Genomic DNA, 56234 nt, shown 5'->3' with positions numbered 1-56234 from the left:
AAGGATTCCAGCCGGCTCATGTGGTCTCTCCGATCAGGTGGCGCGGGTCGCCGGGTTCCGCGCCGCATTCGAGAAGCGTCGTCAGCAGCGCGCGCGAGAAGTCCCAGATTGCCGCGTCATGCACAAGATGGTGCGTGAGTAGCCCGAGCGGCTCGTCCGGGTCGGTGGCGCACGTGCGACGGGCGTCGATGGCCCGGGCGGTGTCCCGGATCAGGCGTTCGGGATCGACGAGGCTGCGGGTGCCGCGCCAATCAATGGGGTCGACATGGGTGTTGAGGCGCTGCAGCCCCGGCGAGGCGGGACGGCGCGGCCCGTAGGTCGAGAGCGCCACGTAGCCGAGCGTGGGCAGCATCGGTTCGAACCCGGCGTCGATCCGGTTCCACGGCGGAACGAAGACCGGCAGCAGCCTATCTCCGAACAGCGCGCGCGCCCGGTCGAGTCCGTGGGACAGTTCCGCGTGGCCTTCCGCGCGCGGATATCCGAACTCGGCCTTCTTGGCCCCGGCCGGGGCGTGGTCGCGATGCGCCCAGCCGTGTACGAGCGGGATCAGCTCAGGCGAATGCAACAGGTATTCCGCGAGGGTGTCCTTTGCGAGCGACGGGATCACGGCGAGGCCCACGGGCAGGCCTATGTCATGTGACAGCGCAGCAAGCCGATCGAGCTCGGGGCCGGCCCGGACGGCATCGTCGTCGCGCCACCAGAGCGTTAGTCTTCTCCCATCCGACCGCAACCGGGCGACGGCCTCGGTCACCGGTGTCCAGTCAACGCGCATCACCGGTCCTCCAGCATCTCGAACACGATCTCGGCGCTGTGTCTTGCGCCGTCGAGTCCGGTTGTGACCGGGGTACGCCGCGGACCGCTTTCGAGGCGCATCACCGCATTCGCGAGGCCTTTGGCATCCAGATCGGTGGCGCGGATCGTCTCGAACCCCGGCAGGCGTGACAGCGCCTTGGCGCGCAGACCCTGCTCAACCTCGCTGCCGGCGTCGAAGGGAACGATTACCGCGGGTGTTCCGGCCTGCAGCAGGTCGAGGGCGGTGTTGTATCCGCACATCGAGACCGAGGCGGCCGCGTGATGCAGCATCTGGCGGAAATCGGCCCGCGCCGGCTCGACGATGACATTGCTGGGCGCCTCCGCGCGCAGGGATGCGCAGCGGTCATGGGCGTCCGCACCGCCCACGAGCAGCCGCCAATTGCGTGTCGGTTGCAGGCGCGCGGCTGCGAGGGCGGCGGAGTACACATGGTCGCCGACACTGCCGCCCCCGGCGCTGATGAGTACTTCGCCCGCGCCGTCCGTCGTTGGATGCAGCGGGGCAGGGGGTGGTGCCACGAAACCCGTGTAGGCCAGCTTTGCGGCCAGCGCGTCGGTGACGGGCCAGCTGAGCTCCAGCGGCGTGACCGTTGGATCGGAATGTACGAGGACGGCATCGTAGTGCCGTGCGACAAGCGCTTCGGTCCAGTCTGCACGGGACGGTTTCGACGGCGGGGCGAGAATGTCGCGGATCGAGCAAAGGATCAGCGGTCGCGCCTCGAGGTCATCGGCGGCCTCGAGCAGGGCGGTGAATTCCTGTCGCAGGTTGCGCCGCCCGAACGGGAAAAGCTCGGTGATCAGGACCTGCGGATCGGTCCGGCGCAGGGTGTCGATCATCTGATCCGCGCGGCTGCGAAACAAGGCATCGTCCGCCGGGTTGTCGTTGCCGTCCAAGAGCCGTGAGAAATCGACGCCGTCGGACCGAAGCGGCGGCAGTTGCACGAGATCGGCGCCGCCGGTGTCGATGCGCGGCACCGCAAAGCCGCCGGACACGAGCGTGACCTCTGCGCCCGCCGCGACGAAAGCCCGGGCCAAGGTCGCCGCGCGGGCCAGGTGCCCGGTGCCCAACAGGTGGGTGACGACGATCATCACCCGCGGTCCCGGCGCGGTCATCGGTGACGCTCCACGAGGCGTATGGGCGATGGATCAGCCGTCCAGCCCCGGGAATTAGTGTTGATGATGAAGAGCCGCCCTCGCTTGATGCGGAAGGGGGCCGGCCCGGTGAAATCCCAGCCCATGGCATGCGCCAGCAGAACACGCATCGTGCCGATGTGACAGACCGCGACGGTATCCTCGGTCAGGGCCTCGGCCCATCCCCGAAGGCGGGTGCGCATCTCGGAAAGGCTTTCGCCGCCGGGCGGGCGGAACTCCCATCCCCAGTCTTCGATGTCGCGATAGCCCGATCCGGGATCGGCGCGCAGCGCCGCACCTTGACAGCCTTCCCATGCGCCCCAGTGCATCTCGATCAGGGCGGCATCCGCGCGCGGGGGGCGACCGGCGACCAGTTCGGCAGTTCGGACTGCGCGGGACAGCGGGCTCGACCTGAGATCTGCCGCATTCCAGGGGGCCGGCAACGACAGCGCCGACAGCTCGGTCTCGGCCGCCGCGTCGAGGGGAATGTCGCTGCGGCCCTGAATGCGTCCCGCCCGGTTCCATGCGGTATGCCCGTGCCGCAAGAGCGCCAGACGGGTCATGCGGCGACCTCGCGCAACCCGTCATCGAGGGTCCGGGCGGCCGTTCCGAGAAGGTGGCGCGATTGCACATGCGCGCGGACCTCGCGCGACCTGGCCCGACGCAGAGCCGGGTCGCCTAGCAGGCGGTCTATCCGCTCCGCCAGTGCCGATGTCCCTGCTGCGGGCGGTGGCTGATCGGTGCCGGCCAGCACGTCGCGCACGCCTGGTCGGTCCTGAGCGACAACGGGGAGGCCGCGGGCCTGCGCTTCGAGGTAGGCCATGCCAAAAGCCTCGTTCACGCCGGGCCAGAACAGCAGCGACGCCGACGCGTAGGCCTCGGCCAGACGTGCCTGATCGCATTCTCCCAGCAGCCGCACGCGCGGTCCAAAACCCCGTATAAGCTCCTCGACCTGCGGACGCGCAGCGCCGTCGCCGGCGATGTCGAGGCACCAGTCGCTGGTTTGGAGAAGCGCGAGCGTTTCGGCGATGATCCGGTAAGAGCCCAGCTTGTCACCCGGGCGGAACATCCCGACGCTGAGCATCGGACCATCCAGCGTCGACGGGGGCGGCAGGTCCGTATGCGGCAGGAAAGCGTGCAGGCGACGCACCGTCTGGCCCTCGGGCGCGCGCGCGATCAGCGTCTCGCCGTCGCGCTCGGTCAGATAGAAGATGAGATCGGCGTGATCGCAGGCCGCCTCGGACAGGGCCGCGAAACGCGCCCACGGCCCGTCGAGGCGCTTTCGCGCGCGCGTCGCCTCGATCTGGACGTAGGGAATTCCGAGCTGACGGGTGACAGCGGGCCCGAGCAGGTCGGGCGCCTTGTAGTAGCAGTGATAGGTCAACCAGCAGGTCCACCCGGCCTTGCGACCGGATTCGACGAGACGCCCGAGGTCCGCCTGCGCCGCGCCCTCCAAGTCTTGTTGCCGGGCGCTGTCGCCGGCGCCGTCATAGCTGCGCAGCGTGCTTGCGACCGTGACGTGGCGCCCGGTGTGCTCCAGCGCCAGCATCAACGCCCGCGCCATCGCCCGGTCGCCGGAAGGTCTCGGGTGCGACGGTGGCTTCAGCGGTGCGTAGAAGGCGATGCGGCTCATTCCGACGTGTCCAGCATCTCGGTCAGGCGCGCGTGCAGGCGGGCGATGCCTGGTGCCATGCGGAACTCGGCGACAAGGCGGGTATGTGCGGCCTCGGCCAGGCGCGGCCCAAGCGACTGGTCTTCGGCGAACTGGCGGATCGCGGCGGCCAGTTCATCGGGTGCGTCGGCGCGCAGCATGCCGTGCACGCCGTCCTCGATGAATTCCGGTATCGCCGACACCGGGGTCGACAGGATCGGCAGCTTCTGGCTTGCCGCTTCCATCAGCACGTTGGGCAACCCGTCACGGTCGCCGTCGGCCGCTACGCGGCTGGGCAGCACGAAAAGGTCGGCGGATCGCATGGCGTCGATCACCTCGGGCTGGTCGCAGGCGCCGCGCCACGTGATCCGGTCGCCCACGCCGAGACGCGCGGCCAGCGCCTTCATCTCGGAGCCGAGCGCGCCGCCGCCGACATGCTCCCAATGCCAGTCGACCGTGTCGGGCAGCAGCGCCAGTGCTTCGATCAGGCGGTCGAACCCCTTCTTCTCGACCAGCCGGCCGACCGACAGCAGCCGCAGCGGTGCGCCGGGCTGGCGCGCTGCGCGCTCCGGCGCGGCGGGAAAACGCCCGAGGTCGAGCCCGTGATAGACAAGGTCGATGGCGTCCGGGTCGCCGGCGAGGTCGCGCAGGTGTTCCGCTCCGAAAGCCGTGCAGGTGGCGCCGAACTGGGCCCCGTAGTTTGCCGGTGAAAGCTTCTCGCGCAGCTCCCATTCGGGCGATGTCCAGATGTCCTTGGCATGGGCCGAGAAGGACCACGGCAGGCCGCGCAGGATCGCCGCATAGCGCGCGACCGACGAGGGTGTGTGCAGGAAATGCGCGTAGAGCCCGCGCACGTCGCTGGGCAGTTCGCGCGCCAGCACGCAGGCCTGTCCGAAACGGCGCACCCGGTTGCGGCTCCGGTCGCGCGTGAGGTCGGCGCGAAACACGCGCCACGCCTCGGAGAACCCCGGCAGCTTGCGCGCATGCCGCAGCCCGTGGAGGACGCGCCGCGGCTCCTGGTGCAGATATTCCGGGAGGTAGAACACGCGCGCCTTGAGGCGATCGTGAAGGGGATGCGTCTTGGTGTCGGTGGGATGGCGCAGCGACCAGATGTCGAAGCCGAGCCCGCCGTCCTCGAGGGCAGCGAGCTCTTGCGCGATGAAGGTCTCGGACAGGCGGGGCCAGCCCTTGACCAGGATCGCAAGCGCCGGGGCGGTCCCGGTCATTCCGCCGCCATCAAGGCCCTGGCGCGGTCGACCACGACCCCGAGGCCGTCGAGCAGCCCCTCGGCACCGGAATCGGATGGCCGTGGCTGGCGCGGCAGCGCCCGGATCGCAGCGCTCATCGCCTCCGGTGTCAGACCGTCGCGGGTCTCGTCGAGCATGCGCACGAGGCCCAGCTCCTCGGCCCGGGACGCCCGGATCCACTGCTCGAGCCGCGGGACGGTGCGCGGGACGATCACGGCGCGCTTGTCGAAGGACAGCACCTCGCAGAAGGTGTTGTATCCGCCCATGCAGACCACGCCTTCGGCACCGGCGATCAGCGATTCGATGCGACTGTCGAACCCGGTCGCGGTCACCCGGCCGCCGAGCTTTGCGACGCGCGCGTCAAAGGCGGCGCGCACCTCGCCCGACAGAAACGGGCCATAGACGATGAGGGCGTCCGGTCCGAGCTCGGTGTCGCGTTCGTAGGCCGACAGCACCAGGTCGACCATGAACCGCCCGTCGCCGCCGCCGCCGGGCGTGACCAGAACGTAAGGCACCTCCGGCGGGTCGGCCGGGTCTCCGATCTCGCGGCGCAGGTAGCCCGTCCAGTGCATCCGGGCGCGCAGGTCCGATGTCAGGTCCAGCCCCTCGGTGGGGTCGTAAACCGAGCGCATGCCGTAGACCCAGACTTCGTCGTAGAAGCGCTCGGTGGCCTCGATGGCGCCCTTGCGCGCCCATTCCGTGCGCAGAACTTCAGGTTCGTCGAGCACGTCGCGCAGGCCGAGCACGCAGCGCGTCCGCCCCTGACGCTCGAGCGCCTCGAGCGTGGGCAGAAGCTCGCCTCGAAAGCCGGTCGGCTCCTTGTCGACGATCAGCAGGTCGGGATCGTACTGCTCGGCGGCGGTCTGGATCAGGCCGCCGCGCAGGGCGGTGATCTCGTCGATGTCGAGGCCCAGGGTCTGGCTGACGTAGCTGCCGTCGGGCAGCTTGGTCACGCCGGGCAGGCGCACGTGGTCGACCCGTTCCGGAAACGCGAAACGGCCCGCCATGGGTGATCCGGTCAGGATGATCGCCGAGGCGGTGGGATCCGCGGCGGTCAGGGCCGAGGCGATGGCGCGAGACCGCCGAAGATGGCCGAGGCCGAAGGTGTCGTGGCTGTAAAGCATGATCCGGGGCGAGCGGTGCTCTCCGGATGGATCGGCCGTGTGTTTGTCTGCCGTCAAGGGTCCTGCCACACCGTGCACATTCAGTTTCCGTTATGCCGGTTCGCCGGATCGACAAAGCGCGTATGCAAGCGTGCCGATGCCTTCGATCCGTGGTTCGGAAACAAACGCATGGGCGGGTCCTTTGGTCTCACGGGTCTCGGGCAGGCCCAGTATGTCTGTGCGAATCCGATATGACACAAATCCAAATAGGGTGCAAAACCCACGCGGCGAGCCAGCGGCAGACGCGCCGCGTTTGCAATGCCGGGGGCGCTGGCATAGCGTTTCGAAGACGCATATGCCTGATCGGTGGCCTTCCTTGGCAAGACTTTTTTTCCCGCCCGTCCTCGCGTTGCTGCTCGCGCTCGGCATCGCCATGATCGCTTCCCCGTCTCAGGCACAGTCGCTTGGCTCGCTGGTGCCGACCGTCGAGGCGCCGAAGGAGCAGGAAGACGCCTCGGCCTCGGACCGGATCGCAGAGATCATGCGGCAGGCCCGGGAGACCGGCGTCAACGTCGTGGTGATCGACACCGAGGGCAACATCGTCTCCCCGCCGCCCGAGGATGCCGAGGCTGACGCCCCGGAGGACGCGGCGGAGGAAGAAGCTGCGGGCGCCGAAGTGGCCGGCCCCGGCCGTCTGATGAAAGTGCAGGACGACGTCGTGACCTTCCGAACGAAGCTGGTGGAACGGCTCGTCAACCTGCCGGTGGCCTTCAACGAGGTCGCCTTCATCCTGCGCGCCACCAGTCCGGACGGAACGATCTGGCTGTTCGTGCGCATCCTGCTTCTGTCCTGTCTGCTCTTCGCCATCGGCGCCGTGGTCGAAAAGCAGATCTATGGCAAGCGCTTCGCCCGCAAGTATGTCGTCGGGCGGCAGGTCGAGGCACCGCAGGGCTATCTCGAGAAGATGCCGTTTCTCGTCTACCGCTTCTTCATGGGCGTCATCGGAATCCTGGTATCGATGGCCGTGGCCTATGTGCTGGGCGTCGTCTTCTTCGATCCGGTCGAGGATGTCGCACTGAAGTTCACCATCGTGGTGATCAACCTCGCCTATTTCCTCAGCCGGGCCGTGGGCGATCTGTGGCGAATGATCCTGTCGCCCTACCTCGAGCAGTACCGGATCCCGGTGATGACGGCGCGGGACGCGCGCCGTCTCTACCTCTGGCTTTGGGCGGTGGCGGGCTTCGACATTTGCGCCCTCGTCTTCGGGGTCTGGATCAAGGAACTTGGCCTCAACTACGAGGTCTACGCCTTCCTCGCCTCGCTGCTGTCGGCGGTGGTGGTGCTGCTGAACATCACCATGGTTCTGGTCAACCGCCGCGCGATCAGCCGCGCGTTCCGGAACGGCAAGGCGCCCGAGGATCTGAGCTGGGTCGCCAAGGCCGCAGCCAACCTCTGGGCGCCGGCGATCATCGTCTACATGCTCTTCGCCTGGGTCTCGCTGACCTATGACCTCGTGTTGGGCGATCCGAACGCGATCCCGCTGATCGCCGGCGCCTATGGGATCGTCATGTCGATCATCGTGGTCTACGGCGTGATCAACTTCTTTATCGAGCGCAGCTTTGCCCGGGCGCGGGCGCTGCGCGAGAAAAACGAGATTGCGGAGTTGGCCGATGACAGTGAACCGGCTCCTGGAGAGGCGTCCGAGGACGGCGAGAGCGCGCTGCGCGCGGAGCGGCCGTCGGAGTTTCTCAACCATTCCAAACTGCACACCTACGAGGATCTCGCGCGGCGTGTCGCCGCGATCCTCGCCTTCGTGGCCGGGCTCTACGCCTTCTTCTACATCTGGGACAGCAACCCGACGCGGATGGTCGAAAGCGCGGCGGACCAGATCCTCGACGTGATGGTGATCCTGCTGATCGGCTACGTGCTTTATCACGCCTTCCGGATCTGGATCGACGGCAAGATCGAGGAAGAGCAGGCCGACATGCCGGACGAGACCGAGCTTGGCGACGAAGGCAGTGCGGCGTCGAGCGCAAGCCGGCTTGCGACCCTGCTGCCGCTGTTCCGCAATTTCATCCTGATCGTGCTGCTGGTCACCATCGTCCTGATCGTGCTCTTGCAGATGGGCATCAACGTCGGGCCGCTCTTCGCGGGCGCGGGCGTGGTGGGTGTTGCTGTCGGCTTCGGATCGCAGGCGCTGGTGCGCGACATTTTCTCGGGCGGGTTTTTTCTCTTCGACGACGCGTTCCGGAAGGGCGAATATCTCGACGTGGGCGGGGTCAAGGGCACGGTCGAGAAGATCTCGGTCCGTTCGTTTCAGTTGCGCCACCACCTGGGCGCGCTGCACACCATCCCGTTCGGCGAGATCCAGGTGATGACGAATTACTCGCGCGATTGGGTCATCATGAAGCTGCCGCTGCGCGTGACCTATGACACGGATGTCGAGAAGGTGCGCAAGCTCATCAAGAAGCTCGGGGTGCAACTGATGGACGACCCCGTGATCGGCGAGAACTTCATCCAGCCGCTGAAAAGCCAGGGCGTCATCGAGATGCAGGACAGCGCGATGATCATCCGGGTGAAGTTTATGACCAAGCCGGGCGATCAGTGGCTCGTGCGCAAGAAGGTCTACCAGGAAATCCGCGAACTCTTCGAGCGCGAGGGCATCAAGTTCGCCCACAAGGAGGTCACAGTGCGCCTCGCCGACGGCAAGATCGACGAACTCAGCGAGGAAGAGCGCAAGGCGGTGACGGCCGCGGCGCAGTCCTCGATCGAGGAGGAGATGATGGAAGATCTCGGTGAGGGGTCCGGCGACGATCGCTGAACCGGGTCGGGTCCTTTTTTCGGTGACGCTGCGTCAAATCCGGCACGTGTGAGGACGTTCGGCATCAAAATCCTTGAAACCGTGACCGATTGGTGCCAATTCGGTCGGCGAGAGGACGACCTCCCCGTAATGGAAAGAGACCCGGGACGACCCGGCACCTGCTAAGAGGTTGCCATGCGCTCCCCGCTCGATCGTCTTCGACATGCCATCAGTTTTGAGATCATCGCCCTGATGCTTATTGTCCCGCTTGGGGCGGTTGCTTTCCATATGCCGGCGCACGACATCGGTGTTGTCGGGCTTGTCAGCGCGACGCTCGCGACGCTCTGGAACTTGGTTTACAACATCGGTTTCGACGTCGTCCTGCAGCGGGTTTCCGGCACGACGCAGAAGACTCCGCGCCTGCGGGTCCTTCACGCGGTTCTCTTCGAGATCGGCCTTCTGATCGTCCTGATGCCCTTCATCGCGTGGTACCTCGGGGTCACGTTGTGGCAGGCGTTCGTGATGGACGTGTCGTTCGCGCTTTTCTACGTGGTCTACGCATTCGGCTTCAATTGGGCCTATGACCGGTTGTTCCCGCTGGCCGAGTGGGCGTTGGAAAACCGAGGTGGACAGGCACGGAAGGTCGCTGAAACCTAACTCTTGTAGGGATCGAGCGACGCACGCAGCCCGTCGCCGAGGAAGTTGAAGGCCAGCACCACGAAGATGATCGGCAGCATCGGGATCGCCGTCCACGGGTAGATCTCGATGCTGGCGAGGTTTTGCGCATCGTTCAGCATCACCCCCCAGCTCACTGCCGGGGCACGCAGGCCGAGACCGAGGAAGCTCAGCGCCGTCTCCCCGAGGATCATCGCCGGGATCGACAGCGTGGCCGAGGCGATCAGGTGCGACATGAAGTTGGGCAGCAGGTGATTGCGGATCACGCGGCCGGGCTTGGCGCCCATCATCTCGGCAGCGCGCACGAACTCCTCCTCGCGCAGCGACAGGAACTTCGAGCGCACGGCGCGGGCGAGGCCCGGCCAGTCGAGGATGCCGAGGATGATCGAGATTATGAAGAAGACCGCCACCGGCCCCCAGTTCGAGGGCACTGCCGCCGACAGCGCCAGCCAGAGCGGCAATTCGGGCAACGAGCGCAGGATCTCGATCATGCGGTTGATCAGCCAGTCGGTCTTGCCGCCGAAATAGCCCGCAATCGAGCCGAAGAAGATGCCGAGCAGGAAGGACACGGTGATGCCGATCAGGCCCACCGTGAGCGAAAGCTGCGCGCCATACAGGATACGGCTGAAAACGTCGCGCCCCAGCCTGTCCGAGCCCCAGAGGAACACCGTGGCGCCCTCCGGCGCGCAGAACAGATGCGTATCCGACGGGATGAAGCCGAACAGCCGGTACGTGCCGCCATCGCAGAAGAACTTCAGCTTCATCGGCTGATCTTCGTGAAACTCGTAGGTCCAGCGGTATTGCTCGAGGTCGGCGGTGGCCGTGGTGGCATAGACATGCGGGCCGATGAACTGGCCTTCGTGCCACAGGTGGATCATCTGCGGCGGCGAGTAGAGGTAGTCGGCACTGCGCTGGTTCGGCGTGTAAGGCGCGATGAACCCGGCGATCGGCAGCATCAGGTAACAGGCCAGCAGGAAGATGCCCGAGACCAGCGCAAGCCGGTGTTTGCGGAACTTGCGCCACATCAGCACCCACGAGGGCGCGTCCATCTCCGAGCGTTCCGGCGCCGACAGGTCGGTGTCGTCGCTCCACGGCTCCTCGTCGATCAGGCGTCCGTCGGGGAGCGATTTCATGTGCCGCGCGCCCCGTAGCGAATGCGTGGATCGAGCAGGACCAGCAGCAGGTCGGAGATCATCGTGCCGATCAGGGTCAGGAACGCCACGAACATCAGCACGAAACCGGCCAGGAACTGGTCCTGCGATTTCAGCGCCTGCAGCAGGGCGGGGCCGATGGTCTGCAGGCCCAGAACGACCGAGACCAGGACCGAACCCGAGACCATCGCTGGCAGCAGGTTGCCGATGTCGGCAACGAAGGGGTTGAAGGCCATGCGCAGCGGGTACTTGACCAGCATCTTCGAGGGGGTCAGCCCCTTGGCGCGCGCAGTCTCGACATAGGGTTTGCTGAGTTCGTCGAGCATGTTGGCGCGCAGGCGCTGCATCATCGCGGCCGCCCCCGAGGTGCCGATCACGAAGGTCGGCACGATGAGGTGGACGAGGATCGACTTGACCTTCTCCCAGCTCAGCGGCTGGCCTTCGAACTCCGGGGACATCAGCCCGCCGATCGGCAGGTCGAAATACTTGTGCCCGTAGTAGAACAGGATCAGCGCCAGCAGGAAGTTCGGCGTCGCAAGGCCGAGGTAGCCGACGAAGGCCGCGCTGTAATCGGCCCAGGTTTCCGATTTCGCCGCGGCGATGACGCCCAGAGGCAGCGCGACGACGTAGACGAAGAGCACCGCGGCGAGGTTTACGAGGACGGTCAGCCACAACGTGTCGCCGACGATGTCGGCCACCGGCTCGTCGTATTCGAAGGACCAGCCGAAGTTGCCCTGGATCAGCCCCGAGTAGCCTTGCGGACCTTCGGCGAAGCCGACCCAAATCAGGTATTGCTCCCAGATCGGCCGGTCGAGTGCGTATTCCTGCCGCAGGAACTCGGCCTTGGCGACCCCATCGGCCTGCCCGGTCGAGCGTAGTTCTGCGATCTGGTTGCTGAGGTAGTCTCCGGGCGGAAGGTTGATGATGACGAAGATCAGCACCGAGACCACCAGGAGCGTAATCAGCATCGTGCAGAAGCGATACGCGGCGTATTTCAGAAACATCATTGGGTCAGCTGCTGGTGCGGGTCATCGAAGTAGAACTCGTCGATCCGGTACATGCCGAAATGCGCACCCGGGTCCCAGGCCCAGACCGCGTTCTCAGGAACGTTGCGCAGGCGCTTGTTGACGACGACCGGTTGCGGAGCGCCCGACAGAATGCCGATGCCGAAGAGGTTCTCGGCATGGATCTTCAGCATCTCGCGCCAGATTGCCTCGCGCTCGTAGGCCTTGCCGGTATGTTTCCAGTCGCTTGCCAGCTGCATCAGGCGTTCGGCCTCCGGCATGTCGGGTGCTTCGCCGGCCTCGCCGCCGGTCTGGTGATACTGTCCCCACATCGGCCAGGCGAAGAACACCTGGTCGGTGGGCGCGAGGTAATCCGGCGAGGTGTAGGGCTGCGGCAGCCCGTTGTCCCAGCCGAACCAGACCGCCGCCATGGTGACGCCGGCGTAGATGCGGTTGCGCAGAATGTCCCGGTCAGACGGGCGCATGACCAGCTTGACCCCGATGTCGCGCCAAGTGTCGGTGACGATGGCGAGCGCGTTCTCGACCTCCTGGCGCTCGCCCGCCGTCTCGATGACGAATTCCATCGGCCGCCCGTCCGGCAGCAGCCTGAAGCCCGCGGCGTTGCGTTCGGTCAGTCCCATGTCGTCGAGCAGCAGGTTCGCCATCTCGGGATCGTACTTGGTCCAGGCGTTGAGGTTCTGCTCGTCGAAAAGCGGGCTTTCCGGCAGGGCGGTCATGCCGCCAACATTGGCCAGTCCGAAATAGAGCGCCCGGTTGATCATGTTGCGGTCGATGGCCAGGGACAGCGCGCGCCGGAAGCGCACGTCGCGCATGACCTCGCGCCAGACCTCGTCGGCGAAGTTCAGGTTGGGATAGATCGCGATCTGGCTTGCCGCGCCGTTGGCCCAGAGCAGCACACGGTAGTTGCCGCCGTCGGCCTCGCCCTTCTTCAGAATGGCGATGTCGGGAAAGTCGAGCCCTCGGGCCTGCAGATCGCTTTCGCCGGCATTGGTCTTGGCCGCGACAAGCCCCGCGCCCACGATCGACATCTCGACGATGTCGATATAGGGCAGTTGCATGCCACGCTTGTCGACCCGGTGGAAGTAGGGGTTGCGCACGAAAAGCTGGCGCGAGGACGTGCCCGCGCTGCCGATCATCCACGGCTGCAACGTCGGCAGTTCCGGGTCGTCGAACTTGTAGAGATCGTCAAGCCCGTTGTGCAGGGCCGCCCAGCTGCGCACCCGTGCCTTGCTGACCGCCTCGGCCAGCTGGTCCGGGTCGGCGAATTCGGCATGGTACTTCCGCAGGTAATGCGCGGGCCGGTAGATGAACGGCGGAGCGGCCTGGGCCAGCAACTGCAGGAAATTCGGGTTCTGCCCCTTCCATTCGATCACGACCGTGACGTCGTCGGGAAAGCTCATCGTCGCCAGCTCGCCGTCGACGATCATGAATTCCGGCGGCCCGGAAGGCGAGAGTTCCTCGTTCTGGGCCACGTGTTCCCACCAGTAGCGGAAGTCGGCCGAGGTGAAGGGATGTCCGTCGGACCACTTGTGGCCGCGCCGCAGGTGGAAGGTGAACTTGCGCTCGTCCTCCACCTCGACGTCGCGCAGGATGTCAGGCACCAGCGCGTAATCCTGGTCGTAGCCCACGAGGCGCGCGTAGCCGTAGACCACCATCTGCCTCACGTCCTTCGAGCGAGAGACCATCGTGCGCAGCGTGCCACCCTGGGTGCCGAAGCTGCGCCCCTTGGCTTCGAGATCGACCACCAGCGCGTCCTCGGGAAGCCGTTCGGCTACCGGCGGCAGATAGCCGCGTGCGACTTCCTGAGCCCAGAACGTGCTTTCGCTCAGCTCCTGTGCGGCGGCAGCGGTGCCGACGCACAGCAGGGCCGCGACAAGGCAGGAACGAAGCGCGTCAAGCATGGCACCTCACCTTATGGCCGGACTCCACTTCGATCAAGCGCGGCACGGCATCGCCTTCGAAGCGGAACTTCTCGGGCCAGGCGGTCGGCGCACCGGCCCCCTTCGACACCAGTTCGAGATCGATGGGACGGTCCATGTCAGGCTCGGGCTGGGCCGCGATCAGCGCCTTGGTGTAGGGGTGTTGCGGGTTGTAGAACAGCGTGTCCGGCTGGGCCTGCTCGACGACCACACCCTGGCGCATCACCGCGACCTCGTCGGCGATGCGCGCGACGACGGCAAGATCGTGGCTGATGAAGAGGTAGGACAGGCCCATCCCGTCACGGATCTCTTCCAGCAGGTTCAGGATCTGGTCCTGCACAGAGACGTCGAGCGCCGAGGTCGGCTCGTCGCAGACCAGCAGCTTGGGCTCGAGGGTCAGCGCCCGCGCGATGGACAGGCGCTGGCGCTGGCCGCCCGAGAACGCATGCGGGTAGCGTTGCAGCATCGAAGGATCGAGTCCGACCCAGCGCAGCATCTCGGCGGCCTTTTCGCGGCGGGTCTCCTTGCTGCCGATGCGGTGAATCTCCATCGGTTCGGTCAGCGTGTCACCCAGCCGCATGCGCGGCGACAGCGACGAGTAGGGATCCTGGAACACCATCTGCGCCTGGCGCTGGAAGGCGATGCGCTCTTCCCGGCTCATGTCGTGCACCGGGATCGGGTTCGCGCCGGTCTCCGGGCGGAACAGGATCTCGCCGCCGGGATCGGGTGGCTCGGCCCCGAGTGCGAGGCGCGCGCAGGTGGTCTTGCCCGACCCGCTTTCGCCGACCACGGCAAGCGTCTTGCCGCGCTGAAGCTTGAAATCGACGTTGTAGCAGGCCGAGATCGCCACCGGCTTGCGCCAGTTCCCGGCGCGCATGGTGTAAGTCTTGGAGACCTTGCGCAATTCGAGGATCGGATCCTCGTGGCTGAAGCCGCGCGCCGGTGCCGCGACTTCGGGGATCATCGGCGCTGCTGCAAAGAGTTTGCGGGTGTAGCCATGCGCCGGATTGCCGAGAACGGCCTCGGCCGGACCCTGCTCCATGATCCGGCCCTTGTTCATCACCACGACCGTTTCGGCCATGTTGGCGACGACGCCGAGGTTGTGAGTGACGAGGATCACCGCCATGCCGGTTTCATTCTGCAGGCTCTTGATCAGGCCCAGAACCTGCGCCTGCGTCGTCACGTCGAGAGCGGTCGTCGGCTCGTCCGCGATCAGAAGTTCGGGCTTGGCCACCATCGCCATCGCGATCATCGCGCGCTGGCGCATGCCGCCCGACAGCTCGAACGGGTACGAGCGCCAGACCCGCACCGGATCGGGAAAGCCCACGCGCTCGAAGGTGTCGAGCACCTGCTTCTTGGCTTCCGAGCGCCCCATGTTGCGGTGGAGATGCAAGACCTCGCTGACCTGGTCGCCCAGCCGGTGCAGCGGTGAAAGCGAGCGCATCGGTTCCTGGAAGATCATCGAGATGCGATCGCCGCGCAGGTCTCGCATCCTGCGTTCGCTGAGTGTCAGGATCTCCTTCTTCTTCTCTCCGAGGCCGAACCGGATTGAGCCGTGCCGGATCTGCGCTGTCTGCGGCAGGATGCGCAGGACGGCGCGGCAGGTCAGGGTCTTGCCCGACCCGCTTTCGCCCACCAGCGCGAGGGTTTCGCCCGGCATGACGCGAAAGCTGACGCCATTGACCACCGGATCGGCCTTGCCGAACCCGATGCCGAGATCTTCGACTTCCAGAAGAGGATCGTTGCTCAATGTTCTGCGTCACTTAACGGTTGAAAAGGTCGCGGCCGCAATTGCTTCAGCGCAGTCAACGCGATTTCGGCACCCACGTCCAGCATCGTGATCGCCGGCGTATTTTCAACTACACATCCGCGTGTGAAACCGGCATGAACGTCGGGCAACCGAAGGAAGGATACGCATGAGCCGGCTGGATATCTTCATCGATCGAATGGTGTCCCAGCGCGCCTGCCTCGACCATGCCGCGCGCATGACCGATACCCTGTCGGGGCCGGTTTTCGAGCTCGGCCTGGGCAACGGGCGCACCTACCACCACATGCGCGAGATCATGCCGGGCCGCGAGATCTACGTTTTCGAACGCGCCGTCGCCTCGCATCCCGACAGCACGCCCCCCGACGAGAGGCTGATCCTCGGCGACGTGCGCGAAACCCTTCCGGCGGCGCTGGACCGGTTCGGCCCGAATGCGTCGCTGATCCATGCCGATCTGGGTGGTCACAATCTCGAAAAGAACGATCGCTTTGCCCGGTTGGTCTCGCCGCTGGTCGAGCCCCTTCTGGCGGAGTGCGGTCTGATGGTCTCGAGCGACCGGATGTATTTCGACACGCTCGAGGAAATCGACCTGCCGGAGCATGCCGTGAAGGGTCGCTGCTTCATCTACCGGCGCTGACCGGACACCCGCGACCGCTTGTCATCCGCGGACCGGTTGCTACGGTGCGCCGGGCGCGCCCCTGCGCCAAGCGGGATGGACCCCGGACGGCCGAAATGCGTGTGCGTCGCGCGCGTGATCGCACGACCGGGACGACAGGACGGAGAGATGCCGATGACCGACAAGATCACTTACGAACGTCAGGGCGAAATCGCCGTACTGCGCATCACCAATCCGCCGGTGAACGCGCTGAGCCACGCGGTCAGGCAGGGGATGATGGAGCGCATGGATGAGGCCGAGGCGGACGAGAACGTGCGCGCGGTGCTGATCGTCGGCGAAGGTCGCGCCTTCATCGCCGGGGCCGACATCCGTGAGTTCGGCAAGACCCCGCTCGAGCCGCACCTGCCGGATGTCTGCAATCGCATTGAATCCTCTCCGCTGCTGGTCGTGGCCTCGATGCACGGGGTCTCGCTCGGCGGCGGGCTCGAGGTGGCACTGTCGGCGCATTACCGCATCGCCCAGCCCTCGGCCCGCGTCGGCCTGCCCGAGGTGAACCTCGGCCTCATTCCCGGGGCAGGGGCCACGCAGCGCCTGCCGCGGGTGATCGGGGCTGAAATGGCGATCGAGATCATCACGTCGGGGCGCCAGATCGGTGCCGGCGAGGCGGAGGACCTCGGAATCGTCGACGCCATCGAGGAGGGCGACCCGGAAACCGTCGGTCTGGCTTATGCGGAACGACTGCTTGCCGAGGGTGCAGCGCGCCGCCCGGTCAGCGAGATGCCAGCGCCTGCCCCGATCGACTGGGATGCGACCTATGCTTCGGTGCTGAAGCGTGGGCGCGGACAGATCGCGCCGGCACAGGCCGTGCGCGCTGTCCAGGCGGCGTCGGAACTTCCTTTCGCGGAAGGGTTGAAGGCCGAGCGCCAGATGTTCTGGGACCTGATGAAGACGGATCAACGGCAGGGCATGATCCACGCGTTCTTTTCGGAGCGCGCTGTGGGGGCCTTGCCGGAGCTCAAGGACGTTGCGCCGCGGGACGTCAAGTCAGTCGGCGTCATCGGCGGCGGCACGATGGGCGCGGGGATCGCCACGGCGGCGCTGCTCTCCGGCCTTTCGGTCACGCTGGTCGAGATGACGCAAGAGGCCGCCGACGCCGCCCATAGCCGGATCGACGGAAACCTGTCCGCAGCGGTAAAGCGCGGCAAGATCAGCCGCGAGAAGCACGACGCGCTTCTCAACGGGGCGCTGACCCTCGCAACGGACTATGACGCCTTGTCCGAGGTCGACCTGGTGGTCGAGGCGGTGTTCGAAGACATGGAGGTCAAGCGCGAGGTTTTCGGCAGGCTCGATGCTGTCTGCAAACCGGGCTGCGTGCTGGCGACCAACACCTCGTATCTCGACGTGAACGAGATTGCGGCGGCCACCAGGCGACCCGAGGATGTGATCGGGCTGCATTTCTTCTCGCCGGCGCATGTCATGAAGCTGCTCGAAATCGTCGTCGCAGACGCCACCGCGCCCGAGGTCGTGGCGACGGGATTTGCGCTTGGCAAGCGGCTGGGCAAGGTGTCGGTGCGCGCGGGCGTCTGCGACGGGTTCATAGGCAACCGCATCCTCGCCACTTTCCGGGCCGCGGCGGACCACATGGTGCTCGACGGCGCGACACCCTTCGAGATCGACTCAGCGATCCGCAACTTCGGGTTTGCGATGGGCCCATTCGAGGTCTCCGACCTCGCCGGGCTCGACATCGGCTGGGCCACGCGCAAGCGCAAGGCACCGACGCTCGATCCGCGCGCCCGGGTCGGGCGCTACGCCGACCGGCTCTGCGAAGAGGGCAACTTCGGCCAGAAGACCGGTAAGGGTTTCTACATCTACGAAAAGGACCAGCGCGGCGGCACGCCGAACCCGCAGGTCATGGAGTATGTCGAGGCGGAACGCGCCGAGCGCGGTATCACGCCGCGCGATTTCAGCGAGGATGAGATCCAGCGCCGCTACATGGCCGCGATGGTCAACGAGGCGGCGAAGGTCGTCGGCGACGGCATCGCCCGGCGGCCGCTCGACGTCGATATGGTGCTGCTCTTCGGCTACGGCTTCCCGCGCTACCGCGGAGGGCCGCTGAAATGGGCGGACATGGTCGGGTTGCCGGCGTTGCTGGCCGATATCGAAGGCTACGCCCAAGAGGATGATTTCTTCTGGCAACCGGCCCCGCTTCTGAAAACGCTGGTGGACAAGGAGCGCACCTTCGACGATCTCAACAAGGAGGCCGCGGCGTGAAACAGGCCGTCATCGTATCCGCCGCCCGGACCGGGCTGGCGAAGTCGTTCCGCGGGTCGTTCAACCGGACGCACGGGGCCACGATGGGCGGTCATGTCGTCGAGGCTGCGGTCGCGCGGGCCGGTATCGACCCCGCCACGATCGAGGATTGCGCTATCGGCTGCGGCTTTCCCGAAGGCGCCACCGGGCAGAATATTGCGCGCCAGATCGCGCTGCGCGCCGGCCTGCCGATCAGCGTGGGCGGGATGACGGTGAACCGCTACTGCTCGTCGGGACTGCAGACCGTCGCCCTGGCCGCCAACGCCATCGTGCAGGAAGGCGCGGGTCCGATGGTCGCGGGCGGTGTCGAAAGCATCAGCCTCGTGCAACCCGAGACCAGGAGTGTGCCGGAACCCTGGCTGGCCGAGCACAAGCCCGATGTCTACATGACGATGATCGAGACCGCCGACGTCGTGGCCGCACGTTACGGTGTCAGCCGCGAAGCGCAGGACGCCTATGCGCTGCGCAGCCAGCAGCGCATCGCTGCGGCCCAGCAGAACGGCGTCTTCGACGAAGAGATCGTTCCGATGCGCACGGTCATGGCGGTGAAGGACAAGGAGACCGGGGACATTTCCGACCGCGAGGTGACCGTCGACCGGGACGAGTGCAATCGTCCCGGCACGACGCTCGACGGTCTGGCCGGCCTCGCGCCCGTGCGCGACGGCGGCTTCGTCACCGCAGGCAACGCCAGCCAGCTTTCGGACGGTGCGGCGGCGGTCGTCGTCATGGCGGACGACGCGGCCGAACGGCTTGGGCTGGAGCCGATGGGGGCGTTCAAGGGCTTTGCCGTCGCCGGCTGCGAGCCGGACGAGATGGGCATCGGACCGGTCTTTGCCGTGCCGAGGCTGCTCGAACGAAACGGGCTCAAGATCGACGAAATCGACCTTTGGGAACTGAACGAGGCCTTTGCGAGCCAGGCGCTTTATTGCCGCGACCGGTTGGGCATCGACCCCGAGAAGTACAACGTCAACGGCGGCTCCATCGCCATCGGCCACCCCTTCGGCATGACCGGAGCCCGCATGACCGGCCATCTATTGCGCGAGGGCAGGCGGCGCGGCGCGAAGCTGGGCGTGGTGACCATGTGCATCGGTGGTGGCATGGGCGCGGCGGGGCTTTTCGAGATCTTCTGAAGGGAGGACGCACATGGACCTGAGCTACAGCGCAGAGGAAACCGCCTTTCGCGACGAGGTGCGGGCGTTCCTCGAGGCCGAGTTGCCGAAGGAGCTGTCCGAGAAGGTGCGCCGCGGCAAACCCCTGAGCAAACAGGAGATGGAGCGCTGGCACGCGATCCTGAACGAACGCGGATGGCTGGCGCAGAACTGGCCGAAATCTTTCGGCGGGGCGGAATGGAATGCCGTCCAGCGCCACATCTTCGACGAGGAGGCTGCGCTGCACCACGCGCCGCGCATCGTGCCCTTCGGTCTGTCGATGCTGGGGCCGGTGCTGCAGAAATTCGGCTCGAAGGAGCAGCAGGAGCATTGGCTGCCACGCATCCTGTCGGGCGAGGACTGGTGGTGTCAGGGCTATTCCGAACCCGGCGCGGGCTCTGATCTCGCCTCGCTCAAGACCCGTGCGGTGCGGGACGGCGATCACTACGTGGTCAACGGCCAGAAGACCTGGACCACGCTTGGCCAGCACGCCAACATGATCTTCTGTCTCGTGCGCACCGACCCCGAGGCCAAGCCGCAGGAGGGCATCTCCTTCCTGCTGATCGACATGAGCACGCCGGGGGTCGAAGTGCGGCCCATCGTGCTGCTCGACGGCGGTGCGGAGGTCAACGAGGTCTTCTTCGACGACGTCCGGGTGCCGGTCGAGAACCTCGTTGGCGAGGAGAACAAGGGCTGGACCTATGCCAAGTACCTGCTGACCCACGAGCGCACCGGCATCGCGGGCGTCGGCTTCAGCCTCGCAGGTATTGCCGCGGTCAAGCGCGTGGCGCGGGCCGAGATGTCCGGGGGCCGGCCGCTGATCGAGAACCCGCATTTCGCGGCGCGCCTCGCCAAAGTCGAGATCGACTTGATGGCGATGGCCACCACCAACCTGCGCATCGTCTCCTCGGCGGCCGCAGGTCAGGCGCCTGGCGTGGAAAGTTCGATGCTCAAGGTGAAGGGGACGGTGATCCGGCAAGAAATCAACGACCTCGCGCGGCGCGCCGCGGGCGTCTACGCGATGCCTTTTACCTCCGAAGCGCTGGAAGGCAGCAACGCGCCGCTGCCCGACCCGCACGAGGCGGGGCCCGTCGCGGCGCAATACTTCAACAACCGCAAGATCTCGATCTACGGCGGCTCGAACGAGATCCAGCGCGGGATCATCGCCAAGACCGTGCTTGGAGGCTGAGCCATGAATTTCGAGCTGACCGAGGAACGCCGGATGCTGCAGGAGAGCCTGGGACGCTTCCTGAAGGACCGGTATTCGACCGACGTGCGCAACGCGATCCTCGAGAGTGACGCAGGGTTCTCGGCGGAGGTCTGGAATGGCCTGGCCGAGCTTGGCGTGATCGGCGCTTTGTTCAGCGAAGAGCATGGCGGCTTTGGCGGTGCGGGGTTCGATATCGCCGTTGTCTTCGAGGAACTCGGGCGCGCTGGCGTCGTCGAGCCGGTGCTCGATAGTGCGCTGCTGGCGGGCGGCCTGATCGCATCGCTGGGCGACGACGCGCAACGCAGCCACCTCGAGCCTCTGATCGCCGGCGCGTTGCAGCTGGCGCTGGCGCATGGCGAGCCGGCAAGCCGCTACGATCTCTCGCGCGTCGATACCACGGCGGTGGACCGGAACGGCAGCGTCGTGCTGAACGGGCGCAAGGCCGTCGTGGTCAACGCCGAAGCCGCCGATCTCATTGTCGTCTCGGCCCGCGAAGCCGGCGCGGTGGATGACGCGAACGGCATTTCGCTCTTCCTTGTGCCGCGGGATACCGAGGGGCTTTCGATGCAGGGCTACCGGTTGCTGGCCGGCGGACGGGCCGCGGAAGTCACTCTGCAAGACGTCACACTCCCCGAGACGGCGCGGCTGGGCGCGGCGGGCGAAGCCTTCCCGGCCATCGAAGAGCGGGTAGCCGCGGCCAACGCCGCACTTTGTGCCGAGACGCTGGGCGGCATGGAAACGGCGGTCGAACTGACCCGCCAGTACCTGCAGACCCGCAAGCAATTCGGGCGCCCCATCGGCAGTTTCCAGGCGCTGGCGCATCGCTTCGCCGATCTGCTGATCGAACTGGAACAGGCCCGCTCCGCCGTCATCAATGCCGCGGGACATCTTGGGTCCGACCGGGCTGTGCGCGAACGCCAAGTCAGCGCTGCCAAAAACCTGATCGGGCGCATCGGGCGAATGGTGGCCGAAGAAAGCATCCAGATGCACGGCGGCATCGCGATGACGCAGGAATATGAACTCGCGCATGTCGCCAAGCGCATCGTCATGTCGGATCACCGGTTCGGCGATACCGATTTCCACCTCGAGCGGTTCATTGACCTCTCCGCCGCCTGACGCGCCGCTGAGCGGCGCGCACCGGCTGATCGGCTACGACGTCGCGCTCGACGCTGACGGGTCGGCGCGTGTCAGCCTCAAGATCGAAGCGAAGCACCTCAACCGCAACGACAGCCTGCACGGCGGCATAGTCGCCATGCTGCTCGACAGCGCGGCGGGATTCGCGGCATCGTTCTACTTCGGCGGTGACCTGCTGCAGCGCGTGGTCACGGTCTCGGTCACCACGAACTTCATCGCCGCGGCCGACGCAGGTCAGGTGGTGGCCACGGGAACCGTGTCGGGCGGCGGGCATAAGATCGCCTATGCGGCGGCCGAGCTGCGCCATGCGGACGGCAGGCTGCTTGCCACGGCGAGCAGCGTCTTCAAGCGCGTCGCTCAGACGTAGGTGCCGAGTGCCGCCTCGCGGATCGCCTTGATGTTGCGCCCGTAAACCTTCGGCTCCGAGACCGACCCGCCTTTGAACACCGCCGAGCCCGCGACAAGCGCGTTGGCGCCTGCCTTCGCGGCCAGCGGCGCGGTCTTGGCGTCGATCCCGCCGTCGACCTGTATGTGAATCGGGCGGTCGCCGATCATCGCGCGAATGGCGCGGATCTTGTCAAGCGTGGCGTGGATGAACTTCTGCCCGCCGAACCCCGGATTGACGGTCATCACCAGCACGAGGTCCGCCATGTCGAGCAGGGGGGCCACCGCCTCGGCCGGGGTGCCGGGATTGATCGCCACGCCGGCCTTGGCACCCGCGCCACGGATCGCTTGCAGCGTTCGGTGGATGTGCGGGCCGGCCTCGACATGGGCGGTGATGTGATCGGCCCCCGCGGCGGCGAAGGCGTCGATGTAGGGATCGACCGGCGCGATCATCAGGTGCACGTCCATCACGCCCTTGATATGCGGGCGGATCGCCGCACAGGTCGCCGGCCCGAAGGTGATATTGGGCACGAAATGCCCATCCATCACGTCGACATGCACCCAGTCCGCCCCTTGCGCCTCGATCGCCTCGCATTCGGCACCGAAATTGGCAAAGTCGGCCGACAGGATGGAGGGTGCAATCTTGAGGCTGCGGTCGAAGGTCATGGCGGAATCCGGTCTGCTGGAGGTCACCGCGCTATATCGGGGCTTCGCGGTGCGGCGCAAGGGCGCGGGGGCTCAGAGGTCGATCCGCAACAGCCCGTCGGGATCCGCCGCACGCGACTGGCAGAGGATCAGCGTGTCGCGGCGCTGCGCGTGCGAAAGCACGAAATCGCGGTGCTCGACCGCGCCTTCGCGCAGGCCGCACTTGCACACCCCGCAGATCCCGTCGCTGCATTTCACGTCGACGTGCACACCGGCGTCGATCAACGCATCCGAGGCGGCCTGGTCCGCGCGCACGGGCACGATGCGCCCGTCGTTCAGCTCCAGCCGGAACGGGTGGTTCACGTAAACGGGCAGCTCGGGGGGCGAGAAATACTCGAGGTGCCGCGCCTCCTCGGGATAGCCGCCGTCCGTCGCGGCCTGCATGACCGCCTGCATGTAGGCGTCGGGGCCGCAGGCATAGACATGCGCCCCATCGGGCGGATCGCGCAGCAGTCGCGCAAGATCGGCGCGTGTGCCTTCGGCGGAGATGTGCAGGTGCGCCCGGTCGGCCCAGGGCATCTGCGCCAGCATCTCTGCGAAAGCCGCCGCATCCCGGGTCGGGCAGGAATAGTGAAGATCGAACGGTTGCCCCAGCGCATGCAGCCGGTGCGCGAAGGCGATCATCGGTGTGATGCCGATACCGCCGCCCATGAGCCGGTTGTGGCTGGCGGTTTCCTGCAGCGGAAACTCGTTGATCGGTCGCGACAGAAACACCCGGCGTTTTGGCGTGAAAATGCGGTGCAGCAGGGCCGAGCCGCCGCGCCCCGGGTCCTCGCGCAGCACGGCGATGCGGTAGCGCGTGCGATCTTCCGGATCGCCGAGCAGCGAGTAGGGCCGCAAGTATTCAGGGGCCACCACGATGTCGATATGCGCCCCGGCGGACCATTCCGGCAGGTCGCGCCCATCCGCCGCCTCCAGATCGTACAGCGTGACCCGGTCGCTAAGCGGCGTCACCTTCGCGATTATCAGATCGAGGACCGGTGCGTTGGCACCGGGATCGTAAAGATGCAGGTGGCTCCGGTCGCCACGCGCCAGCCGCGCCTTATGTTCCTCTGCCGACACCAGCGCGTCATGGGCCCTGATGGCCGCCTCGCGGTTCATCGGGTCAGGATAGGGGTGCGGATGCGGGGCCAGCGGAGCCGGATAGACCGCGAGTGTCTGGTCCTCGAACTTCAGGTCGAGATCCTTCTGCAACCCGCGAGAGTTGGCCGGGGTGGGCGTTGCGCGGTAATGGCCATCCGCCGCCAGTTCGATGTCCCACCACCATTTCTTGACCGGGTTGAGGCTGCCCCGGTCGAGCGCGTCGTCGAGCCGGGCGAGCAGTGGCGCGGCCTTCGGTGCGCGCATCGCAGCCCAGCGGAACGGAGCCTCGGCAAAGAGGCCTTCGAGGTTCCAGGGGCAGGTCTTCATGCAGCGCCCGCACATCGACCCGGCGGCATTGGTCACGCGGTAAGTGGCGCATTTCTGGCTGTCGGACTTCCAGATCTCGTAGCCGTTGAACATCTTTTTCGGCCCCGCCGTGATCGCGCCCGAGGGACATTCCCGCGCGCATTTGTTGCAGGCGTCACAGAAGCTTTGCAGGCCGAAGTCGATGGGCCGGTCATGGGCGACCGGCATGGTCGTCGTCACAACGCCCGACTTCAGGCGCGGCCCGAGATAGGGGTTGAGGATGACCTCGCCGATCCGGCTGACCTCGCCCAGGCCCGAGAGCAGCAGCAGCGGCGGTTGCAGCACTTCGCCGTCCATCACCGTGTGCGCCTTGGCGGGATAGCCGAGGCGCCGCAGGTGCGCCGCCAGCACGCCGCCGATTACCGAAAAGCGCAGGTAGGCGCGCATCGACTGCGCGGTCGAGATCCAGTCGTCGCCCGAGGCGCCCTCCATCGTCTCATACCCCTGGTCGACGATCACGCTCAGCGCCTGGTCGTGCGGCGGGTCGATCGGCGTGCCGGTGGCGTCGTGGCTGTACCACGCCCAGTCGGGGCAGCGCGAAAGGCCGGCGGCGTCGGCTCCGAGAAAATAGCTCGCGGCCTTGAGGTTGGCGGCATTCCGGGCCGGATCGTCCGGCGCGTCCGTCTCGGTCACCGGCCCGTCCTGCAGCAGGATCAGCGCGCCCAGAAGCCGGCGCTGAGCGGCGGCGGGCGCGGCCTTGGAGACGTGGTTGCCGCCGGTCATTGCCTTCTGCACCTTGGGGCCCATGTCGCCGAACTGGCCGCGCGCGAACATGTCGGTGCGCTTGGGGATACGCGGCACGTTGGGCTCGTCGATATAGGTGGTGGGCGCATCGCGGCGTTTCAGCCGCTCGAACGGGTGCGCCCCGTCGACGAAGTTCCGCCGCGCATACGGATCCTGCGTCCGCGCCGACACCCCGCCGTGGGTGCCGAGCCGCCAGGTCGCGCCGCGCAGGACGGACCTGGGCTGTTGCGAAAGCGGGGCCAGGGGCCGGTCGACGGCCAGTTCCATGTCGGTCGTGACCACGGCGAGACCGAAGCGCGACCCGATCCAGGGCGCTTCGAGCTGTCCATTCATTGCCGTGGCGAGGCCCGCGGCGACGGCGAGCTTGCCGAGGTGGACGTCGCTGGCGGTCGCGGAATGCACCCGGGCGCGGAAGCCCAGAAGCCGGAGGTATTCCGCCAGCACCGTCGCATTCTCGCAGGCGCGCAGGCTGGCGCGATGCGGCTGCGCCCCCCGGATCCAGTCGGTGCCGGGTTCGTCCGGGCGCGGGTCGCGCGGCCAGGCGACGAGGACCACGATGGCATGGGTGTGATGGTCGATCGGGCGTTCCGGCGCCGACACCGCATCGCGGAGGTTCGCCATGATCACGTCGACCCCGGCGGCGAGCGTCTTGGTCTGCCGATTTGCGAGGTCGTCGGCGAGCTTTGCCGCGTCGCAGTTGCGGCGCGGATGGCGCAGCAGCGCGTCCGGAGGCAGCGCGCAGACGCCCATCATCGACGCATCGTTGAAGTAGCCGAAGGCCTTGAGGTGGTCGCTGCGCGCCTGCGGATCGTCGGGAATGTCGGCGCGTCCGGGGTTCGGCTGTCCGCTGCGCAGCGCATCCATCATCGCCTGGAACGGGGCCATCGCGGGCACGATGCTGTGCGGATCATCGGGACGGTCGAAGTCGAGCATCGGCAACGGCAGATCGGGCAGGCGCTCCGGCGCCGCGTCCACGCGATGGAGGCGTTCAAGCGGATAGCTTCCGAGGTGGACCGGGCGCGACCGTGAGGAAAAGAGCTTCATGCCGAAGCTCTGGACCGGATTGCGCCGAAGGTCCAGCCGTTCCGGCGGTCAATCGGGCGGAGGCGTGACCAACTCCTGCAGGGTCGAGAATGGCAGCCCGGGCTCCAACATCCGCGCGCGCAGGGTCCAGATCGCCTCGCTGCGCGCCGTGCCCAGAACCCGAAGGGTGTAGGCGTGGAACTTAGCGGCGATTTCCTCATCGCTCAGCGGTGCCTCGGGCCCGCCGCGCGCGTGAACGTCGCCGGAGTGCAGGATACGCCCGTCGGTCAATGTGAGCGTCACGTCCGCGAAGCGCGCGGCCGGGAAGCGGTCGGAATGGCGCGCGTCCTCGGTCACCGCGATCCGCGGCAAGAGGTCGGCGACATCGGGATCACGCAGGGCCGCGCCCGAAACGTGCTCGGGTCCGACGGTGCCGTGCCGGAGCAGGGTGGCGAGCGCGAAGGCCAGCGAATACTGCGCCTGCCCCGTCGTGTCTGGCATCCCGGCATAGAGAGCCGCACTCTCGCGGAAGGTGCGGACCTCGATGCGCGCGATGTCGTCCCGGCGCAGGCCGTGGTCGCGCATCAGGGCTCCCAGGGCGTCGAGCGGTGCATGCGACCAGCGGCAGATCGGATAGGGCTTGATGTAGTTGGCCTCGATCGTCCAGGTCTCGCCGAGGTCCGCCCAATACGAAGCGACCTGCGAATCCTCTAACGTGATCGCTGGCGCGCCGGTGAAGCCGCGCAGCGCCAGCAGGGCGGCCATCGCGCCGGTAAGCGCGCCGATGCCGGACCCGTCGTGCAACATCGTGGGTGTCGCGATCTCGCGCATCATCTGGCTGCGCGGTCCGTGGAACTCGGCAATGCCCAGCGCCTCGCGCAGCTGTGCCCGCGTGGCGCCGAGCACCCGGCAGCCCAGCGCTGCGACGCCGACGGCGTTCCACGCGCCCGAGGTGTGGTAGTCGCTGACCGTGGCGTGCAAGGCGATGGCGGCGCGGGCGCTGACCTCGTAGGCCATGACCATCAGGGACAAGGCCTCGCGCGTTGTCAGATCGGGCCGTTGCGCGGCAAAGGCGAAGAGCGCCGGGACGGTGGCGCAGCCGATATGGCCCTTCGTCGGGTTGTACCCGTCATGCGCGTCCAGATTGTCGATCTGCGTGGCGCCTGCATAGGCCGCGCCGGGGATGGACGCGAGGCGTCCATCGAACATCAGCGGGGCGGCGTGTTCTGGGCGGCCCGGTGCGAGGAAATCGGCGGCGTAGTCACGCGCGATGCGTCCGGGTTCCAGCGGCTGGGCCGCGGCGGCAACCGCCAGCGTGTCGAGCAGCAGAATGGCAGCAAAGCGCAGGGCGCTCTCCGGTGGTGCCGGGTCGGTGATGAACGCGGCGATGGGATCGAAGCTGGCGGTCACGATGCGGTCCTGCGTGGCGACTGCCTGTCAGTCAGCCGCGAAGCAAGCGCGCGATCATGTCCGGATGCGACATGATCGCGACGCGGATGGCACGCTCTCAGTCCGGATCGACGTGGCGCTGGCGCACCTTGCCCCGGTAGCGCTGCGTCAGCTCGTTTGGCACCTCGCTGCCATCGACGAGGAACGGCAGGATCCCGCGCCGGGTCGAGGCGCCGCGGTTGCCCTGGATCTGGGCGTCCGAAACAGTCACGCGCTGCGATTGCCGCCGCGCCCAGGCATTCAGCCGGTCGTAAAGACGGTCGATGACCGCGTCGTGTCCGCCGGCCTTGGCGAGGTCTTCGAACTCCCGCGGATCGCGGTCGAGATCGAACAGCATCGGGCGGAACCCGCCCTCGGCGTGAACCAGCTTGTACCGCCCGTCGAACGCCATGAAGAGCCGGCAGTCGCGCGGCGCAAGGCCCAGACTTTGACCCGCCGAGGTCGCGGCATAGTCGAATTCCGAGATCGCGCACTCCCGCCAAACCGGCGTCTCGCCGCGCAGCCACGGCATCAGCGAACGCCCCTCGAGGATATGTTCCGCGATCGTGCCGCCCGCGGCCTCGACGAAGCTCGGGACGAGGTCGATGGCCTCGACCAGCGCCGGACAGGTCGTGCCACGCGTGGCGTCGGCCTCGGGACGCGGGTCGACGACGAACATCGGTACCTTCACGGACGGGTCATGGAACAGGTCCTTTTCGCCCAGCCAGTGATCTCCGAGGTAGTCGCCGTGATCCGAGGTCAGCACGATCATCGTGGTCGCGGCGGCCCCGGTGGCCTCGAGATGGTCGAGCAGGCGACCGAGCTGATCGTCGCACTGCTTGACGAGCCCCATGTAGGCCGGGATCACCTTCTGCCGCACCTCCTCTCGCTGGAAAGCTTTCGCGACCGCACCTTCCATGTAGGCAGCATAGACCGGATGCGGGTTCTCGCGCTCGCGCGGATCGCGCACTACGGGCAGGACGTCCGTCGGGCCGAAGATGGCGTGGTACGGGGCGGGCACGATGTAGGGCCAGTGCGGCTTGATGTAGCTCAGGTGCGCGCACCACGGGCCCTTGACCTGGTCGATGAAGGCGATCGCCTCGGAAGTCAGCCACGGTGTTTCGCTGTCCTCCTCGCGAATATTGGCCGGCCGGTCGGCATTGGCGAACATCCAGCCGCTGGCGATCTCGTCGCCGTCAGTCCCTGCAGTGGCGTAGTCCGCCCAGGGGTTCTCTCCGTCGTAGCCCTTCGAATTGAGATATTCGTTGTAAGGCGAGCGGCGCTCGTCGTAGTAGCCGTCCGGCCCGTAGGCCCAGAGCCCGTCATCGCGCGCCCAGACATCGAAGCCGCATTCGGCCTGCCGCGCGCCGATCACGCTGTCGGGCGCGAGCCCGAGGCGCGCCATCCCTTCGGCGTCCGCGGCCATATGCGTTTTGCCGATCAGCCAGCAGTCCATCCCGGCGGCGCGCAGGTGGTCGCCCATGGTCATTTCGCCGACGCGCAGCGGATAGTTGTTGTAGGACGCCCCGTGGCTCGAGACGTAGCGCCCGGTGTAGAAGCTCATCCGGCTCGCGCCACAGATCGGCGACTGCACATAGGCATTGGTAAAGCGCACTCCGCGCGCGGCCAGCCGGTCAAAGTTCGGCGTCTCGAGATGCGGGTGGCCAGCGCAGGACAGGTAGTCGAACCGCAGCTGGTCATACATGACGAAAAGGATGTTCAAGGCGGGCCTCCCGGGCTGTCACGCGATGATGTCGGCGCGAGAAGCGAAAGGGAAGGGCGGGCAGGATCGTCTTGCTCTGCGCACTGCCGGTGCTAGGCTGCACGTCACAGGCAGAAAGGGGCGCGATGCAGGACTACGACGACTACGACGCCACCGGTCTCGCCGAGCTCGTCGCGCGCAAGGCGGTGTCGCCCGAAGAGCTACTGGACGAGGCGTTGCGGCGCACCGAGGCTCTGAACCCGGTGCTGCATGCGGTCGTCAACCTACGCGCTGACACGGCACGAAAGGCCATCGCCGCCGGACTGCCGCGCGGGCCGTTCCGCGGCGTGCCGTTCCTGCTGAAGGATCTCGGGGCCGAAGCGGTCGACTACCCGTCGCACAACGGGTCGCGGCTGACCAAGGACACGGTCTATGCGCGTGACAGCACCATCTTCGAGCGCATCCGCGCGACCGGCGTGGTCACCTTCGGGCGCACCACCTCGCCCGAGGGCGGGATCGGCCCGGTGACCGAGGCAGCCGTTTACGATGGGCCAACGCGCAACCCCTGGGACACAGAACATACACCCGGCGGCTCGTCCGGCGGCAGCGGCGCGGCGGTGGCCGCCGGGATCGTGCCGATGGCGCATGGCTCGGACGGCGGGGGATCGGTGCGGATCCCGGCGTCTTCCTGCGGTCTCTTCGGATTCAAGTCGACCCGTGCGCGGTTCCCCGACGGGCCCTACGCCGGCGAAGGCTGGGCGGGCATGGCGATCGACGGCTTTCTCAGTCGCAGCGTGCGTGACAGTGCGCGGATGATGGACGCCTGCGCGGGTCGCGATGCCGGTGCGCCCTACGATGCGCCGGCGCTGGCAAGCGGGTTCGCCGCGGCGATCTCGCGACCGCCCAAGCGGCTGCGGATCGGCGTCTGCGACACCACTTTCGACGGCGCGGCCATCCACGACGAGTGTCGCGCGGCGGTGCAGGACACCGCGGCGCTGCTCGAGTCGCTCGGGCACGACGTTGTCCCCCTGCGCCCGGCTGCGGATCACCGCGGCATGATGCGGGCCTGGACGCGGATCGTCGCCTGCGGCACCGCGTTGGGCATCCGCAAGGCGCTGGCCGCGAAGGGACGCGAACTGGGCGCGGACGATCTCGAAGGCGTGTCGCGCGGGGCGATACGGCTTGCCGACACGCTGTCGGGCGCCGATTACCTGGAGGCGGTGGGCAAGATCCATGCCTACGGGCGCGAGATGGCGGCAGTTTTCGAAGATATCGACATCCTGCTGTCGGCCACCCTCGCCGAACCGCCGGCGCGGATCGGTCGCTTCGCGCACAAAACAGAGGATTACGAGGCCTACCGCACCGGTCCGGAAGGTGTCTTTGCCTACTCGCCCTTCTGCGCGGCGTTCAACGCGAGCGGCCAGCCGGCGGTCTCGGTCCCGATGCACTGGACCGCCGAAGACCTGCCCGTCGGGGTGCATCTCGCCGGGCCCTACGGCGCGGACGAGGTCCTGATCGCGCTCTGCGCCGAACTGGAGCAGGCGCGGCCCTGGGCGCAACGGCGCCCCGAAACGCTGCCGGAGATGCTGGCCGAGGCCTGGTCGGCGGTCCCCACCGGCGTGATCTGATCAGGCGCCCTCGAACCCTTCGAGCAAGTTCACGGTGTTGATGCCCACGGCCTCGATCGCATAGCCGCCTTCCATCACGAAGACCGTCGGCAGGCCCATCTGACCGATGCGCCGCCCGGCATCGGTGAAGTCGGAGCTGTCGAGCTTGAAGAAGCTGATTGGGTCTTCCTTGTAGGCGTCGACCCCCAGCGACACCACAAGCGCATCCGCGCCCCAGGCGGTGATATTGGCGATGGCGTCGTCGAGCGCCTCGGCCCAGCGGTCATAGCCGGTGCCCGGCGCCATCGGGTAGTTGAGATTGCACCCGTCGCCCGCGCCGTGGCCGCGCTCGTCGGCGTAGCCGATGTAGTAGGGATAGGAGTGTTCCGGCGCGCCGTGCAGCGAGGCGAACAGCACGTCGCCGCGTTCGTAGAAGATGTCCTGCGTGCCGTTGCCGTGGTGGAAGTCGATGTCGAGCACGGCGACCCGCGCCGCGCCGCCGTCCCGGCACATCTGGGCGACGACCGCGGCGTTGTTGAGAAAGCAGTAGCCGCCGTACTGATCGCGGGTCGAATGATGCCCGGGCGGACGGCAGAGGGCGAAGGCGGCGCGTTCGCCACCCGCGACAAGGCGCTGCGCGGATTGTGCCGAGGCCATCGAGGACAGCGCCGCCGTCCAGGTGCCGCGGGTCATCGCGGTTTCGGAGGCATGACAATAGTAGCCGACCTTGCCGTCGATGAATTCGGGGATGCGGTCCATGTGCATGCCGCGGCTGGGCACGTTGGCGGCGATGATCTCGCCCGCCATGCCGGCGGCCTTCCATTCCTCCCAGGCGGTTTCGAGGAACTTCAGGTAGCCCTGGTCGAGCAATCCGCGCACCGGTCCCATGTCGACGGGATCTGGTGCCACGATGTCGCCCATGCCGCGTTCGACCAGCCGGTTACGAACGTATTCGACGCGCGAAGGCCGCTCGAAGGGGGTGACGAATTCGCCACCAGACAGCTCGGCCTGCGGGAAGTGAAGGCGATGATCCTCGCTGAAGAAAGTGCGCATGCTTTGGCTCCCGGTGGTGCGTTCGGCGCGACGTTACGCGCAGATCGCGCGGGCTGGCAACCGGGTGCGGGTCAGTCGACCGGGTCCGCAGCGAGCTCGGCAACCATCGCGTCGCGCATGATGAATTTCTGCGGCTTGCCGGTCACCGTCATCGGCAGTTCCTTCTTGAAACGCACGTGCAACGGCACCTTGAAATGCGCGATGTTCGTCTTGCAGAAGGCGCGGATGTCATCGGCATTGGGCGATCGGCCCGGCTTTGCCACGATCCAGGCGCAGACGACTTCGCCCAGCCTGTCGTCGGGGATGCCGAAAACCTGGGCCTGTGCAACGTCGGGATGGGTGTAGAGGAATTCCTCGATCTCGCGCGGATAGATGTTCTCGCCGCCGCGCAGGATCATGTCCTTTACCCGGCCGGTGATCTTGCAATAGCCCGCGTCATCCAGCGTGGCGAGGTCGCCGGTGTGCATCCAGCCGTCGCCGTCGATGCACTGCGCGGTCTTCTCCGGCTCTCCCCAGTAGCCCTTCATCACCGAGTAGCCGCGGGTCAGCAGTTCTCCCTGTGTGCCTGGTGGCACCGTCGCGCCGTCGCCGTCGACGATGCACACCTCGACATGCGGATGGATGCGCCCGACCGAGGAGACACGCTGTTCGAGAGGATCGTCAACGTTGCTCTGGAAACTCACCGGCGAGGTTTCGGTCATGCCGTAGCAGATCGTCACCTCGGTCATGTTCATCTTTGCCTGCACATCGCGCATGACCTGGATCGGGCAGGGGGCGCCGGCCATGATCCCGGTGCGCAGGCTGCCGAGATCGAAATCCTCGAAATTCGGCAGGTCGAGTTCGGCCACGAACATCGTAGGCACCCCGTAGAGCGCGGTGCAGCGTTCCTCGGACACCGCGGCAAGCGTTTCGGCGGGATCGAAGCCTTCGCCCGGAACGACCATCGCCGTGCCCTTGGTCACGCAGCCGAGGGTGCCCATCACCATGCCGAAGCAATGGTAGAACGGCACCGGGATACACAGCCGGTCCGCTTCGGTGAAGTTCATCGTCGCGGTCACGAAATGCGCGTTGTTGACAATGTTTCGGTGCGTGAGGCTGGCGCCTTTTGGGCTGCCCGTCGTGCCGGAGGTGAACTGGATGTTGATGATATCCTCGGGCGAAAGCTCCGCGCTCAGCCGGTCGAGATCCTTTGGCGCGACCGCGTCGCCCGCTGAACAGAGCGCATCGAAGGCGATCATGCCAGGCTGCGCCACCGGGTCGGTCACGATGACACTACGCAGGTGCGGCAGGCGCTTGGAGGTCAGCTTGCCCGGTGCGCAGTCGGCCAGTTCCGGCGCCAGTTCCGCCAGCATGCCGACGTAGTCGGAGGACTTGAACGCCTTGGCGGTCACCAGTGCCGTGCATTCGACCGCGTTCAGCGCGTAGTCGAGTTCCGACAGTCGGTAGGCGGGGTTGATGCAGACGAGGATCGCGCCGATCCGGGCCGTCGCGAACTGCGTCAGCAGCCACTCGGCGCGGTTCGGGGACCAGATGCCGACGCGGTCGCCCTTGCGGATCCCCAGTTCCAGAAGGCCGCCCGCCAGCCGGTCCACTTCGCGCGAAAACTCCGTCCAGGTCCAGCGGATGCCCTGCTGGCGGAAAATTGCGGCGTCGCGGTCCGGCCAGCGTTCGACAGTCTGCCGGAGCAGGTCGGGAATGGTCAGCTCCAGAAGCGGCTCGGAGGTGTCGCCCCTGACATGCGACAGCCCCGACGCGGGCGCACGCAGTACCTCGCTCATTCCAGTTCCCTCCACGAACGTCGGTCCAGGGGAAGTATCCGCCGTCCCGAGGCGGGCCGCAACGACAGTTGCGGTCAAGAACAGATCACCGCTTTCGCCTCACCGCTGGAAGCGCGCCGCGCCCATGCTAAGACATCCGGGACCGTGTGGGCGATTGCGAATGCCCGGCACACTGCAAGGAGGGAGCGCGCTTTATGCCTCTGAACGTCGCCATTCTGGATCTGACCATGTCCTACACGGGCACGCGTCCGGGTGAGGAGGCGGGCGAGATGATCCGGCGCTGGCTCACCCCAGCCATGCCGGAAGCAACATTCGCGCGTATCCATATAGCCGGCGGCGCGGCGCTTCCGCCCTTGGACAGCTTCGACGCCTGCGTGCTGAGCGGGTCGGAGATCGGCGTCTACGACGACCGGGACTGGCTGCCGCCGCTGAGGGACTTCCTGCTGCGCGCCCGCGACGCCCGCCGGCCCCTCGCCGGCATCTGTTTCGGGCACCAGATCATGGCCGATGTGTTTGGCGGCAAAGCCGAGAACGTGCACCAGGGTGTGCGTCTGGGCGTCCAGAAGTTTCAGCTCGACGGATTGGAGCACAACGCCTGGGTCTGGCACCAGGACCAGGTCACTGCGATCCCGCCGGGCGCGCAGGTCAGCGGCGAGGCCGCCTATTGCCCGGTCGGGGCGCTCGACTACGAATTTCCGGCCTATTCGGTCCAGTTCCATCCCGAGTTCACCCGCGACTTCTTCGACCACGAGATTCGGCAGGCCTCGGGCAAGTCGATCGACCCGGCCCTTGCCGAACTGGCGTTGCAGCAGGTTGCCACCGAGGAGGTCGCCCCCGACCTCGTTGCGGATCGCTTCGCCGAGGTGCTGCGCCGGGCCTAGAGGCAGGCCCGAAGCAATGCCGTCGCGTTCTCGCGCGTCATCTCGACCGGGTTGCCGCCGACGCTGGGATCGGCCAGCGCCGAGGCGACCAGCGCCTCGATGTCGGGGTCGGTGACGCCGAGCGCAGTCAGGTTCTCGGGGATTTTCAATTCGGCGTTCAAAGCGCCCACGAAGGCCCGGAAACCCTCGAACCCACCTGCGATGCCGAGGTAGTTCGCGGCAAGCCGCAGACGGTCCTCGACCGCCGGCCGGTTGAAGTCGAGCACCGGCTGCATGACGACCGCATTCGTCGTGCCGTGGTGGGTATGGTGCACGGCCCCGATGGGATGCGACAGCGCATGGATCGCGCCGAGGCCCTTCTGGAACGCCGTAGCCCCCATCGCCGCCGCCGACATCATGTTGGCGCGCGCCTCGATGTCCGAGCCATCGGCGAAGGCGCGCGGCAGGTTCTCCTTGACCAGCCGCATGCCTTCGAGCGCGATGCCCTGGCTCATCGGGTGGTAGTGGGGCGAGCAGAACGCCTCGAGGCAATGCGCGAAGGCGTCCATGCCGGTCCCGGCCGTGATCGCGGGCGGCATGCCGACGGTCAGTTCCGGGTCGCAGATGACGACTGCGGGCAGGATGCGCGGGTGGAAGATGATCTTCTTCTCGTGGCTTTCGGAGTTCGTGATGACGCTGGCGCGCCCGACTTCCGATCCGGTGCCGGCGGTTGTCGGCACCGCGACGATAGGGGCGATGGCGTCGGCATCGGCGCGGGTCCACCAGTCGCCGACATCCTCGAAATCCCAGATCGGCCGGGTCTGGCCCGCCATGAAGGCCACGACCTTGCCGAGATCGAGACCCGAGCCGCCGCCGAAGGCGATGACGCCGTCATGTCCGCCGGCGCGGTAGGCCTCGACCCCGGCGGCGGCGTTCATCTCGGTCGGGTTCGGATCGACCTCGGAGAACTTCGCCCGGCCCAGGCCCGCGTTCTCCATCATGTCGAGGGTGGCGATGGTGATCGGCAGTCCGGCAAGGCCGCGGTCGGTGACCAGCAGCGGTTTCGAGATCCCGGCCGCGGCGCAGGCGTCGGCGATCTCGGATATGCGACTGGCCCCGAAGCGGATCGCGGTGGGGTAGGACCAGTTGGCTCTGGGAGACATGAGGCTCAGGCTTTCTTGAAGTGGTATGACTTGGGTCGGGTAAGGTTGTGGTAGCCGATCACCGACAGCCCGCCGCCGCGCCCGGTGTCCTTGCAGCCGGTCCAGCACAAGCCGGGGTCGAGGTAATCGGCGCGGTTGAGAAAGACCGTGCCGGTCTCGATGGCGTCGCCGATGTGCTCGGCGCGTTCCGGATCAGAAGACCAGAGCGAGCAGGTCAGACCGTAATCGCTGTCGTTCATTAGCCGGATCGCCTCGGAATCGTTCTTCACCGGCATGATGCCGACCACCGGACCGAAGCTTTCCTCGCGCATGACCCGCATCGAGTGATCCACGTCCGTTAAGATCTGCGGCATCAGGTAGGCGCCGCCGTCCTCGGGGAAACTTTTCGGGTCGATCAGCGCTTTCGCCCCCGCCATGACGGCCTCGGAGGTTTGCGCGCGCACGAGGTCGGCAAAACGCTCCTGCGCCATCGGTCCCAGCGTCGTCTCCTGCTCCAGCGGATTGCCCAGCTTGAACCCCTCTACGATGCTGACCGCCTTGTCGACGAAGGCATCGAAGAGGCTTTCGGCCACGTAGATGCGCTCGATCCCGCAGCAGCATTGGCCCGAGTTGAACATCGCCCCGTCGATCAGGGTGGCCGCCGCCGCCTCGAGGTTGGCGTCCTCCATGACATACCCCGGATCCTTGCCGCCAAGTTCGAGGCCGAGGCCGGTGAAGGTGCCGGAGGCCGCCGTTTCCATCGCTTTGCCTCCTGCCACCGAGCCGGTGAAGTTGACGAAGCCAAAGGACCGCGCGGCGATCAGGTCCGAGGTGGTCTGGTGGTCGAGAAACACGTTCTGGAAAACGTCGTCGGGGATGCCAGCCGCGTGGAAGGCCGACGCCATGCGTTCGCCCACAAGCGGGGTCTGCGAGGCGTGTTTCAGCATCACCGTGTTGCCCGCGATCAGCGCCGGGGCGACGGTGTTGATCGCTGTCATGTAGGGATAGTTCCAGGGCGCCACGACCAGCACCACGCCGTGCGGCACGCGCTTGATCATGCGCCCGAAGAAATCGTCGCCCGGCTCCAGCACCATCGGCGCCAGCGACTCGCCTGCGATGCGCGCCATGTATTGCGCGCGCTCGTCGAAGCCTCCGAATTCGCCGCCATAGCGGATCGGGCGGCCCATCTGCCACGCGAGTTCGGGCACGATCTCGTCGTTCATCGCACCGACGCGCGCGACGCCGTCAAGCACCAGCTCGATGCGTTCCGCCAGCGGACGCGCGGCCCAGACCGATTGTGCCACGCGGGCGCGTTCGACGGCGGCGCCCGCGTCGGCGGCGGAAAGTGTGGGACGCTCCGCGTAAACCGAACCGTCGACGGGAGAGATGCATCGGATCATGTCAGGCCCTTTCGAATCCGCGGGCGATTTCCCAGTCGGTGACGACGCGGTCGAACTCTTCCTGCTCCCACTCGGCGCAGCGCGTGTAGTGGTCGATCACGTCATCGCCCATCGCCGCGCGCAGCATCTCCGAGGCACGCAGGGTCTCGGTCGCCGCGCGCAGCGTGCGCGGCACGTCGGGCGCCTTCTCGGCGTCGTAGACATCGCCTTTGGTCGGCGGTGCAAGCTCCATCTCGTCCTCGATGCCCTTGATCCCGGCGGCCAGCATCGCGGCCTGCGCAAGATAGGGGTTCAGGTCCGACCCGCCGATCCGGCATTCCACGCGCACGCCCTTGGTGCCGTCGCCGCAGAGCCGGAAGCCCGCGGTGCGGTTGTCCACTGACCAGACGGTCTTGGTCGGCGCGAAGGTGCCCTTGGAGAAGCGCTTGTAGCTGTTGACGTAGGGCGCGAGGAACCAGGTGTAGTCGGGCGCATATTTTATCAGCCCGGCCATGTAATGCTTCATCAGCTCGGACATGCCCAGATCGTCGTCGCCGTCAAAGAAGGCAGGTTTGCCGTCCTTCCAGAGCGATTGGTGGACATGGCTGGAAGAGCCGACCTTGTCGTGGTGCCACTTCGGCAGGAAGCTTGCCGCGCGGCCATGCGCCCAGGCGATCTCCTTGGTCGCGTGTTTCGCGATGGTGTGGTGGTCGGCGCAATCCAGTGCGGGGGCGTAGCGGATGTTGAGCTCTTCCTGCCCGGTCTCGGCCTCGCCCTTGGTGTTCTCGACAGGGATGCCGGCGGCGTAGAGGCAGTTGCGCAGGGGGCGCATCACCGCCTCTTCCTTGGTGGTCTGAAGGATGTGGTAATCCTCGTTGTAACCCGAGATCGGCTGCAGGTCGCGGAAGCCCTCCTTGCGAATCTCGTCGAAACTCTTCTCGAAGAGGAAGAATTCGAGTTCCGTCGCCATCATCGCGGTAAAGCCCATCGCTTCGAGCCGCGCGACCTGCTTTTTCAGCACGGCGCGCGGACTGTGCGGGACCGCCTCGTGAGTATGGTGGTCGAGCAGGTCGCACAGCACCATCGCCGTTCCCGCAAGCCACGGCACCGGGCGGATCGTCGAAAGATCGGGCTTCATCACATAGTCGCCGTAGCCCGCGCGCCAGCTGGTCGAGGCGTAGCCGTCGGGCGTGGCCATCTCGAGGTCGGTGGCCAGCAGGTAATTGCAGCAATGGGTTTCTTCGTGGGAATGCTCGACGAAGTTCGCCGCGTGGAACCGCTTACCCATCAGGCGGCCCTGCATGTCGACGGCGCAGACCAGCACCGTGTCGATGGTTCCGTCCTTCACCTGGGCCTTGAGGTCCTCGAAGCTGAGCGTTCCGGGCATCGCGTCATCCATTCTCGTCAGGGGCAAGGGGCGCCGAGACGGCGCCCCCGGTTGTCAGGTTTCGCCGGGCGCATCTGCCGCGCCCGGACAGTCTGCCTCAGGCGTCGCCGTAGCGATAGGGCCGGCCGGCCTTCACCATGTCGGCATTGTACTGCTTGAAGATCTCGACGACCTTCGCCTTGGTCTCGCTTTCGGCCGCGATCTCGTCCCAGAACGTCTGGGCCGCCGCCTCGACCTGGTCCCATTCGGCGTCGGGGATCGTGGTCAGCTCCATCTTGGTGCCGTTGACGCGCAGGCTGGCCTCGCCGCCCCAGTACCACCACTGGCGATAGTAGTGCGACTGCTCGAAGCAGACCTTGAGCAATTCCTGCAGGTGCGGTGGCACCTCGTTCCAGCGCTCCATGTTGGCGAAGAAATGCCCGATCCAGGCACCCGAGATGTTGTTGGTCAGGAAGTAGTTGGTCACGTCGGCCCAGCCGACCGTGTAATCCTCGGTGATCCCCGACCAGGCGATGCCGTCAAGCTCGCCGGTCTGCACCGCGACCTCGATGTCCTCCCAGGGCAGGGTGACCGGCACGACGCCGAACTGGCTGAGGAAACGCCCGGCGGTTGGGAAGGTGAAGACGCGCTTGCCCTCGAGATCCTTCAGCGACCGGATCGGGTCCTTGGTGGCGAAGTGGCACGGATCCCACGAGCCGGCCGAGATATGCTTGACCCCGACCTTCTCGTACTCGGCCGCCCAGATGTCGTTCAGACCGTACTGGTTGAAGAGAACTGGCACGTCGAGCGAATACCGCGAGGCGAAGGGGAAGTAGCCACCGAAGACGGTGACCTCGGTGGGCGAGGCCATCGAGTCGTCGTCGGACTGCACCGCGTCGATGGTGCCGCGCTGCATCGCCTGGAACAGCTCGCCCGTGGGCACAAGCTGGTCGGCGAAATAGAGCTCGATCTCCATCTGGCCGTCGGCGATCTTGTTGAAGCTGTCGATGGCCGGCTTGATGACATGCTCGGCCAGCGCCGCCCCGGCGTAGGTCTGCAGGCGCCAGGTGATCTTGTTCTGGGCGAGCGCCGGCGTGGCGAGGCCGGCCGCCGGGATTACCGCGGCTCCTTTCAGGAACTTGCGTCTTGAGGTCATGTGCGTCTCCTTTGCTGGACTGGAATTCGGCCGCTTCGTGGCGGCTCTTCTAGGGTTGTGAATAGACGTATTCGGGAAGCCAGGTGGCGATCGAAGGGAAGATCATCACCAGAGCCAGCGCCAGGACCATGACTGCCACGAAAGGCGTGATCGACGCGTAGATGTCGCGCAGGGTGATCTCGGGCGGGGCCATGGCGCGCATCAGGAAGAGGTTGTAGCCGAAGGGCGGCGTCATATAGGCGATCTGGGTCGTGATCGTATAAAGGATGCCGTACCAGATCAGGTCGAAGCCGAGCGCACCAACCAGCGGCACGTAAAGCGGAGCAACGATCACCAGCATGGCGGTGTCGTCGAGGAATGTGCCCATCAGGATGAAGCTGAGCTGCATCAGGATCAGGATCATCCAGGGACTGAGGTTCAGTTTCTCGGTGAACAGCGACTCGATCGCCTTGACCGCGCCGAGCCCGTCGAAGACCGCGCCGAAGGCCAAGGCGGCGAGGATGATCCACATGAACATGCAGGTGATCCCGAGCGTTTTACGCACCGAGTTCTCGAACACTTCGCGCGTCATTCGCCTCTTGAGCACAGCGGCGGCGAAGGCAGCGAGCGCGCCGATTGCCGAGCTTTCGACCAGCGAGGTCCAGCCGTTCACGAAGGGCACCATCATCACGAGGAAGATGGCGACGGGAAGGATGCCGGCGCGCAGCAGGCGCAGCTTCTCGGCCATGGGCATATCGCGTTCCTGCGCATCGAGAACCGGGCCCAGAACCGGGTTCACCCGGCAGCGGATGATGATGTAGAGAATGAACATCGACGCCATCATCAGGCCCGGCACGACGCCGGCAAGCCACAGCTGGCCCACAGGCTGGCGTGCGATCATGGCATAGAGCACCAGCACGACGGAGGGCGGGACGAGAATGCCGAGGCTCGATCCCGCCTGTATCACGCCGGTCACCATGCGCTTGTCGTAGCCGCGCTTGAGCAGTTCGGGCAGCGCGATGGTCGACCCGATCGCCATGCCCGCGACCGAAAGCCCGTTCATCGCCGAGATCAGCACCATCAGGCCGATGGTGCCGATGGCCAGCCCGCCACGCAGGCCGCCCATCCAGACGTGGAACATGCGGTAGAGATCGTCGGCGATCTTCGATTCCGACAGCACGTAGCCCATGAATATGAACATCGGCAGGGTCAGCAGCGGATACCATTTCATCAGCTTCATCGCCGCCGCGAAGCCGAGGTCGTAGCCGCCCCGGTCGCCCCAAAGCAGCAGCGCAGAAACCACGGCGACGAAACCGATGGCGCCGAAGACGCGCTGCCCTGTGAGCAGCATCAGCATCATCGACGCGAACATCAGCGTGGCGATCATCTCGTAGGACATCAGATGTTTTCGCCCCGCAGGCGCAAGAGATCCTTGAGGAACTCCGAGAGGCATTGCAGCAGCATCAGAAGAATGCCGAGGATCATGATCGCCTTGATCGGCCAGAGGTAGGGCCGCCAGGCGGTGGGCGACCGCTCCATCGTGCCGATCTCCTCGACGCCGGTCAGCAGGCCGCCGAAGAACAGGAACGGCGTGCCGCCCCAGTAGCCCAGGGAATAGGCCGCGGAACTGACCGCGCCCCAGAGCAGAACCCCGAGGTAGAAGATCAGCAGAAGCACGGTGAACAGGTCGGCCCAGGCCTTCTTGCGGTCGCTCCATTCGCCGTAAAGCAGGTCCATGCGCACGTTCGAGCCCATCTGGATCGAGTACGGCCCGCCGAGGATGTAATAGGTGACCATTGCGAACTGGGCCATCTCCAGCGTCCAGAGCGAAGGCAGAAAGAAGGTCTTGCTGACCGAGGACCACAGCAGGATGCCGATCAGAACGAAGATGCCGTACATCACGATGCGGCCGACGCGGTAGTTCAGCGCGTCCACGGCGCGGATGAAACCGCGCGCTGCCTTCACGCCCGCACCTCTTGCGCCGCCGGACCGGCCAGCGCCGCCGCGATCCAACCCGACAGCATGCTTGCCATGCCGTCCTGTGCCGGCGCGTCCGCGATCAGGTCGTTGCGGACCTCGATCATGACATTGGGCAAATCGTTCGAGAGACCATGCTCGCGAAGCGTGTGCGTTACGCCGTCTTCCGGTCCGTAGGGCGCGTTGCGGCGCACCGCGAGATCGGTATGCGCCGTTGCGGCGTCCAGCATGGCATTGGCCAGCCGAGCGTCCTCATCGTGCAGAACACCGATCTCGACCTCCCGGCGCGCGCCCATGTAGACCGGCGTGAAGCTGTGCACGGTGACCAGCGCCTGCGCCCGGGTATCCACGATGGTTTTGGCCAGTGTCGCGCGGAAGGGTTCGTAGAAAGAGGCGACGCGCGACAGCCGCTCTTCGGTGCTCATGCCGCGATTGCCGGGAATGTCGAAAACCTCGCTTTTCTCCGGCATCGCACCCGGCGCATCGGGCGGGCGATTGCAATCATAGACCAGCCGCGAGATTCCCGAAAAGATCAGCGGCGCATCGAGACTTTCAGAGAGGCGCATGGCCACGGCGAAAGCGCCGGGGTCCCAGGCGGCGTGGCTGACCTGCACTTCGGGGCTGAGCCCGAGACAGCGCAGATCCTTGGGGATGAAATTACAGGCATGTTCGCAAACCAGCACGATGCCGGACGCGCCGTCCGGGCGGATCACGTTGGCCGGACGGCCCTTGTAGTGGTTCAGATCGCTCATGCGTCCCCCGGTTCGAAATAATTAACTTGAGTTCGGGAAAGCCTGTCAACAGAATACTGTAACGAAACGAACAGTCGCCACGCTTCTGTAATTTTTGCGATCAATCGGGGGGCCGATCTGCCTCAGGACACTCAGACAATCGCGGACCGCATCCAGTCCCGGCTGGACGATCTGACGCGCGCAGAGCGGCAGCTGGCGCAGTCGATCCTCGACAATTACCCGGCGTCGGGGCTCGGCACGATCTCGGCATTGGCCAAGGACGCCGACGTCTCCACGCCCACTGTGGTCCGCATGGTCGCCAAGCTGGGCTTCGGCGGATACCCCGAGTTTCAGGCCGAGTTGCGCGAAGAGCTCAAGGCCAAGGTCAAGAGCCCGATCGCCAAGCACGACACCTGGGCCGAAGGGGCGCCCTCGGGCCATGTCCTGAACCGCTTTACCGAGGCGGTGATCGACAACATCCGCCATTCGCTGAGCCAGATCGACACGGCGACCTTCGACGCCGCCTGTGCCATGCTCGCGGACACCGAGCGGCGGCTTTACATCGTCGGCGGCCGGATCACCCACACGATGGCCGAATACCTGTTCCTGCACATGCAGATGATCCGGCGCGACGTGACCCACATCCAGTCGACCTCGAACGCCTGGCCGCATTACCTGCTGGACGTGCGTGAAGGCGACGTCTTCGTGATCTTCGACGTTCGGCGCTACGAGTCCAACACGCTCAAGCTGGCCGAGATGGCCCATGCCCGCGGCGCGCGGATCGTGCTCTTCACCGACCAGTGGCGTTCGCCCGCGCATGTGGTTGCGGATGTCTGTTTCTCGAGCCGCATCGTGGTGCCCTCGGCCTGGGATTCAGCGGCGACGACCCTGCTGCTGGTCGAGACGGTGATCTCGGCGGTGCAGGATCTGACCTGGGAAGAGACCCGCGACCGGATGCAGCGGCTGGAGGAGATGTTCGACGAGACCCGGCTGTTCCGGAAATTCACCTGAGACCGCGCTGTCAGGCGACAGGCAGTAAGTGCGACCTCACATCACGCAGCCGAGTTGCCAGGGCACGAACTCGTTGTCGCCAAGCCCCAGGGCTTCGGACTTCGATGCCTCGCCCGAGGCCACCGCGATCACCCGGTCGAGAATCTCGGCGCCTTTCTGTTCCAGGCTGACCCCGGCGCTCAGGATGTCGCCGCAGTTGATGTCCATGTCGTCGGGCATCTGCGCGAAAAGCGAGTCGTTGGTGGCAAGCTTGATCGTCGGCGCAGGCTTCGAGCCGAAGGCCGAGCCGCGCCCGGTGGTGAAGCACAGCACCTGCGCGCCGCCGGCGATCTGCCCCGTCGCCGAAACCGGGTCGTAGCCGGGTGTGTCCATGAAGGTGAAGCCCGGGGCGGTGACCCGCTCGGCATAGGCATAGAACGCCGTCAGCGGCGTGCTGCCGCCCTTGGCCGCGGCGCCCAGCGACTTCTCGAGGATCGTCGTCAGACCGCCCTGCTTGTTTCCGGGCGACGGGTTGTTGTCCATCGTGCCGCCGTTCATCTCGGTGTAGCGCTCCCACCAGCGGATGCACTCGATCAGCTTCTCGGCGGTCGTCTCGTCGGCGACACGGCGCAATAGAAGCTGCTCGGCGCCGTAGATCTCGGAGGTTTCCGACAGGATCACGGTGCCGCCGAGACCCACCAGCATGTCCGAGGCGATACCCAGCGCGGGGTTCGCGGTGATGCCCGAAAGCCCGTCCGAGCCACCGCATTGCAGGGCGAGCCTGAGCTCGGAGGCCGGGCAGGGTTCGCGTCTGACGTCGTTCACCTGCGGCAGTAACTCGAGCACCTTGGCCTTGATCGCGTCGATCGTGGCGCGGGTCCCGCCGGTGTCCTGGATGGTCAGGAAGTGGAACCGCTCGGAGCCTGTCTCCGAGGCGTTCTGGCGCATCCGCGCGACCTGCATCACCTCGCAGCCGAGGCCCACGAAGATCGCGGCACCGGTGTTGGGATGCGTGGCATGGCCCCAAAGCACGCGGTCGAGGATCGGAAAGCCCGGCCCGTCCATCGCCATGCCGCAGCCGGTGCCGTGGGCGAAGGCGGCGATCCCGTCGACATTGGGGAAGTCCGCCAGCACGCCGCTCAACTCGACCTCGAGCGCCGCTCGGCGGATCACCGTGGCCGAACAGTTCACCGTTGCGCAGAGCGCGATGTAGTTGCGTGTGCCGACCTGTCCGCCGGGGCGGCGGTAGCCCAAAAAGGTGCGCGGCTCCATCCGCGGGACCGCCGCTTTGGCGGCATCGAGGTCCACGCCGATCCGGTAATCCGTGTCGTGGTCGGAAAAGACGCAATTCTGAGTGTGGACATGCGTGCCCGGAACGATGTCCTCGGTTGCCGTGCCGATGACCTGGCCGAACTTGATGACGGGCATGCCGGCCTTCATCTCGGCCCGCGCGATCTTGTGCCCGCCGGCGACCGGCTTGGGCAGCGGCACGCCGATGCCAAGCGGATCGGCCCCGGCGTCCGTGCGACGCGGCAGGATGGCGACCGTGTCTCGGGCATTGAGGACGATGGCGTCAGGCATGGGCGGCTCCGCTATGGCTCAGGGCCCGGACGACGCCGCGCAGCTCCGCGAGCCCGCGCAGGCGACCGACAAGGGGATACCCGGGATGGGTACCGCGCGCGGCGTCGCTCAGCAACTCCTGCCCGTGGTCGGGACGGAACGGGATCTCCGCGTCCGCACGGCCTTCGGTTCTGCGCCGCGCTTCCTCGTCGAGCAGCACGCGCACCAGCGCCACCATATCAGTGTCGCCCTCGAGATGCGCGGCCTCCTCGAAAGAGCCGTCCGGCTCCTTGGCGACGTTGCGCAGATGGGCAAAGTGGATCCGGTCGGCGAAGCGCGCGGCGATGGCCGGCACGTCGTTGGCGGGGTTCGCGCCGAGCGATCCCGAGCAGAGCGTCAGCCCGTTGGCGGGGCTTTCGACGCTGCCGAGTACGTGGGCGAGGTCTTCGGCGTCCGACACGATGCGCGGCAGGCCGAGGATGTCGCGCGGCGGATCGTCGGGATGCACGCACAGCCGCATGCCAAGCTCCTCTGCCGTGGGCACCACCTCGGTCAGGAATCGCGCGAAGTTGGCCCGCAGGGTGTCGGCGTCGATGCCCTTGTAAAGCGCGAGGTTCTGCTTCAGGCCATCGACGTCGTAGCGGTCGAAGGCGCCGGGCAGCCCCGCCATGATGCTGGCCAGCAGCGTCTCGCGCTCAGTCTCGTCCGAGCCTTCGAACCATGCACTGGCCGCACGCAGCACGTCGGCGGGGTAGTCGTCCTCGGCTTCGGCCCGACCCAGCATGTGCACTTCGAAGGCGGCCATGCGCGGTGCGGAGAACCGCAGGCAGGTGCCGCCGCGCCGCACGGGCGCGGCAAGGTCGGTGCGCGTCCAGTCGAGCAGCGGCATGAAATTGTAGCACACCGTGCGGATGCCCTCGGCGGCGAGGTTGGCCAGCGACTGACGGTAACTGTCGAAGAGCGGTTCGAGGTCGCCGTCGCCACGCTTGATCCGCTCATGGACCGGCAGACTTTCGACCACCACCCAGTCGAACCCGGCGGCCTCGATTTCGGATTTGCGCGCAGCGATGGTCTCGCGCGGCCAGACCTCGCCCGAAGGGATTTCGTGCATCGCCGTCACGATGCCCGAGGCCCCGGTCTGGGCGATCTCGTCGAGTGCGATCCGGTCGAAAGGTCCGTACCAGCGCCAGCTTTCGATCATCCTGTCATCACCTTTTCCGTGGCGCCGCGCGCGCCGTTCTCGACCAGCGACGCATAGGCCGCGACAAGATCGTTGCGATGCGCCTCTGCGAAGCCCGGCGCGAAGATCTCGTGCACGCCGAGCAGCGCGTCCACCTTGGCTGCCGGCCAACCTGCGTCGTCCGACAGTGCGCGCAGGCGGTTCGCCAGCGGGTCCTTCACCTCGATCGCCGCGCCGGTATCATCGGTGCCGCCGACGTAGCGCATCCACGCCGCCACGGCGAGTGTGAGGCCCGGACTGAGGCGACCCGCCGCGTGGTTCTCGGCCATCGTTGACAGGATGCGCTGCGGCAGCTTCTGGCTGCCATCCATCGCGATCTGCCAGGTCCGGTGCCGGATGGCGGGGTTCTCGTACCGCGCGAGCAATGTCTCGGCGTAGTCTTCGAGATCCGTGTCCTGCGGCGGCGTCAATGCCGGGATGATCTCGTGCGCCCAGAGATGTTTCACGAAAGACGAGAACACCGGATCGGCGACCGTTTCGGCGATGGTTTCGTGACCGGCGAGATATCCGAGGTAGGCCAGCGCGGAATGGGTGCCGTTGAGCATCCTGAGCTTCATGTGCTCGAAAGGCGTCACGTCGCGCACCATCTCGACGCCGACCATCTCGAGCGCGGGCCTCGTGCCGTCGACGAAATTGTCCTCGATCACCCATTGCCGGAACGGCTCGTGCAGGACCGGGGCGGCGTCCTCGACGCCGGTTTCCGCTGTCAGTTTCGCGATATCGTCCGCTGTGGTCGCAGGCACGATCCTGTCGACCATCGTCGAGGGGAACCGACCCTCGTCGATGATCCACTTCGCGAGGGCAGGGTCGATCGCCCGCGCCAATTCCGTCACGACGCCCCGGACCAGTTTCCCGTTGTCCGGCAGGTTGTCGCAGGACAGCACGGTAAAGGGGGCGTGACCCGCCTCCCTGCGCCGCGCCAGCGCCCGGACGATGAAACCGGGTGCGCTTTTCGGGAGCGAAGTCTCGATATCGTGGCGGATGTCGGGATGGTCGGGGTCGATCCCGCCGGTGGCCGGGTTATGGCAGTAACCTTTTTCGGTCACCGTCAGCGTGACGAGCCTTGTTCGTTTATCGGCCATCAGGGCCAGCACCGCCTCGGGATCCTCCGGGGCCACGCGCACGTCGATGACCGAGCCGATTACCCGCCGGTGGCGGCCGTCGGGGCCAAGCGCGACGCTGGTGAAGACCCCGCCTTGCTGGGCCAGCCGGTCGCGGGTTCCGGGGCTTTTCAGGCTGACGCCTGTGATGCCCCAGTCGCCCCCCTGCGCTTTCATCAACTCGTCGATGTAAACCGCACCGAAGGCCCGGAAGAAGGCGCCGAGGCCCAGGTGCACGATCCCATGCGCCGGGGCGTCGCCGTTGCGGGTCAGACGGGGCGCATCAGCGGGCAAGCCAGCCTCCGTCGACGTTCAGCACCGCGCCGTGGATGTAGCGCGCGGCTGGTGAGGCAAGAAACACCGCTGCCTCGGCGATGTCGTCGGGCCGGCCCCAGCGTCCGGCGGGAATGCGGTCGAGGATCGCCTTGTTGCGCTCTGCGTCCGCCCGCAGCGCCTCGGTGTTGTTGGTCTCGATGTAGCCGGGAGCGATGGCGTTCACGTTGATGCCTTCGGCCGCCCATTCGTTGGCCAGCAGCTTGGTCAGCCCGGCGACGCCGTGCTTGGAAGCGGTGTAGGACGGAACGCGGATACCGCCCTGGAACGAGAGCAGCGAGGCAATGTTGACGATTTGCCCGTCCGCGCCGCGATCCAGAACCGCGCGCGCGAATGCCTGACAGGTGAAGAACAGCGCCTTGAGGTTGACGTCCATCACGTCGTCCCAATCCGTCTCGGAAAACGCGATGGCATCGGCACGCCGGATGATTCCGGCGTTGTTGACGAGAATGTCCACGGGCGTTTCCGCGAACACATCGCGTGCCGCCATCGGATCGCTGAAGTCGAGGCGCAGCTCGCGTCCGTTCTCGATGTCCTCCAGCGTTTCGGCGCAGGACGAACGTCCGGCGCAGATCACGGTGGCACCGGCACGGCCCATGGCGCGGGCAATCGCCTGCCCGATGCCGGTGTTGGCCCCGGTGACCAGCGCCGTTCGTCCGTCGAGCGAAAACGGGTTCACCGAAGCTCCTCCATGCCGACCATGTCCATGTCGCGGAAATCCACGTTGTCCCCGGCCATCGCCCAGCAGAAGCTATACCGCCCGGTGCCCGCACCGCAATGGATCGACCACGGCGGCGAGATGACCGCCTCCTCGTTCTGAATCACGAGATGCCGGGTCTCCTCGGGCTTGCCCATGAAGTGGAACACGCGCTGGGCGGGATCGACATCGAAGTAGAGGTAAGCCTCCATCCGCCGGTCGTGGACATGGCAGGGCATGGTGTTCCAGACCGAGCCGCCGTGGAACATCGTGTAGCCCATGACAAGCTGGCAACTTTCCATGACCTCGGGATGCACGAACTGATAGATGGTCCGTTCGTTCGCGGTCTTGGCCGCGCCGAGATCGACCCGGTTCGCCTCGTCGATGGTTATGCGGCGCGTCGGGAAAGTCGAATGGGCGGGTGCCGACAGGATGTAGAACCGCCCATCACCGGCAAAGGTCACGGGGCCCGCACCGCGCCCGATGTAGAGCACCTCGCCCTTGTCGAGCGCATGGCTTTCGCCGCCGACGGCGACGGTTCCGGGCGCGCCGATGTTCAGCACCGCCATCTCGCGTCGTTCGAGAATGCTGTCGGTGCCGCATTCCTTGACGTGATCAAGCGTCAACTCCTGCCCGTTGGGCACGGCACCGCCCAGGATCAGGCGGTCGTAATGAGCGTAGGTCAGGCGGATCTCGCCGGGCAGGAACAGGCCCGCGACCTGGAAGTTCCGGCGCAGCCCGGCGGTATCGAACCCTTTGGCGGTTTCGGGGTCCACGGCGTAACGGGTGTCGACGGTCAACATGTCGTTCGGTCCTTTCAGAGAAAATCGTCGCGGCGTGGCGAGAAGCTGTCGATCAGGCGACCCGCCTCGAGGCAGCGGCAGCCGTGCAGCGCCTCGGAGGGGATCACGAAGCAATCGCCGGGGCCGACCTCGGTTTCCTCGCCGTCGATGCTGAAGACGAAGCGGCCCGCCGCGACGAAAGACGACTGCACATGTGGGTGCCGGTGCAGCTTGCCCTCGGCGCCGTCTTCGAAGGTGAAGGCGACGACCATCAGCGCCGGATCGTCGGCCAGCACCTGTCGGGTCACACCGGGATCGGCCGGAACGACGGGGAAATCCTGAGGCATGGTACGCTCCTTGGCAGGCGTCAGGTCAGAGGCGATAGGCGTCCTTGGCCAGACGGTAGGTCAGATCATGGGCGACCTCGAAGGCATCCGGTTCGGACAGGCGGCCCGAGGCGACAAGCGTGGCGAGGTAGGCGCAGTCGACGCGCCGGGCGACATCGTGGCGTGCGGGGATCGAGCAGAAGGCGCGGGTGTCGTCGTTGAACCCGACGGTGTTGTAGAATCCGCAGGTTTCGGTGGTCATCTGCCGGTAGCGCATCATGCCTTCGGGGCTGTCGAAGAACCACCAGGCCGGCCCGAGCTTGAGCGATGGGTAGACGCCGGCCAGCGGCGCCAGTTCGCGCGAATAGGCGGTCTCGTCCAGGGTGAAGAGGACCACCGCAAGGCGCGGGTCTGTCCCCACCGCGTCGAGCAACGGTTTCAGCGCGCGCACGTAATCCGTCCGCGTCGGAATATCGAAACCCTTGTCGCGTCCGAAGCGCGCCATCGTCGGCTCAGAGTGATTGCGGAACGATCCGGGATGGATCTGCAGCACCAGCCCGTCGTCGAGGCTCATGCGGGCCATTTCGGTCAGCATGTGGCCGCGGAACGCGTCGGCCTCTTCTGACGTGCAGTCTCCGGCCAGCGCCTTGGCAAAGAGCGCGGCGGCTTCGGCCTGCGAAAGATCCTCGGTCCGCGCGGTTGGGTGACCGTGATCCGAGGAGGTGGCCCCGAAGCTCTTGAAGTAATCCCTCCGCGCGCGATGCGCGGCAAGATAACCTGTCCAGCTTGTCGTGTCCTCGCCGGTCAGATCGCCCAGCCGGGCGATGTTGTCCGCGAACCCCTCGAACTCGGGGTCGATCACCGCGTCCGCGCGATAGGCGGTCACGACGCGGCCCGCCCAGCCCGACTCTCGAATGGTGCGGTGGTGGTCAAGCGGATCGAGTGCGCTTTCCGTCGTCGCGATGACTTCGATGTTGAAGCGCTCGAAAAGCGCGCGCGGGCGAAACTCGGGCTTTGCAAGACAGTCGGCGATCTGGTCGTAGATCCCGTCTGCGGTCTCGGCGGACAATGCTTCCGTGACGCCGAAGACGTCCTGGAAGGCGTGTTCGATCCACATCCGTGAGGGTGTGGCACGGAAGAGGTGGAAGTTGGCGGCGAACAAGCGCCAGATCTTGCGCCCGTCGGTTTCCACCGGGCCGCCGTCGACGCGCGGCACACCCAGATCCTCCAGCCCGACGCCCTGGCTGTAAAGCATCCGGAAAACGTAGTGATCCGGCGTGACGAACAGCTGCGCGGGATCGGGGAAAGGGTCGTTCTGCGCATACCAGCGAGGGTCGGTGTGACCGTGCGGGCTGATGATGGGAAGATCCTGAATGTCGCCGTAAAGCGCGCGGGCGATGTCGCGGCTGCGCGGGTCGAGCGGGAACAGTCGATCTGGGTCGAGGCGCGCCATGGGTCCTTTCCGGCGTCACGAAAAGGCGTGACAGGCCAAGTTTGGCAATCTAGTATGTTAGCATATCAGATCTTGTCAACGGCAATCGGGGCAGCGTGCATGGCGGACGCGCCGCAACTCAGACCGGTCGAGCCGGTGCACAGACCGTCTGTCTCGGACCAGGTGTTCGAGGCGCTGTACGCTCAGGTGCTGTCGCTCGATCTCGCGCCCGGAACGAAGATCTCCGAAGCCGAGGTTGCAAAGCAGCTCGACGTGTCGCGCCAACCGGTGCGCGACGCGTTCTGGCGTCTGTCGCAGCTGGGCTTCCTGCTGATCCGCCCGCAGCGCGCCACGGTCGTAAGCCAGATCTCGGCCGCCGACATCTTCAAGGCGCGCTACATCCGGACCGCGCTCGAGGTGGAAACGGTGCGCCGCGCCTGCCGCGAACTCGACGGCGCGCAGTTCGACGCGCTCAAGGCGCTGATCGACGCGCAGCGCGCCGCGCTAGACGCCGGAGACAAGAAGCGCTTTCACGAACTCGACGATGCCTTCCACCGCAGCATTTGCGAGGAAGCCGGTGTCGGGTTCTGCTGGGACGTGATCCGCGAGAAGAAGGCCCATACCGACCGGGTGCGGTTTCTGTCGCTCGGCTTCGCTTCGCAATCGGCGCTGGAGGATCATGTGAAGATCCTCGCGGCGATCCGGTCGGGGAATGCCAACGAGGCGGAAGCGGCATTGCGGCTGCATCTGGGGCGCATCGAGCCGCTGGTCGAGCGATTGAGGCTCGACAATCACGAATGGTTCGTCGAGGAAGACTGAATGAGCACGCGTATCCTCTCCATCGGAGAATGCATGATCGAAATGGCCCCGTCCGGCACGCCGGGTCAGTTCTCGATGAATTTCGCCGGCGACACGCTCAACACGGCCTGGTACCTGCGCAAGCTGCTGCCGCAGGGTTTCTCGGTCGAATACCTGACCGACATCGGCATGGATTCCGCCTCGCACAAGATGCGCGCCTTCATGGAGGAGCACGGCATCGGGACCGGCCAGATCCGAATGCGCCAGGACCGGACGGTGGGGCTTTACCTGATCGAGCTCGAAGGCGCTGAACGCCATTTCTCGTACTGGCGTGGCCAGAGCGCCGCGCGCTGCCTTGCCGACGATCCCGAGCGGCTGGCAGATGCGGTTCGCAACACGGGTCTGGTCTATTTCTCAGGCATCACGCTGGCGATCCTCGATCCCGCCGGGCGCCATGCGCTTTTGACGGCGGTCGAGGAGGCGCGCCGTCACGGCACAACGGTGGCCTTCGATCCGAACCTGCGGCCCGGTCTTTGGGACAGCCACGAAGAGATGTGTGCGGCGGTGATGTCCGCGGCCAGCCATTCGGACATCGTGCTGCCCTCCTTCGAGGACGAGGCGAGCTTTTTCAATGACGCCGACGGGTCCGCCACGGCGCAACGCTACGCCGGTCAGGGCGCGTCTCTGGTGGTGGTCAAGAACGGTGCCGGCGCGCTCGTCACGCTGCACGAGGGCGAAACGGCCGAACACACGCCGCGCCCGGTCGAGGATGCGGTCGATACCACCGCCGCCGGCGACAGCTTCAACGCCGCCTTCCTTGCCGAATGGATCGAAAAAGGGGCCGTGGCACCGGCTGTCGCGCGCGGCTGTGCCGTCTCGGGCGAGGTGATTCGCCATCGCGGTGCGCTGGTCGCCCTGGACTAGGGCCGCGCGGCTCCGCTACCAGGACTTGCCGCGCGCGGTCACCGGCCAGAGCGTTTCGACATGCCCGTCGCGTATCCCGACGTACCAGTCGTGCAGGTTGCAGGTCGGGTCGCAATGCCCCGGCACCAGCCAGAGCCGGTCGCCGACCGCAAGCGCGCCGCCGGGGTCCGACACCGTGCCATGCTCGTCCGAGGCGCTCTCGTAGACCACGTCGTCGCGCCCGAAGATCTCCGGCAGCCCGCTGTCGAGCGACATCACCTTGAGGCCGGCATCGACGACCGCACGGTCAGGTTGCGCATGGCTCATCACCGAGGTCAGCAGGAACAGCGCGTTCTCGAACTCGGTTGCATCGAGCCTGTCGCCCTTTGCGTCGCGCACGCGCCCGTAGTCGGCGTCCATGAACGCGTAGGAGCCGCATTGCAGCTCGTTGTAGAGCCCCGACAAGGCTTCTAGCCGGAACGAGCCGGTGCCGCCGCCGCCCACCGTGTTGCAGGCAAGACCCGCCTCGGTCAGCGTCTCGACGCAGTCCGCAGTCGTGGCGATCATCCTGCGCGCCGCCGCCGCGCGCTCGGCGTGGTCGCGGATGTGTTGCATCGCGCCCTGGTAGGCCTGCACCCCTTCGAATGTCAGCCCGTCGGCACCGTCGATCAGCTGCGCAAGCGCCACCGCTTCAGGCCCCGCGGCCACGCCGCAGCGCGCCTGTCCCACGTCGATCTCGACAAGGCAGCCAATCGTCGTCCCCGCCGCGGTGGCCGCCTCCGACAGTTCGGCCACGTTGGCGGCGTCGTCGACGCAGCAGGTCACCCGCGCGCCCAGTTTCGGAAGGTCCGCCAGCCGCGCGATCATGCGGCGGTCGCGCACCTCGTTGGTCACGAGGATGTCGCGAATGCCACCCCGCACGAAGGCTTCTGCCTCGCTCACCTTCTGGCAGCAGACCCCGCAGGCCCCGCCGATCTCCTGCTGAAGACGCGCCACATCCGCCGAGCGGTGCATTTTGCCATGCGCCCGATGCCGCACGCCGGCGGTGCGTATGAACGCCCCGAGCTTGCGGATATTGCGTTCCAGCGCGTCGAGGTCGAGCACGAGACAGGGCGTGATGACCTCGGAAACCGATTGGCCGACAAGCGCGGGCACATCGTAGCCCAGAACGAGCGGATCCGGTTCGGAGTGATCTGGCACGGTGGTCTTCCCCTCGCGTTTTGGTCCCGGCGCCTGCCGCGTTCAGTCCTTGCGCAGCCGATCGGCGCGTTTTCGCAGCAGGACCGAGCGCAGATCGTGCATCGCAAGCAGCAACGCCTCGCCCACCTCGTCGAGCTCATCCGGCGTGGCCCTGGACTGCGCCCAATGCGCCACCAGCTTCAGCCGATCCACTGTGCGTTGAATGTCGTCGGTCTCGCGCCGGTCGAGCGTGGCGCGGCGTTCGCTCATCCAGCCGCGGATCGCGGCCTGGTCGGCTTCGGACAATTCGCTGCCGCCATGCGGCCGGATCTCCCCGTTCCGGATGTTGACGACGGCGATCTGCGTCAACTCGATGCGCTGATCGCGGGCCTGCGTGCCGACACGAAACACCGTCGCTCCGTTTTCGCGGGTTCGGAAATAGTATTCGGGCAGATCGCGCACCGGTCCTCCTCGGGCTGCTCTTCCAGATCGTCAGACCCCGCGCGGCAAGTCAATGGCCGCGCGGGTCTTCTCTGGTTCGGAAATATCCCCGCCGGAGGCAGCGCGCCCCGGCGCGCATGTCTGCGCTACCTCAACCCGGCGCAGAACCGCTGGATCCGCGTGCAGGCCTCTGTCAGCGCCGCGTCCGAGGTCGCGTAACTGATCCGGAAGGCCGGAGACAGGCCGAAGGCCGCGCCGAAGACAACCGCGACCCCGGTTTCCTCCAACAGCGCCGTCGCGAAGTCCTCGTCCGAACCGATTTCCGCACCGCCCGCCGAGGTCTTGCCGATCAGCCCGGCGATCGAGGGGTAGACGTAGAACGCGCCTTCCGGCACCGGGCAGGTCACGCCCTCGATCTCGTTCAGCATCGACGCCACGAGATCGCGCCGCCGTTTGAAGACCGCGTTGTTCTCGGCGATGAAATCCTGCGGGCCGGTCAACGCCTCGACCGCCGCCCATTGCGAAACCGAGCACGGGTTCGAGGTCGACTGCGACTGGATCTTGCGCATCGCCGCGATCAGCTTCTCGGGTCCGGCCGCGTAACCGATGCGCCAGCCGGTCATCGCGTAGGCTTTCGACACCCCGTTGACCGTCAGCGTCCTGTCATGAAGCCGTGGTTCAACCTCGGCAGGCGTGCAGAACCGGAAATCGTCGTAAGCCAGATGCTCGTACATGTCATCCGTCATAACCCAGACATGCGGGTGCTGCATCAGCACGTCGGTCAGCGCCTTGAGTTCGTCCCGGTTGTAGCCCGCGCCCGTCGGGTTCGACGGCGAGTTGAAGATCAGCCACTTGGTCTTCGGCGTCATCGCCGCCTCGAGTTGCTCGGCGGTCAGCTTGTAGCCGGTCTGAAGCTGCGCCTCGGCGATCACCGGCGTGCCTTGCGCCAGCAGAACCATGTCGGGATAGCTGACCCAGTAGGGCGCCGGGATCACAACCTCGTCGCCCGGGTTCAGCGTGGCCATCAGTGCGTTGTAGAGCACCTGCTTGCCGCCGGTCCCGACCGTCACTTGCGCCGGTGTGTAGTCCAACCCATTGTCACGCTTGAACTTTTCACAGATCGCCCGTTTCAGCTCTGGAATTCCGTCGACAGGCGTGTATTTTGTCCTCCCGAGGTCGATCGCGGCGATCGCGGCATCCTTGATGTTCTGCGGCGTGTCGAAATCCGGCTCGCCCGCGCCCAGCCCGATGACGTCTTGACCGGCCGCCTTGAGTTCGGCTGCCTTCGTCGTGACGGCGATGGTCGGGGACGGTTTGACACGTGCAAGCGTCGCTGACAGCAGTTCCATGGCGGCCTCGGTCGGATAGGGAAATCGAAGGTTTGCCCTCCTCTTAGAGGCACCTCCCGCAGCGTTCAAGCGGGATCGGAATTAAGTGAAAGGATGACCATGACCACCGAGCAGGACTGGTACGGACCCGACACCGCGACATTCGGAGACAGGCTGACCGGCGCGCGGGAGGCGGCAGGCATGAACCAGACCGACCTCGCCCGGCGCCTTGGCGTGCGGCTCGAGACGTTGCGGGCATGGGAAGAGGACGTCAGCGAACCGCGTGCCAACCGCCTGTCGATGATCTCGGGCCTGCTCAACGTGTCAATGCGCTGGCTGCTGACCGGGCAGGGCGACGGCGTCGAGGCGCCGGACGGGCTCGATACGCCCGAGGCCATGCCGCTTCTGCACGAGCTGCGCGAATTGCGCTCGGACATGCTGAACCGCGCCGAGCAGCTCGGCCGTCTCGAAAAGAAACTGCGCGCCGCGCTGCGGGGCTGAGCGGTTGACCGGGGAGACGCGCGAACACCGGATCAAGCGGCTACGGATGCGCTCGATGCGCCGGGGCATCCGCGAAATGGACCTCATCCTCGACGCCTATGCCGGTCGCAACCTCGGCGGCATGGACGCCGAGGGGCTCGACCGTTTCGAGGCGCTGCTCGACGAGAGTGATCACGACCTCTACCAGTGGATCTCCGGGCAGACGCCGGCACCGGGACCGCATGCCGCGCTCATCGACGACATCGTCCGACAACTGCCGCGCGCGCGGGGCTGACGGGCAGCGCGCGCTGCGTTTGCCGCCTTTTAACGAAATCTTGTGCTTTCCGGCGCAGGTTGCCCCCGACCGCAACGAGTCGGAGTGCAAGATGAGCGTGCAAGATCCAATTCCCGCCGGGATTCAGGTGGCCGGTCAAAGCCGGGGTTTCATGCTCGGCTATCTCGAGGCCTTGTCGCTGGTCGAACGGCT

The 56234-nt window shown here is 66.4% G+C and carries 50 protein-coding genes (2 of these 50 running past the window's edge); 16 read left to right on the top strand and 34 right to left on the bottom strand.

Annotated features, from left to right (window positions below):
• The 7 genes in view from R5H30_RS17085 to R5H30_RS17055 are tightly spaced (each overlapping or abutting the next) and all read right to left on the bottom strand, a layout consistent with a single transcriptional unit that may run on beyond the window.
• On the bottom strand, positions 1 to 20 hold the 5' end (the start) of the coding sequence (locus tag R5H30_RS17085) for a class I SAM-dependent methyltransferase (protein WP_318329756.1). Its footprint begins 463 nt before the window's first position; 20 of the gene's 483 nt are visible here — the first part of the coding sequence; the start codon lies at positions 18 to 20; its stop codon lies off the left edge, out of view.
• Positions 17 to 772 carry a polysaccharide deacetylase family protein gene (locus R5H30_RS17080; RefSeq protein WP_318329755.1) on the bottom strand — a complete coding sequence of 252 codons (756 nt, stop codon included), beginning with the start codon at positions 770 to 772 and terminating at the stop codon, positions 17 to 19. The genes R5H30_RS17085 and R5H30_RS17080 overlap by 4 nt, the downstream gene beginning before the upstream one ends.
• Positions 772 to 1923 carry a glycosyltransferase family protein gene (locus tag R5H30_RS17075; protein ID WP_318329754.1) on the bottom strand — a complete coding sequence of 384 codons (1152 nt, stop codon included), beginning with the start codon at positions 1921 to 1923 and terminating at the stop codon, positions 772 to 774. The genes R5H30_RS17080 and R5H30_RS17075 overlap by 1 nt, the downstream gene beginning before the upstream one ends.
• Positions 1920 to 2504, bottom strand: coding sequence for a histidine phosphatase family protein (locus R5H30_RS17070; RefSeq protein ID WP_318329753.1), 585 nt, complete (start codon positions 2502 to 2504; stop codon positions 1920 to 1922). The genes R5H30_RS17075 and R5H30_RS17070 overlap by 4 nt, the downstream gene beginning before the upstream one ends.
• Complete coding sequence (locus R5H30_RS17065) at positions 2501 to 3574, bottom strand: glycosyltransferase family 4 protein (RefSeq protein ID WP_318329752.1); 1074 nt, start codon at positions 3572 to 3574, stop codon at positions 2501 to 2503. Before R5H30_RS17065 ends, R5H30_RS17070 begins: the two co-directional genes overlap by 4 nt.
• Positions 3571 to 4818 (bottom strand): glycosyltransferase family 4 protein, encoded by a 1248-nt coding sequence (locus tag R5H30_RS17060; protein WP_318329751.1) that lies wholly within the window; start codon positions 4816 to 4818, stop codon positions 3571 to 3573. Before R5H30_RS17060 ends, R5H30_RS17065 begins: the two co-directional genes overlap by 4 nt.
• Positions 4815 to 5963 carry a glycosyltransferase family protein gene (locus R5H30_RS17055; RefSeq protein WP_318329798.1) on the bottom strand — a complete coding sequence of 383 codons (1149 nt, stop codon included), beginning with the start codon at positions 5961 to 5963 and terminating at the stop codon, positions 4815 to 4817. Before R5H30_RS17055 ends, R5H30_RS17060 begins: the two co-directional genes overlap by 4 nt.
• 334 nt (positions 5964 to 6297) lie before the next feature.
• On the opposite strand from R5H30_RS17055, the gene R5H30_RS17050 reads away from it, so the two are divergent.
• Together R5H30_RS17050 and R5H30_RS17045 are read left to right on the top strand one after the other, a co-directional pair.
• Complete coding sequence (locus R5H30_RS17050) at positions 6298 to 8763, top strand: mechanosensitive ion channel family protein (RefSeq protein WP_412105150.1); 2466 nt, start codon at positions 6298 to 6300, stop codon at positions 8761 to 8763.
• A 174-nt stretch (positions 8764 to 8937) separates the two neighbouring features.
• Positions 8938 to 9399, top strand: a complete 462-nt coding sequence (locus R5H30_RS17045; protein ID WP_318329750.1) for a PACE efflux transporter — start codon at positions 8938 to 8940, stop codon at positions 9397 to 9399.
• On the opposite strand, the gene R5H30_RS17040 is transcribed toward R5H30_RS17045, so the two are convergent.
• From R5H30_RS17040 to R5H30_RS17025, 4 genes are read right to left on the bottom strand one after another with little or no spacing between them, the layout of a single operon-like run.
• On the bottom strand, positions 9396 to 10550 hold the full coding sequence (locus tag R5H30_RS17040) for an ABC transporter permease (protein ID WP_318329749.1): 1155 nt from the start codon (positions 10548 to 10550) through the stop codon (positions 9396 to 9398). The two genes, R5H30_RS17045 and R5H30_RS17040, sit on opposite strands and share 4 nt — an antisense overlap.
• Positions 10547 to 11575 (bottom strand): ABC transporter permease, encoded by a 1029-nt coding sequence (locus R5H30_RS17035; protein WP_318329748.1) that lies wholly within the window; start codon positions 11573 to 11575, stop codon positions 10547 to 10549. The genes R5H30_RS17040 and R5H30_RS17035 overlap by 4 nt, the downstream gene beginning before the upstream one ends.
• Positions 11572 to 13494 (bottom strand): ABC transporter substrate-binding protein, encoded by a 1923-nt coding sequence (locus tag R5H30_RS17030; protein WP_318329747.1) that lies wholly within the window; start codon positions 13492 to 13494, stop codon positions 11572 to 11574. Before R5H30_RS17030 ends, R5H30_RS17035 begins: the two co-directional genes overlap by 4 nt.
• Complete coding sequence (locus tag R5H30_RS17025; RefSeq protein ID WP_318329746.1) at positions 13487 to 15262, bottom strand: ABC transporter ATP-binding protein; 1776 nt, start codon at positions 15260 to 15262, stop codon at positions 13487 to 13489. The genes R5H30_RS17030 and R5H30_RS17025 overlap by 8 nt, the downstream gene beginning before the upstream one ends.
• A 166-nt stretch (positions 15263 to 15428) precedes the next feature.
• On the opposite strand from R5H30_RS17025, the gene R5H30_RS17020 reads away from it, so the two are divergent.
• The 6 genes from R5H30_RS17020 (at position 15429) to R5H30_RS16995 (ending at position 22062) form a co-directional block, all read left to right on the top strand.
• Positions 15429 to 15914, top strand: a complete 486-nt coding sequence (locus R5H30_RS17020) for a class I SAM-dependent methyltransferase (protein ID WP_318329745.1) — start codon at positions 15429 to 15431, stop codon at positions 15912 to 15914.
• A 153-nt stretch (positions 15915 to 16067) separates the two neighbouring features.
• Positions 16068 to 18164 (top strand): 3-hydroxyacyl-CoA dehydrogenase NAD-binding domain-containing protein, encoded by a 2097-nt coding sequence (locus R5H30_RS17015; protein ID WP_318329744.1) that lies wholly within the window; start codon positions 16068 to 16070, stop codon positions 18162 to 18164.
• Complete coding sequence (locus R5H30_RS17010) at positions 18161 to 19333, top strand: acetyl-CoA C-acyltransferase (protein ID WP_318329743.1); 1173 nt, start codon at positions 18161 to 18163, stop codon at positions 19331 to 19333. Before R5H30_RS17015 ends, R5H30_RS17010 begins: the two co-directional genes overlap by 4 nt.
• A 13-nt stretch (positions 19334 to 19346) precedes the next feature.
• Complete coding sequence (locus R5H30_RS17005) at positions 19347 to 20540, top strand: acyl-CoA dehydrogenase family protein (RefSeq protein ID WP_318329742.1); 1194 nt, start codon at positions 19347 to 19349, stop codon at positions 20538 to 20540.
• A gap of 3 nt (positions 20541 to 20543) precedes the next feature.
• Complete coding sequence (locus R5H30_RS17000) at positions 20544 to 21677, top strand: acyl-CoA dehydrogenase family protein (RefSeq protein ID WP_318329741.1); 1134 nt, start codon at positions 20544 to 20546, stop codon at positions 21675 to 21677.
• Positions 21658 to 22062 carry a PaaI family thioesterase gene (locus tag R5H30_RS16995; RefSeq protein ID WP_318329740.1) on the top strand — a complete coding sequence of 135 codons (405 nt, stop codon included), beginning with the start codon at positions 21658 to 21660 and terminating at the stop codon, positions 22060 to 22062. Before R5H30_RS17000 ends, R5H30_RS16995 begins: the two co-directional genes overlap by 20 nt.
• On the opposite strand, the gene rpe is transcribed toward R5H30_RS16995, so the two are convergent.
• The 4 genes from rpe to R5H30_RS16975 form a co-directional block, all read right to left on the bottom strand.
• Positions 22053 to 22745 (bottom strand): ribulose-phosphate 3-epimerase, encoded by a 693-nt coding sequence (gene rpe, locus R5H30_RS16990; RefSeq protein ID WP_318329738.1) that lies wholly within the window; start codon positions 22743 to 22745, stop codon positions 22053 to 22055. The genes R5H30_RS16995 and rpe overlap by 10 nt on opposite strands.
• Positions 22746 to 22817: 72 nt before the next feature.
• Entirely contained in the window at positions 22818 to 26021 is a 3204-nt protein-coding gene (locus R5H30_RS16985; protein ID WP_318329737.1) for a 4Fe-4S dicluster domain-containing protein, read from the bottom strand.
• A 48-nt stretch (positions 26022 to 26069) separates the two neighbouring features.
• On the bottom strand, positions 26070 to 27410 hold the full coding sequence (locus R5H30_RS16980; RefSeq protein WP_318329735.1) for an MmgE/PrpD family protein: 1341 nt from the start codon (positions 27408 to 27410) through the stop codon (positions 26070 to 26072).
• Between the two features lie 97 nt (positions 27411 to 27507).
• Positions 27508 to 29151, bottom strand: a complete 1644-nt coding sequence (locus tag R5H30_RS16975) for a sulfatase-like hydrolase/transferase (RefSeq protein ID WP_318329733.1) — start codon at positions 29149 to 29151, stop codon at positions 27508 to 27510.
• A gap of 125 nt (positions 29152 to 29276) precedes the next feature.
• Here R5H30_RS16975 and R5H30_RS16970 point away from each other — a divergent pair, with 125 nt between their 5' ends.
• Entirely contained in the window at positions 29277 to 30758 is a 1482-nt protein-coding gene (locus R5H30_RS16970; RefSeq protein ID WP_318329732.1) for an amidase, read from the top strand.
• Here R5H30_RS16970 and R5H30_RS16965 read toward each other — a convergent pair whose 3' ends face one another.
• On the bottom strand, positions 30759 to 31790 hold the full coding sequence (locus R5H30_RS16965) for a histone deacetylase family protein (protein ID WP_318329731.1): 1032 nt from the start codon (positions 31788 to 31790) through the stop codon (positions 30759 to 30761).
• Positions 31791 to 31861: 71 nt separating this feature from the next.
• Positions 31862 to 33568: an AMP-binding protein gene (locus R5H30_RS16960; protein WP_318329730.1), complete on the bottom strand. Its 1707-nt coding sequence runs from the start codon at positions 33566 to 33568 to the stop codon at positions 31862 to 31864.
• A gap of 194 nt (positions 33569 to 33762) precedes the next feature.
• On the opposite strand from R5H30_RS16960, the gene R5H30_RS16955 reads away from it, so the two are divergent.
• Entirely contained in the window at positions 33763 to 34449 is a 687-nt protein-coding gene (locus R5H30_RS16955) for a type 1 glutamine amidotransferase (RefSeq protein ID WP_318329729.1), read from the top strand.
• Here R5H30_RS16955 and R5H30_RS16950 read toward each other — a convergent pair.
• The 7 genes from R5H30_RS16950 to R5H30_RS16920 all read right to left on the bottom strand — a co-directional run bounded on the left by R5H30_RS16950 (position 34446) and on the right by R5H30_RS16920 (position 42179).
• Positions 34446 to 35591 (bottom strand): iron-containing alcohol dehydrogenase, encoded by a 1146-nt coding sequence (locus R5H30_RS16950; RefSeq protein WP_318329728.1) that lies wholly within the window; start codon positions 35589 to 35591, stop codon positions 34446 to 34448. The two genes, R5H30_RS16955 and R5H30_RS16950, sit on opposite strands and share 4 nt — an antisense overlap.
• 5 nt (positions 35592 to 35596) lie before the next feature.
• Positions 35597 to 36970 carry an aldehyde dehydrogenase family protein gene (locus R5H30_RS16945; RefSeq protein WP_318329727.1) on the bottom strand — a complete coding sequence of 458 codons (1374 nt, stop codon included), beginning with the start codon at positions 36968 to 36970 and terminating at the stop codon, positions 35597 to 35599.
• 1 nt (position 36971) lies between these two features.
• Positions 36972 to 38336: a glutamine synthetase family protein gene (locus R5H30_RS16940; protein WP_318329796.1), complete on the bottom strand. Its 1365-nt coding sequence runs from the start codon at positions 38334 to 38336 to the stop codon at positions 36972 to 36974.
• Positions 38337 to 38433: 97 nt separating this feature from the next.
• On the bottom strand, positions 38434 to 39471 hold the full coding sequence (locus R5H30_RS16935; RefSeq protein WP_318329726.1) for a TRAP transporter substrate-binding protein: 1038 nt from the start codon (positions 39469 to 39471) through the stop codon (positions 38434 to 38436).
• 49 nt (positions 39472 to 39520) lie between these two features.
• Positions 39521 to 40849 carry a TRAP transporter large permease gene (locus tag R5H30_RS16930; protein WP_318329725.1) on the bottom strand — a complete coding sequence of 443 codons (1329 nt, stop codon included), beginning with the start codon at positions 40847 to 40849 and terminating at the stop codon, positions 39521 to 39523.
• Positions 40849 to 41349, bottom strand: a complete 501-nt coding sequence (locus R5H30_RS16925; protein WP_318329795.1) for a TRAP transporter small permease subunit — start codon at positions 41347 to 41349, stop codon at positions 40849 to 40851. The genes R5H30_RS16930 and R5H30_RS16925 overlap by 1 nt, the downstream gene beginning before the upstream one ends.
• Positions 41350 to 41411: 62 nt before the next feature.
• Entirely contained in the window at positions 41412 to 42179 is a 768-nt protein-coding gene (locus tag R5H30_RS16920; protein ID WP_318329724.1) for an N-formylglutamate amidohydrolase, read from the bottom strand.
• Between the two features lie 117 nt (positions 42180 to 42296).
• Between R5H30_RS16920 and R5H30_RS16915 the strand changes: the two genes are divergently transcribed.
• Complete coding sequence (locus R5H30_RS16915; protein WP_318329794.1) at positions 42297 to 43169, top strand: MurR/RpiR family transcriptional regulator; 873 nt, start codon at positions 42297 to 42299, stop codon at positions 43167 to 43169.
• 36 nt (positions 43170 to 43205) lie between these two features.
• Here the strand turns inward: R5H30_RS16915 and R5H30_RS16910 are convergent, their stop codons facing one another.
• From R5H30_RS16910 to uxaC, 7 genes are read right to left on the bottom strand one after another with little or no spacing between them, the layout of a single operon-like run.
• Positions 43206 to 44729 (bottom strand): UxaA family hydrolase, encoded by a 1524-nt coding sequence (locus R5H30_RS16910; protein ID WP_318329723.1) that lies wholly within the window; start codon positions 44727 to 44729, stop codon positions 43206 to 43208.
• Positions 44722 to 45909: a mannonate dehydratase gene (uxuA, locus tag R5H30_RS16905; RefSeq protein ID WP_318329722.1), complete on the bottom strand. Its 1188-nt coding sequence runs from the start codon at positions 45907 to 45909 to the stop codon at positions 44722 to 44724. Before uxuA ends, R5H30_RS16910 begins: the two co-directional genes overlap by 8 nt.
• Positions 45906 to 47342: a mannitol dehydrogenase family protein gene (locus R5H30_RS16900; RefSeq protein ID WP_318329721.1), complete on the bottom strand. Its 1437-nt coding sequence runs from the start codon at positions 47340 to 47342 to the stop codon at positions 45906 to 45908. Before R5H30_RS16900 ends, uxuA begins: the two co-directional genes overlap by 4 nt.
• A complete protein-coding gene (gene kduD / locus R5H30_RS16895) occupies positions 47332 to 48060 on the bottom strand; it encodes a 2-dehydro-3-deoxy-D-gluconate 5-dehydrogenase KduD (RefSeq protein WP_318329720.1) in 729 nt (242 codons plus the stop codon). The genes R5H30_RS16900 and kduD overlap by 11 nt, the downstream gene beginning before the upstream one ends.
• Positions 48057 to 48881 (bottom strand): 5-dehydro-4-deoxy-D-glucuronate isomerase, encoded by an 825-nt coding sequence (gene kduI, locus R5H30_RS16890; RefSeq protein ID WP_318329719.1) that lies wholly within the window; start codon positions 48879 to 48881, stop codon positions 48057 to 48059. The genes kduD and kduI overlap by 4 nt, the downstream gene beginning before the upstream one ends.
• Before the next feature lie 14 nt (positions 48882 to 48895).
• On the bottom strand, positions 48896 to 49207 hold the full coding sequence (locus tag R5H30_RS16885) for a cupin domain-containing protein (RefSeq protein WP_318329718.1): 312 nt from the start codon (positions 49205 to 49207) through the stop codon (positions 48896 to 48898).
• 25 nt (positions 49208 to 49232) lie between these two features.
• Entirely contained in the window at positions 49233 to 50639 is a 1407-nt protein-coding gene (gene uxaC, locus R5H30_RS16880; RefSeq protein WP_318329717.1) for a glucuronate isomerase, read from the bottom strand.
• 99 nt (positions 50640 to 50738) lie between these two features.
• On the opposite strand from uxaC, the gene R5H30_RS16875 reads away from it, so the two are divergent.
• Positions 50739 to 51437, top strand: coding sequence for a GntR family transcriptional regulator (locus R5H30_RS16875; RefSeq protein ID WP_318329716.1), 699 nt, complete (start codon positions 50739 to 50741; stop codon positions 51435 to 51437).
• Positions 51438 to 52340 carry a sugar kinase gene (locus R5H30_RS16870; protein ID WP_318329715.1) on the top strand — a complete coding sequence of 301 codons (903 nt, stop codon included), beginning with the start codon at positions 51438 to 51440 and terminating at the stop codon, positions 52338 to 52340. It abuts the gene before it with no gap.
• Between the two features lie 15 nt (positions 52341 to 52355).
• Here R5H30_RS16870 and R5H30_RS16865 read toward each other — a convergent pair whose 3' ends face one another.
• The 3 genes from R5H30_RS16865 to R5H30_RS16855 all read right to left on the bottom strand — a co-directional run bounded on the left by R5H30_RS16865 (position 52356) and on the right by R5H30_RS16855 (position 55288).
• Positions 52356 to 53519, bottom strand: coding sequence for a DSD1 family PLP-dependent enzyme (locus R5H30_RS16865; RefSeq protein ID WP_318329714.1), 1164 nt, complete (start codon positions 53517 to 53519; stop codon positions 52356 to 52358).
• A 42-nt stretch (positions 53520 to 53561) separates the two neighbouring features.
• Positions 53562 to 53960, bottom strand: a complete 399-nt coding sequence (locus tag R5H30_RS16860; protein ID WP_318329713.1) for a hypothetical protein — start codon at positions 53958 to 53960, stop codon at positions 53562 to 53564.
• Between the two features lie 125 nt (positions 53961 to 54085).
• Complete coding sequence (locus tag R5H30_RS16855; protein ID WP_318329712.1) at positions 54086 to 55288, bottom strand: pyridoxal phosphate-dependent aminotransferase; 1203 nt, start codon at positions 55286 to 55288, stop codon at positions 54086 to 54088.
• 99 nt (positions 55289 to 55387) lie between these two features.
• Here R5H30_RS16855 and R5H30_RS16850 point away from each other — a divergent pair, with 99 nt between their 5' ends.
• The 3 genes from R5H30_RS16850 to R5H30_RS16840 form a co-directional block, all read left to right on the top strand.
• Positions 55388 to 55768, top strand: a complete 381-nt coding sequence (locus R5H30_RS16850; RefSeq protein ID WP_318329793.1) for a helix-turn-helix domain-containing protein — start codon at positions 55388 to 55390, stop codon at positions 55766 to 55768.
• A gap of 46 nt (positions 55769 to 55814) precedes the next feature.
• On the top strand, positions 55815 to 56042 hold the full coding sequence (locus R5H30_RS16845) for a succinate dehydrogenase assembly factor 2 (protein WP_318329792.1): 228 nt from the start codon (positions 55815 to 55817) through the stop codon (positions 56040 to 56042).
• A gap of 91 nt (positions 56043 to 56133) precedes the next feature.
• Positions 56134 to 56234, top strand: partial view of a MarR family winged helix-turn-helix transcriptional regulator gene (locus R5H30_RS16840; RefSeq protein ID WP_318329711.1) — the beginning only. The gene runs 412 nt beyond the window's last position; 101 of the gene's 513 nt are visible here — the first part of the coding sequence; it begins with the start codon at positions 56134 to 56136; the stop codon falls past the right edge of the window.

Source organism: Roseobacter sp. FCG-D35, from assembly GCF_033436665.1.
Classification (GTDB): Bacteria; Pseudomonadota; Alphaproteobacteria; order Rhodobacterales; family Rhodobacteraceae; genus JAWQFO01.
The sequence above is the reverse complement of the archived record's forward strand: the minus strand, read 5'-3'. Positions and strand labels throughout refer to the sequence as shown.

What these genes read in the sequence shown, in the direction of transcription:
- R5H30_RS16945 (WP_318329727.1), bottom strand. Translation starts at nt 36,970, where the DNA reads ATGATCCGATGCATCTCTCCCGTCGACGGTTCGGTTTACGCGGAGCGT.
- R5H30_RS17055 (WP_318329798.1), bottom strand. Translation starts at nt 5,963, where the DNA reads ATGCTTTACAGCCACGACACCTTCGGCCTCGGCCATCTTCGGCGGTCT.
- R5H30_RS16965 (WP_318329731.1), bottom strand. Translation starts at nt 31,790, where the DNA reads ATGCGCACTTTCTTCAGCGAGGATCATCGCCTTCACTTCCCGCAGGCC.
- R5H30_RS17020 (WP_318329745.1), top strand. Translation starts at nt 15,429, where the DNA reads ATGAGCCGGCTGGATATCTTCATCGATCGAATGGTGTCCCAGCGCGCC.
- R5H30_RS16935 (WP_318329726.1), bottom strand. Translation starts at nt 39,471, where the DNA reads ATGACCTCAAGACGCAAGTTCCTGAAAGGAGCCGCGGTAATCCCGGCG.
- R5H30_RS17005 (WP_318329742.1), top strand. Translation starts at nt 19,347, where the DNA reads ATGGACCTGAGCTACAGCGCAGAGGAAACCGCCTTTCGCGACGAGGTG.
- uxaC (WP_318329717.1), bottom strand. Translation starts at nt 50,639, where the DNA reads ATGGCGCGCCTCGACCCAGATCGACTGTTCCCGCTCGACCCGCGCAGC.
- R5H30_RS17040 (WP_318329749.1), bottom strand. Translation starts at nt 10,550, where the DNA reads ATGAAATCGCTCCCCGACGGACGCCTGATCGACGAGGAGCCGTGGAGC.
- R5H30_RS16885 (WP_318329718.1), bottom strand. Translation starts at nt 49,207, where the DNA reads ATGCCTCAGGATTTCCCCGTCGTTCCGGCCGATCCCGGTGTGACCCGA.
- R5H30_RS17080 (WP_318329755.1), bottom strand. Translation starts at nt 772, where the DNA reads ATGCGCGTTGACTGGACACCGGTGACCGAGGCCGTCGCCCGGTTGCGG.
- R5H30_RS17000 (WP_318329741.1), top strand. Translation starts at nt 20,544, where the DNA reads ATGAATTTCGAGCTGACCGAGGAACGCCGGATGCTGCAGGAGAGCCTG.
- R5H30_RS16925 (WP_318329795.1), bottom strand. Translation starts at nt 41,349, where the DNA reads ATGTACGGCATCTTCGTTCTGATCGGCATCCTGCTGTGGTCCTCGGTC.
- R5H30_RS16985 (WP_318329737.1), bottom strand. Translation starts at nt 26,021, where the DNA reads ATGAAGCTCTTTTCCTCACGGTCGCGCCCGGTCCACCTCGGAAGCTAT.
- R5H30_RS16930 (WP_318329725.1), bottom strand. Translation starts at nt 40,849, where the DNA reads ATGTCCTACGAGATGATCGCCACGCTGATGTTCGCGTCGATGATGCTG.
- R5H30_RS16855 (WP_318329712.1), bottom strand. Translation starts at nt 55,288, where the DNA reads ATGGAACTGCTGTCAGCGACGCTTGCACGTGTCAAACCGTCCCCGACC.
- R5H30_RS17045 (WP_318329750.1), top strand. Translation starts at nt 8,938, where the DNA reads ATGCGCTCCCCGCTCGATCGTCTTCGACATGCCATCAGTTTTGAGATC.
- kduI (WP_318329719.1), bottom strand. Translation starts at nt 48,881, where the DNA reads ATGTTGACCGTCGACACCCGTTACGCCGTGGACCCCGAAACCGCCAAA.
- R5H30_RS16955 (WP_318329729.1), top strand. Translation starts at nt 33,763, where the DNA reads ATGCCTCTGAACGTCGCCATTCTGGATCTGACCATGTCCTACACGGGC.
- rpe (WP_318329738.1), bottom strand. Translation starts at nt 22,745, where the DNA reads ATGACCTTCGACCGCAGCCTCAAGATTGCACCCTCCATCCTGTCGGCC.
- R5H30_RS17075 (WP_318329754.1), bottom strand. Translation starts at nt 1,923, where the DNA reads ATGACCGCGCCGGGACCGCGGGTGATGATCGTCGTCACCCACCTGTTG.
- R5H30_RS17035 (WP_318329748.1), bottom strand. Translation starts at nt 11,575, where the DNA reads ATGATGTTTCTGAAATACGCCGCGTATCGCTTCTGCACGATGCTGATT.
- R5H30_RS16920 (WP_318329724.1), bottom strand. Translation starts at nt 42,179, where the DNA reads ATGAGCGATCTGAACCACTACAAGGGCCGTCCGGCCAACGTGATCCGC.
- R5H30_RS17060 (WP_318329751.1), bottom strand. Translation starts at nt 4,818, where the DNA reads ATGACCGGGACCGCCCCGGCGCTTGCGATCCTGGTCAAGGGCTGGCCC.
- R5H30_RS16950 (WP_318329728.1), bottom strand. Translation starts at nt 35,591, where the DNA reads ATGTCTCCCAGAGCCAACTGGTCCTACCCCACCGCGATCCGCTTCGGG.
- uxuA (WP_318329722.1), bottom strand. Translation starts at nt 45,909, where the DNA reads ATGATCGAAAGCTGGCGCTGGTACGGACCTTTCGACCGGATCGCACTC.
- R5H30_RS16845 (WP_318329792.1), top strand. Translation starts at nt 55,815, where the DNA reads ATGCGCTCGATGCGCCGGGGCATCCGCGAAATGGACCTCATCCTCGAC.
- R5H30_RS16910 (WP_318329723.1), bottom strand. Translation starts at nt 44,729, where the DNA reads ATGCCTGACGCCATCGTCCTCAATGCCCGAGACACGGTCGCCATCCTG.
- R5H30_RS16970 (WP_318329732.1), top strand. Translation starts at nt 29,277, where the DNA reads ATGCAGGACTACGACGACTACGACGCCACCGGTCTCGCCGAGCTCGTC.
- R5H30_RS16870 (WP_318329715.1), top strand. Translation starts at nt 51,438, where the DNA reads ATGAGCACGCGTATCCTCTCCATCGGAGAATGCATGATCGAAATGGCC.
- R5H30_RS16850 (WP_318329793.1), top strand. Translation starts at nt 55,388, where the DNA reads ATGACCACCGAGCAGGACTGGTACGGACCCGACACCGCGACATTCGGA.
- R5H30_RS17015 (WP_318329744.1), top strand. Translation starts at nt 16,068, where the DNA reads ATGACCGACAAGATCACTTACGAACGTCAGGGCGAAATCGCCGTACTG.
- R5H30_RS17070 (WP_318329753.1), bottom strand. Translation starts at nt 2,504, where the DNA reads ATGACCCGTCTGGCGCTCTTGCGGCACGGGCATACCGCATGGAACCGG.
- R5H30_RS16875 (WP_318329716.1), top strand. Translation starts at nt 50,739, where the DNA reads ATGGCGGACGCGCCGCAACTCAGACCGGTCGAGCCGGTGCACAGACCG.
- R5H30_RS16940 (WP_318329796.1), bottom strand. Translation starts at nt 38,336, where the DNA reads ATGCCCGGAACGCTCAGCTTCGAGGACCTCAAGGCCCAGGTGAAGGAC.
- R5H30_RS16960 (WP_318329730.1), bottom strand. Translation starts at nt 33,568, where the DNA reads ATGAGCGAGGTACTGCGTGCGCCCGCGTCGGGGCTGTCGCATGTCAGG.
- R5H30_RS17065 (WP_318329752.1), bottom strand. Translation starts at nt 3,574, where the DNA reads ATGAGCCGCATCGCCTTCTACGCACCGCTGAAGCCACCGTCGCACCCG.
- R5H30_RS17030 (WP_318329747.1), bottom strand. Translation starts at nt 13,494, where the DNA reads ATGCTTGACGCGCTTCGTTCCTGCCTTGTCGCGGCCCTGCTGTGCGTC.
- R5H30_RS17050 (WP_412105150.1), top strand. Translation starts at nt 6,298, where the DNA reads ATGCCTGATCGGTGGCCTTCCTTGGCAAGACTTTTTTTCCCGCCCGTC.